Genomic DNA, 57671 nt, shown 5'->3' with positions numbered 1-57671 from the left:
TGCCCGGTTTTAATTTCCGATCAGCATTCGCCACTTCCAGCTCCAGAGCGTACGATTTGGATTGTGCGCCCATGACATCCGCCAAATAAACGACTTTCGCCTTCGCCCGCTCCGTTTCGCCCGGAACGTAGAATTCGAGCTCCTGCTTGCCGCGGATCAGTTGAGCCGCCTCTTCGGTTAGCTCCGCTTTAATTTTCACCGGGTCGAGCTGTTGAATCGTCGCTCCCTTGAAGCCCGGACTAAGCGTCATCCCGATTTCCACAGGCAAATCCGTCAATACCCCACTGGCCGTCGCTTTCACCTCCGTGTTGTTCAGGCTGCGCTCCAATTCGCGAACCGTCACATCGGCCGTCTGCACGCCTTGCTCCAGCTGGGCGAGTTGATTCGTAGACTCGAACGTTTTCAGCTTTTGGCGGGAGCTTTCAAGATCCAGCTTCAAGTTGTTCAGTTGGGTTTCAAGCTGCTCCAGCTGAAATTTGGTCACAAGACCAAGGTCATAATCGTTGCGCATTTTGTTATAGGTTTTCTCGGTATCCCGGACCGCGGCTTCCAGCTTTGCGATGCCGTTCACCATATCTTGTTTGCCGTCAGCCAAATCCTTACGGGTTTTGGCCAATTGCTGCTGGCTGCCGTTCAATGCGATTTGCGCCTTCTCTTTGGAAATTTGCAAATCCGTCGGATCAAGGCGGAACAGCACATCGCCCTTCTCGACCACATCGCCGCGTTTTTTCAAAATTTCGAGCACATCGCCGTTCACTTTCGTGATTACATCCATTTGGACGGAGGCGACGACATCGGCCACTTGCTCAAGCGGATCCCCGATTTTCTTCTTCTCCACCGGTGAGACTTTCACGACCTTCAATTGCGATTCGGCAGCATTGGCAGCCGTCGGCTGAGCTGCCGGTTGTGCGGAACAGCCCGCGATGAGCGCCGTGCAGATCACAACGGCTCCCGCCACTTTGGTGCTGTGTTTCAACGTAGACTTCATTGTCGAATTCATGGACCGATTCTCCTTTTCCCTCTCTGTCAATCAACAAACCCTGATTCAGGTTTAATGAGCAGCCGTTGTCGCAGTGACGTCGACAGCTTTATTTTTTTTGCGGAACAAGCGGCGGACAACTCCGTTAATTAAATCGTAAGCGACCGGTACGACAACGAGTGTCAGGAGCGTAGAAGTCGTCAACCCGCCGATAACGACGACAGCAAGACCTTTGGAAATCAGCGCCCCCTTGGACAGTCCGAGAGCCAGCGGCATCAAGGCGATAATGGTAGCGCCGGCCGTCATAATGATCGGACGAAGACGCGTCAGGCCTGCTTCAATTAACGCTTCGCGGACTTCGTATCCTTCTTCGCGCAGCTGCTGTACCCGGTCGACGAGAACGATGGCGTTCGTTACGACGACCCCGATCAGCATAAGGAAGCCGATCAGCGACGTAATATTGATGGATTCGCCTGTAATCAGCAAGGCAATCAGCCCCCCGATAGCCGCAAGCGGAAGCGAGAACAGGATGGCGAGCGGCGCGGTGCCGTTGCCGAAGGCAAGTACCATGATCAGATACACAATGAAGACGGAAGCAATCATCGCAATAAACATTTGGTTAAAGCTCGTTTGAATGTCGTCCGTCACGCCCTTTACCTGCGTCCGTACGCCCGGAGGCAGCTCTAATGTATTAAGCGCTGCCGAAATTTTCGCGCTGACGCCGCCTTTGTCGATCGAATCGATCCTGGCCGTTACGTTCACATACTGCTCCTGCTGCTCTCGCGTGATGGAGACCGGAGCCTCAATCTGGCGCACTTTCGCCACCTCATTCAGCGCAACCTTGGAGCCGGAAGGCGTAATGATCGTAAAGCTGCCGATTTTATCGACCGAGTTTTTGAAGCTAGGATCGAGCATGACCTTCGTTTCAAACGTTGCGTTGTCGAATTTCAAATCGCCGATTTTTTCCTCTGCCAGCCAGGAGTGCACGCCTTCCATAATTTGCGCCGAAGAGAGGCCGAACAATCTGGCTTTGTTTTGATCGACGCTAATTTCGATTTCTTGCTTCGACTCGCTCAAGCTGTCTTTAATATCAATCATTTCCGGGAACTCTTTCATTTTGTCGCGGACCAATTGCGCGGCCTCACGCAAATAGTTCAGATCGTCCCCTTTCAACACATAGTTGAAGTCAGCGCCGCCGGAAGGAGGTCCTCCCATGGAAAGCACCGAACCGTCAACCTCGGAGCCTTTCGGCAGCAAGTATTCGATGTTCTTCTTAAAATCCTGAACGACATCCTTCGCATTAGAGTTCGCGGAAGCGACCGCAAAGAACGAAGAACGGTAGGCGATCCGGTCCGATCCCCCGTTGTAGCCGATGGACGATTCCACATAATCGAACGTCGGCTGACCCGCCGAATCCTTCGATTCGAACATCATCTTCTCGATTTCCTTCACTTTCTCGTTCATCGTTTCGATTGTCGTTTCGCGAGGCATTTTGATCGTCAACATCAGCATCTTATCCGATTCGCTCTCCGGCATGAAGCCCGAAGCCAGGAAAGGCACCGTACCGGCGACGGATATGACGAGCGCCAGCATGGCGATGAGCAGCGTCTTGATCCGGTTGCGAAGCGACCAGGTCAAAGCCTTCTTATATGTAAGCGTTAGTTTGCCGACGGGAGCCTCGTCGTGAGCTTTGATGTTCTTGCTGCCGAGCACAAGCAGCTTAGCCAGCATCGGGATTACGGTGACCGCAACCAAGAGCGAGGACAACAGCGCCACGGACAGCGTAATCGCGAACGGGCGGAACACTTCGCCCAGTACGCCGCTGACGAATGCGATCGGTCCGAATACCCCTACCGTCGTAATCGTCGACGAGGTAATGGCCGACGAAACTTGGGCGGTGGCCAGCTTGATGACCGACTCGTTTCGCTCCTGCGCCTTTTGCAGCTGGCTGTATATATTCTCGATAACGACGATACTGTCGTCGACGACCCGGCCGATGGCGATCGCCATGCCGCCCAGTGTCATAATGTTCAACGAGATGCCGAGCGGCGCCATGATAAGCAATGTAATTAAAGTTGATAACGGGATTGAGACTAAAACGATAATGGTCATCCGAACATTTCTAAGGAAGAGCAGGATCATGACCGAAGCCAAAATCGCACCGAGCGCTCCCTCCTTCAACATCCCGTTGATCGACTCTTTAATGTCAAGCGCGCCGTTGTAGATCGCTTGGAAGGTGATGTTCGGGTAATCCTTCTTCCAGCCTTCCATCAGCTTATCGGCTTCGTTGCCAAACTCGACGGCATTGGCATTTTTCGTCTTGAACAAGCGCACGCCGATCGCCGGTTGACCGTTAAGACGGGACAAGAAGGTGGATTCCGTGATTGCTTCCACTTTCGCGATATCCTTCAGCAGCAAGGTCGTACCGGTAGGGGCGGTAATTTTCATATTCTCCAAATTGTAAATCGTGTTCAAATCGCTCTTCACGCGAACCATCTGCTCGTTCCCGTTAAAGTCGACCGTTCCCGCAGGACTCGTCATCAAAGCGGCCCGAATGTTTTGCGACACCTGCGACGGGGTCAGGCCATAGTTCTGGATCGCGTTCGCGTTCAGCTTCATCGTCAGCACGGATTCCTGGTTGCCGATCGAATCTACGTGGTCGATCCCTTTCATGGCGTTGAAGCCCGGCAAAATGACGTCTTTGTACACTTTGTCAAGCTCTTGCTGACTCATCCCGTTCTTGGCGTAAACCGACAAGTAGTATACGGGCTCGGAAGCGAAACCAAACGTTTGCACTTTCGGCTTTTCCGAGGCGGAAGGCAACTTGACGTTGGCGATCAAGCTCTCTACGTCCTTCTTGGCGTCGTCTGCCTTGATGCTCTGTTCAAGCTCGATCACGATTTGCGAAAAATTATCGCTGGACGTGGACTTCAAATTTTTAATCCCTTCGAGACTCGCGACCGCCTTCTCCAGCGGTTTCGTGACGTCTTCGAGCACGTCCTTCGGGGGCGCCGTATATTGCGTGTTGACGAGGACGACCGGAAACGAGATATCCGGCATGCTTTCTACTTTCAGCGTCGTCGCCGCGTAGGCCCCGCCTCCGAATAAGAGAAGAACAATGATGATAACGGCCGTGATGTTCTTCATGGAAAAACTTGTTAATTGATTCATCTCTCTACTCCTCCATTAGAAATGCTGACAACTTAGACGCAGCTTTCGGAGGGTCCCCTTCATTTTTTTGAAAATGTTTTTCGGCTAGAAGGCGATCCTTCGTCAAACTTTTTCGTCAAGCTTCTTCTTCAAGCTTCTTCTTCAAGCTTTTGTTTCACGAGCTGCCACTCCTCTTCGATGCCTTCCAGCCGCGATAAAATAAGCTGATACATCGCCACTGCTTCCTTGTACCTCCGCTTGGCAACCTCGTAGGAGGCGCGTTCTTCGGGCGGGAGATCCTCGATGGTTTCCATCGTCTCCAGCGTCGTTTGAACGTGGCGATTATAAATTTCAATCTTTTGCCTCGTCCCTCGAAGCGTGATGATGTTGACGTCGTCTGAGATGTAGTAATAATCTTTACGGTCGCTGCTGGTGGCAAGCTTGGTGCATAGCGCGTTTTTCTCCAGGGTGCGCACCTGCACGCTGACGGCCGCTTTCGTCACACCCAATTGATCGGCCATTTCCTGCAGACTGACCGGCTCGGATGCGAACAGCAGCAGCGAGAAAATTTTACCGACCAGCGGACTATAGCCCTCAGATTCGAAGGATAGAGACATCACGTTGCTTTCCGAACGCTTCAGGTCTGAGAACGAAACAGGTGGTGAATTCATCTTACATAGACTCCTCAGGGTTATGTATGTTTCCGCCGTTAACAAAATTGTTAACGATAATAACTTACTGTGCAACAACCCCCTCTGTCAATATGTTCCACATAAAATTAACCAAGTGTTCAATTCTGTGAGCATTATGTTAAAAAAACCGCGCCTGTCAGTTATACGAAACTGAGCAAGCACGGTTACGATGAATTAGTCCGTCGTTTCAAACCAGGTAATTTTTTGAGAGGCTAGCAGCTTCTTATGACCGTTGATCGATTCGTATACCTTCAGATCGTAATCTTTGAGGTACGAGACCAAATAAATGAAATTACTGTCATTTTTATCCAATCTAAACTTTTCTTTCTTGCCGAGCAGCAGTTTGCCTGTTATATTTTGCGAAGGGTCGCTGCCATTCGACGTATCCGAATTCTCAAAGTCTTTAAAATCGAAATCCCAGCTGAACTTAACGCGATCTTCACGATCTTCCAAGGAAATAACGAGTTTGCGCCCCTCGACGTTCGTTTCGTTCAGCAGGTTCTTGCTCAGCTCATAATCGAAAAACAAGTGAATGCCCTCTTGGTCTCCGCGCGTATGAATCTTACTCATCGACAGCTTATACGGCGCCAGATCGATGTTCAGCAGCTTCGGCTGCACTTCCTTCTGCTCGGCCGGCAGCCAGAACGACGCGGCGTTCACGTAAGCGTCCGGCTTATTCTCGCCTTCGGTCAGCTTGTCTTGCGTGACCGCATCGCCGATCATCAGCTGCAGCCCATTCGTATCCATCCCTTTCGGAATGACGCTCGACATGAGCAGCAGGGCCGTTCCTCCCGGGCTGATCTTGTTCTTGATCTCGCCGAAGGTCGCCGGGAGAACGGTGCCGTCCGCTGTTTTGAAGTATCCGACCAGCTTCGACACGCTGTTATACCGCTTCTCTTCATTGACCGCTTCCAGCTGGACGGCGATCGTATCGGCCGTGTCGCCGGTGTATGTCGTCAGCTTGCGCACCTTGTAGCTGGCGCTGCGCCCAACGCTCGTCACTTTGTACGTTTCGCCGACGTTGTTAAGCGGGATGCTCATCAGCTCCGAGCTGTGCTCGAATTCGAGCAAATCCTCCGAGCTCGCGCTGTCCGTCGAGCCGCCCCCGTCCGTGCCGCCGGTTCCCCCGGAGCCGCCGCCGACTGCAGCCTTTTCCTGGAGAACGAGCTTCGCTTTGGCGAACTCGTACGTGTACGGAATTTTCCCGATAAACTGGTACTGCGCACTCCCGCCGGCCGCCAGACCAATGACCTTATCCGTACGAATCAGCTTGGCTTCCACTTTGATGTTGTCGTCCAGCATAAAATACCCGGTTAGGTCCGGTAATGGCAGCGATTCCGTTCCTTTGTTGCCGAGCAGCAGCTTCGCTGCCAGAATGTCCTGATCTTCCCACGGCATTCTTTGAACCGCATTCAGCTCCGCCGAATACGTACCGTCCTTGTTGGTGAAATCGTACGCGACGCCCGTACCGACGCTGTCGGGTTCCGATACGGCAGGTAGCGTGTAATACGCGACAGGAAGGTTCAGCTTGAGATCGGCCGCATTCTGGACGATCACCAGCTGCCACCCTTCCTTAGATAAGGAAACAGGCACCGATCCCGTCAGTTCGATATCCTTATCCGTCTGCGGAAGGATGGTCAGCTCTTTCGCGCCTTTCGGATTCAGCGGGTACATGTAGCCTTCGCTCGTTCGAATTAAATATTGATAGGTCGGCACGGCCACGCTTCGACTGCCTGTATTGGCCATATTCAGCACGATCGTCGGCGTGTAGTTTTTCTCGTTTTTTCCGACATACACTTTCTCAATTTGCGTCTTGACCGGGTTTCCGTTCATTTGAATCGTTCGAGGAGCGCCTGCCGGGGTCACGATGCTGTAGTCGTCCGGCACCTGCACCTCCCCAAGCTTGCGTTCGAAGTTCGCTTGACTGAAATCCCATTGGATAATCTCAAAAATAAGGTCATTCAACTGTGTCGTTTCATTGACCGTCGCATAAAACCCGATATCCTGACTCGATTTCGGGGTAATCCGGTTTTTGTCCTTATCCTGCGGGAGCACCTTCACCGTAATCTGGTTGCCGGAAGCCGTACGCAGCCGGACCCAATAATCGATGAACTGCAAGTCGCTCGTCCCGTTGTTATGGACCGTTAAGGTGAAAATGACAGTCTTGCTGCCCTGTTCCGGCAGCATCGATAAGTTTTTCACCTCGAACGTGCTGTTGCCGTTCACGCTCACTTGCCCGATCGACGGCGCATTGCCCGTCGAAAGCACGGTGGAGCTGGATGTTCCGCCGGCCGGGCCGTCCGCCGCAAAAGCGGGAACGGCGCTGCCCAGCGTCAAGGCGGAAGCTAGAAACCACAAGCAAGCCCTGTTGACACGTTTACGTCTTTGATTCATGTTCGTTGCTTTCCTCCTCTAAGGTGAAGTCGCTTGCCCAATAAAACCCTCACCCCGCCATCGGCATCGGCATGTCGATCGGACCGTTCGGGTTTTCTTTAATTTTTTGCAGCAGCTGGTTGCCTTCCGTCTCCCATTGCTTTAACGCGTCACGAACCTGCAGTTTGCCCTGCGAGACTTCCTGGAGCAGGCGGGAGCCGATTTCGTTCACGCGATACAGGTTTTGTCGCTCGCGGTACAGCTTGTTGTCAAGCATCAGCGCCGGCGTCAGCGTCGTGAACGCCTTCAGGTTAAATTCGATGCCATCTTTCTTCTTAATGTACTTCTGACGGGAGACGATATTATGATTGCTGCTTGCTTTCAACTTGGCCCAGTCTTCGCCGTTCACGAACTGGATGAACTTCCAGGCTTCGGCTGCATTTTGTGCCTTCGAATTGATCGCCATGACGCCTTCCATACCCATGAACCCGCCGACGTCCGGCGCCTCTTCATGCACCGGCAGCGTTACCACGTCCCAATCGAACGGAGTAAAGCCTTTAATGCCCTCCGCGTTCTTCATCGCATTGATGACGCGATCCAGTTCGCCGTAGTTGATGATCGACATCGCTACACGGCCGGATAAAAAGTCGTCGTGCTGGAACGGATTATACGTTTGCTGCTGATCCATCTGTCTCATTTGCGACATATCGAGCTGCTCCGGCAGGAGCTTCTCGGTTTTGAGCTGCAGCATCGTTTTCCAGACGTTCTCCCATTGGTCGGTGTTCACCGTCATCTTCTCGCCCTGCTCGTCGAACATGCGCAGCTGCAGCGGAGCCGTGTACATTTGCGTCGCGTAGGTCATATCACCGCCCATGTTGTAGGTCGAGAACGAGAAGCCGTATTTGCGGTCCGCGCCTTCGCCTTTGGCTACCCGGCGGGACAGGTCAAACATTTGCTGCCAGGTCATCTTGTCCGTCGGGTACTCGACACCCGCTTCGTCGAATATCTTCTTGTTGTAGATGACCGCCGAAGAGTTGAACGTCGGGGACAAGCCGTAAATTTTACCGTCGCCAAGCTTCTTGATGCCGTCTATAACAGCAGGCACGATGTCGCTCGTGTCGAATTTGTCCTTCGTTATCATCGGGTCAAGCTGCGTAAGCAGGTTGTCGGCTATCAAGTCTTCCAGCTGCTCGTAGCCGAACACGACGACGTCCGGCGGATTGTCGCCCTGCATAAGCTCCTTTAGCTTGGCTAACGGGTCCTCCGGCTTTTCTTTCGGGTCAGGCTGGACATACCCATACATGTACTTCTCATCGTAGGTCGGAATCACTTCGATTTTGACGTTCTTGTTGGCGAATTCGTAAAGCTCGGTAAACCGCTGGCGGAAATATTCGCCGTCCGGCCCGCTGTACATCGTCGTCGCGATGCGCAGCACCTTCTCCGTATTGTCGTCGGAGCCGCCCGCTTTCGTACAAGCCTGCAGCATCGGTACCATTAAGCCGACGCCGAGCGAAAGCAGCATCGTTTGTTTCAGTCGTTTATTCATCGTTTTACCCCTCCGATTGGTTTCTTCTCTCCGAAGTTTGACGGTGCCTGCACATCATCCAGCAGCTTCGGCGTTTTGATAATGATTTTCTCTCCATCGAATTCCATAGACGCTTTGCCCTCGATCCCAAGCGACTTCAAGTACGAGGCGGGAATTTGCAGCCGGCCCGCGCGGTCGAGCACGACATACTCCTCATGTACGCCCCCCAGCGAGGCAGCCGACTCCGCTCCCGCCCGATCGAGGTCCGGGTTGCGTTTAATAAACTCGGTGCTCGTCATGCCGTCGCGAATCGCCACGACACGGTCCACTTTACCCGCCAGCGTCATATCGTGCGTGACGATCACAATGGTGACCCCAAGCTCCGTATTCAGCCGGCGAAAAATATCCATGATCATATCGGACGTTCGCGTATCGACAGAACCGGTCGGTTCGTCCGCAAGCAGCAGCGACGGCCGGTTCGCCAACGCTATGGCGATCGCCACCCGCTGCTGTTCTCCGCCGGAAAGCTGCTGCAGCTTGTTATGAATGCGTTCCTTCAAGCCGACCCACTCGAGCAGCTGACGCGCGTAAGCGCGGTCGTAGGTACCGCTCAGCATCATCGGCATCTCTACGTTCTCCAGCGCGGTTAAGTACGGAATCAAATTGCGCGCATTGTTTTGCCAGATGAAACCAACCGTTTTCCGCTTGTACTTCACAAGCTCGTCATCGGTAATTTTCAGCAAATTCCATTCGCCGACCCTCACCTGTCCCGCGGAAGGACGGTCCAAGCCGCCCAATATGTTGAGCAGCGTCGATTTCCCGCTTCCGCTGTTGCCGATAATCGCCATCATCTCGCCCGGAGCGACCTCGATATTCAAGCCTTGCAGGGCGACGACCTCGAGATCGTCGGTCTTGTAGATTTTGACGAGTCCTTCGCAATGAATCACTGCAGCCTCACTTCTCCTCTCCGAGCTTCACGGCTTGATGCACACGCAAACGCCGGATGTGCAGGAACAGCAGCGCCGCACCCGTCAGCATCATGACGCCGACGACGACGTACAGCTGGCCTGTATCGCGCGAATCGAAGATAACGCGAAACGGCGGAACTTGCGTCTTGACGTTCTCAGCGGTTTGCAGAAAAGGCAGGAACAAATAACTCGTCAGCTTGCCGATGCCGAAACCGAGCGCAATCGCCAGACCTGCCGTAAACGCCTGCTCCAGCAGTAGCATCCCGGTTAACTGCCTGCGGGACAGCCCCATCGCGCGCAGCACGCCGAACTGGACAACACGGCTCGATAGGTTGAAGAACCAGTAAAGAATGTACCCGATCAAGGAAACGAACACGGACACGAGAAACCCAAGGCTCAATATGCCGAATACCCCGCCCCTTGCCGGATGCTTCTTCTGGGTGATCAGTTCGTTGCGCACATCCTTCACGGTTGCGATATCGACGTTCTTCGCCGCCAGCGACTCGAGCAGCGGAGCCACCTTCGCCCCGTCCTTCATCTTCAGCCACACGTCGTACGGCGTAATCGGCGCCTGATCGTATACGTATTCCAGATTGGCGATAAAGAATGGCATTTCATCCGGATATTGACTCGGCCAGTAAGGGACGGCCGCAACGACGACGAATTCGACCGGTTGGCCGGAAACGGTAATATTCATCAGGTCGCCGGGTTTGATGTGATGCTTCTCGGCGAACGAAGTCGGGATGATCACTGCCTGTTCATACTGACCGAGCAGGTTTAAATACAGATTTTGATGAATCGGGAACAAATCTTTACGGAACCAGCCGACATGGGCGAAGTCTACATTGTCGATGCCCATGAGCATGCCTTGGCCGAGCGACTTGCCGGAAACGACGACGTTGCTCTTGGCCGTCAAGACCCGAGCCGCATGCTCGACGCCCTCCAGCTCGCGGAACACTTCGAAAGGAGGCTCGATGTAGCGCAGCTTCGGAGGGGGCTCATTGCCGCTGCCCGGTGCGCCGGGCTGTCCTTGGCCGCCTTGGCCCTGCCCTTGACCGCCCTGGCCTTGGCCCTGACCCTGACCGCCCTGGCCTTGACCGCCTTGACCGCCTCCTTGCTGCGGACTCGGCAGCTCGTCGGAGACGGCCTGCCAATCGGCGCGCATGACGACATCGGTACCGTAGGCGTACAAGATGCGGTCGGTCGAGTTCAAGTCGATCGTTCGCGCAGCCGAGGCGTTATACACGCCGAGTCCAAGGGTAAGAATAAGCAAGATCATTAACGGGTAATAGGCCGTCGACGAGCGGGACAGCTGCGTCAGCGTCAAGTAGACGGGAACCGGCAGTACCCGTTTGCCCAGCCAATTGCCGAAGCGCAGCAGCCACGGGAAGACGCGCAGGAAAAACAGACCGAGCGCAATAATCGACAAAGCCGGGATAAAAAACAACAGCGGATGCACCTGCAGCTGATCGGTGGTCATGCCCGTGCGGCTGAACAAATCCTGCCTCTGCCCGAACAAGTAGTAGCCGTAGCCCACAAGACCAAGCAGCAGCACGTCGAGAAACCACTTTTGCCAAAACGGCCGCCGATCGGAGCGCGCCAGCTTCTGCTTATAGCTGACGATCGATGCCCGTGCAAACACGATGGCCGGTATAACGCTGGCCAGTATCGCAATGACGACGGCCGCCGCACCGTACAGCAGCGCTTCCATCGAGACGCCGACCGGCACGGCCTTGCGGTCGACGAACGTGAGAAAACCGCTGGAGGAGCCGATGCTCTTGGCCATCAACCAGCCGAGCAGCGGTCCAAGAAGCAGAGCGGCTGCGCCGAGAAGCAGTCCTTCCAGCAAATAGATCCATATAATTTGCCCTGTGCTGCCGCCCCGGCTGCGAATGACCGCGATTACGGTTCGCTGCCGGTCGAGCGACTGCCTCGCGTTCATGACGATGTAATAGAACACCATGGCGATCATGGGCGCCGCCAGCGTGAACAGCAAGATTTGCAGCTGCAAGCTCTGCACTTTAAATTCCTGCAGCAGCGGGATGAACGAGATGTCCACTCTCGTGTTTTTGAGCATCTGGAACAGCGTGATGTCAAGACGCTCCAGCTTCCGCTCCAAACCCGCCAGCTGGCTCGTTTGGATGTCGCGTAAATCGAACGCATAATACCAGTTCGCCAAGTTCAGCGGAATCTTTTTATTGTTCAATATATAATCCTGAAAACCGGCTTCGCTCATGAACGTGGAGCTGAGCAAGCCTTCCAGTCCTTGGTACCAGTAGGGATCAGAGCCGGAGAGCGGTTTGAACGCGCCGACGATCTTAATCTTGAGCGGAGCGATGCCGAGCCCTCCGGAGATCGGGTATGTGAAGACGTCCCCCACATGCATATCGCCCCGGTAGAGCGCCTCCTCGAACATGACGACTTCGACCGCCCCGCCTTGGGGCTGCTCCGCAAACCACGTGCCTTGCGTCAGCTCCACCTGCTCCTTCAGTCCGGTCTGCGCCATCAGCGTCAGCTGTCTGCGCTTGCTCGGATCGACCTTCGACGGATCGTCGGGCGACACCTGCGAGCCGCGAATCGAATACGTCCGTACGAAAGCCTGGTGCGGAAACGCGATGTCCTTCGGCAGGTCCTCCCGAATAAACGCATCGACACCGTTCAAATCGCTAAGCTCGGCACGGTCGCTGCCGCTCGCTTGATAACGGATCATGACCGAGCCTGCCGGCAAACCGCCGCTTTTTTCTTCCAGCGATTTGGCGACGACGCGCTTCAGCGAACCGTCCGCGTACATCGGGATGCTGGTCGTGAAGGCGACCGCCATGATCAAGCCGATCAACGTGCTTAACGTCAGCCAGCGGGTGTTCCACATTTTGCGAAACAAGAAACGGAACATCAGCATCAGCGACCCACTACTTTCTGTCCCGGCGTCAAACCTTTCACAATTTCCACATCGGTGGAGGTTTGCTGGCCGAGCTCCACGTCCACCTCTCGCTTGTTGCCTTTATCGTCTACGACCTGCACATAGTTGCGTCCCGAATACGAACGAAGCGCCGCCAGCGGAATGATCACCGCATTCTCTTTGCGCTGCGTAATGACCGAGACGCCTAACATCGTGCCCCGGTTCAGCCCCTCCGGAAACGGATCGAGCTTGACAATCATGTAATTTTCGATAGAGTCAGGCTGTTTCTGCCCTTCGCCGGGGAATCCGCTGCCGCCACCCCCGCTGTTCGGATCTTTCGGATTCGGCAGCTGCTGCACCGTCCCTTTATACTGTCCGGCCGCGTTGACGTCGACCACAACCTCCATCCCGACGGCGACCTTCTTCAGGTCGTCCTGGCTGAGCGTTGCGGCAACGGTGAGCTGTGACAGATCGGCGATGGTGACGATCGCATCATACGCCTTCGCCGTATCGCCCTTCTTCACATACACCGACACAATCGTACCGGAGAATGGGGCCGTCAGCTTCGCATTGGCAATCGTGCTCTCCAGCTTATTCAATTCCTCGCGCTTCAGCTCGAAATCGATCTTCGCCTGCTCGACCTCTTCGGCGCTCTTGCCGTCGGCATTGCGCAGCGTCTCGATCATGGCCAGCTCATCCCTGCGCGTCTGCAGCCTTGTCTTCTTGAGCTGGCTCTCCTGCTCGGTGACGTCGAGCTCGGCGATGATTTGACCTTTTTCTACCGTGTCACCGGTTTTGACATACAGATTTTTAATGCGGCGGCTCGTTTCATCAGTAAAATATAAGTCCTCCTCCACCGTCGCCATCAGCTTCCCGGAGCCGCGAACCTTCGTTTCAAGCGTATCGGTCTTGACGACGTACTCCGGCTTCTTCGACAGCTTCGGCGGCTGGATGGCAGGCAGCGTTTCTTCTTCCTCCTCTTTCGGAAGCACCGAGCAGCCCGCCGTAACGGCTAGCGATACGGCGAGGCAGGCGATGGCCGCCGGCTTGGCCGCCTTTTTAAGCATTAATAAATTTCCCATCCACCATTTCGAAAACACGGTCGGCTACCTCCATTATTGTCGGATCGTGCGTGGTCATGCAGATCGTCATGCGTTCGGTACGGATAATATCCCGGAACACGTTCATGACTTGAGCACCCATCTGGGAATCCAGCTCGGCGGTCGGTTCGTCGGCCAGCAGCAAGCTCGGCTTATGCGCAATCGCCTTGGCGATCGCCACCCGCTGCTGCTCGCCCCCGGACAGCTCGAAGGGACGGTGGTGCATCCGTCTGACAAGCCCGACCAGCTCCAGGCAATGCGTCACGCGAGGTTTCCACTGAGCCCGGGGAACCCCGGCCATGCGCAAGGAAAGTTCCACATTTTCCCAAGCGGACAAGAGCGGCATTAGAGCAAAGGATTGGAATATAAAACCGATTTCTTTTCTTCGTATGTAGGTGCGCTCATCGTCACCGCATTGGTGAAACAGATGTTCCTTGAACCGGATCTCGCCACGGTTCGGCTGATCCAAGCCGCCGATCAAATTCAGCAGCGTCGTTTTGCCGGAACCGGACCGGCCTTTCAGCATTACAAGCTGCAGCGGATACAACGACATATCAATCCCTTTCAGGACATGAAGCTGCTGACCGCCAACCGGAAACGACCTTTCGACGCCGGTCACCGTCAGCAAGGGCTTGCTTGTATCGATCGCCGCAGGCAGCGATTGCTCTAGCGCAGCCAGTTCGGCTGCGGACGCCGCTTCGGGAACTTGCTCGCCTTCGGAGGAGACGCCGAATTGCGGTTCCTCCGGCACGCCGGGACTTGGCTTCTGCGCTTGTTTTTTGTTTCTGCGCAAGCCTGGAAACATGTTGACCCTCCTTTTTTTTACAACTTCAACCACCGGTCAGAATTGATGGAACACATGAAATAGACGACAGAACTGGAAAAAAGGTTACACATCACGCAGCAACAAAATAAAAATATTTACCAAATTAACAATCCATGTTTCCGGTTTCTGCGGCACGGGTTCCACGGGTTGCGAGCGCCGCAAAACGGCAATATCTCATTCATGATGCCGGACAAAATTATAAATGATATGAAGATAATATGAAGAAATCGTTAAGAAGCCGGGGAAGGGTTAGGGCGCAAAACGGCTTGAAGGAGGTTAGGGGTACTTCGGGGCGGGCTCCATGGTGTTTTTGGCGAGAAGCGAAAAAAGACATTCGCCCCGGGGACGAATGTCTCGATATTTCGCAAATTCCACGTTGAACTCGACCGGAATCTGTACGATAGTGCACTTCTTGCATAAAGCTTACCGGGATCGGAACTTCTGCGAATGTTCCTTCGCCTGTTCCACCGATGTAATCCGGTTACGCTGCCATTCGAGCAGAATGCGGTCAATGTAGCGGAAATGCACTTTCCCGGCGAACACCGCTTCCTTCAAGCCGGCCAAGATCAATGCCTCCGGATGGCCGTCCTTGTCTAACCAGCCTGTGATCGATTCGAACTCCATCGGGGTCAACGGCCGGCCGAACTCCTTCTCGAAAATCGAAAAAATATCTTTCCGCTCCCCGCGCGCGCTCTCCGAAACGATCTGCGCTCTGCGCGCAGCCTCCCATTCGTCCGCGCGAATCGCCGCGAGCCTGTTGAGCAGCGGCGACCAGTTGTAGGCTTCGCTGTGTACCCCCGTCACCGGATCCTTCGTTTCATCGATCAGCAGGAATCCTTCCCGCATCAGCTTCTGCAGCACTGTGATCACTTTGTCTTGTGCAATCGACATCCGCGCGCACAGCTCCTCAGGCGTCGGAAAGTCCTTGCCTTCCTTCTGCTTGAACGCCATGAGATGAATCAGCAGCATCACTTCATGTTCCCCTAAACGCAGCTGGGGATAATATTGCAGCAGCCAGTACGGCACCTCGACGCTGCCGCTTTGCAGTCCTTCCAGCAGCAAGGCAGCAAAGTCCCCCGCTTCTTGCCCGTTCCCCCTCATGCCAACCCCTCTTTCCGTAACGTATCCTTACCCGAGCAACTGAACCGCCGGCCGGCCTTACGGATACAAACGATAGAGCAAACGCGGGAACGGAATCGTCTCCCGGACGTGGTCAAGGCCGCAAATCCAGGCGACCGTCCGCTCCAGCCCCAGACCGAAGCCCGAATGCGGCACGGAGCCGTATTTGCGCAGATCCAGATACCACTGGTACGCTTCCTTCGATAGCTCGTGCTCCTTGAAGCGTTCCTCCATCAGCTCCGGATCGTCGATGCGCTGGCTGCCCCCGATAATTTCGCCGTACCCTTCGGGCGCAATCATATCCGCACACAGCACGACTTCCGGACGAGACGGATCCGGCTTCATATAGAACGCTTTGATTTCCGTCGGGTAATGCGTGATGAACACCGGCTTGTCATAGCTTTCCGCGATCGCCGTCTCGTGAGGAGCGCCGAAATCTTCGCCCCACTCAAACTCGTGCCCGTTGTCCTGCAGAAACTTGACCGCTTCGTCGTACGTAATGCGCGGAAACGGGGCTTGAATGCGCTCCAGCTTCGTCACATCCCGTTCCAGCACCTCAAGCTCCTTGCGGCAGTTCGCCAGCACCGACTGCACGACATACGAAACGAACTGCTCCTGTACTTCCAGATTCTCTTCATGCGTGACGAAAGCCATCTCCGGCTCAATCATCCAAAACTCGATCAAGTGACGGCGCGTCTTCGACTTCTCGGCGCGGAACGTCGGCCCGAACGAATACACCCGGCCGAGCGCCATCGCCGCCGCTTCCATGTAAAGCTGTCCGCTTTGCGTCAAGTAAGCGTCCTCGTCAAAATATTTCGTATGGAACAGATTGGTCGTCCCTTCGCAGGAAGAAGGCGTCAAGATTGGCGGATCTACCAAATGAAATCCGCGTTCGTCAAAAAACTGCTGAATCGCCCGGATGATTTGCGAACGAATGACCAAAATTGCCCGCTGCCGCGGCGTACGAATCCACAAGTGACGGTGATCCATCAAATAATCGACGCCGTGCTCCTTCGGTGTAATCGGATAATCGGTCGCGAGCTGAATGATCTCGATGCCTGTGACCGTGAGCTCGAAGCCGCCCTTGCTTCGCGAATCCTCACGTACGACGCCCGTAACGTATAAGGAGCTTTCCTGCGTCAGCTTGCCTGCGTCCTCCCACACTTGCTCGGAAACTTCGCTTTTCACAACGACGCCCTGCATAAATCCGGAACCGTCCCGCAGCTGCAAAAACCTTATTTTTCCGCTCGAGCGGATATTATGTAACCAACAACCGATGGTAACCGTTTGTTCCACGTGCCCGCCCGCTTGGCGAATCGTAACCAAATTGCGATTCATCAGCCATCCTCCTTGCTTGATCGAATCCGGGACGCCGGTGAACAGATGTTCGACCGGCGCTCTTTATCCTTATTCTACATGATTGGATTTGAAAATCAAACGGTGCGTATCCCGCGCGATGACCAGCTCCTCATTCGTCGGAATGACGAGCGCCTGAACGCGCGAACCGGGCTTGGTGATGACCCGTTCCCCGCCGTCGCGGCGCATATTGGCCGCTTCGTCGAGCTCTAGGCCGAGGAACGTCAGGTTACGGCAGACGGCGTCGCGCAGCACGGCCGAGTTTTCCCCTACGCCGGCGGTAAACACGATAGCATCGATGCCGTTCATGGCGGCGGCGTAAGCGCCGATGTATTTGCGCAGCCGGTATTCATACATCTTGAACGCGAGCGTCGCGTTCCGGTCGCCCGCCTCCATCGCCTGCGTAATCTCCCGCATGTCGCTGCTGATGCCGGAGATCGCCATCAGCCCGCTGTGCTTGTTCAGCATGGAGTTGACCTCCGACAGTGTCAGGTCTTCCTTGCCCATCGTGAACGGAACGATCGCCGGATCGATGTCCCCGCTGCGCGTCCCCATCATCAGCCCTTCCAGCGGCGTTAAGCCCATGCTCGTGTCGAGCGACTGGCCGTGCAGCACCGCTGCGCAGCTGGCGCCGTTGCCGATATGGCACGTCACCAGCTTCAGCTCCGAAAGCGGCCTGCCGAGAAACGAAGCCGCCCGCTCGCTGACATAAGCGTGCGACATGCCGTGAAACCCGTAACGGCGAATTTTGTGCTTTTTGTAGAGCACCATCGGAATGGGGTATAAATAGGACGTCTCGGGCATCGTCTGGTGGAACGCCGTATCAAATACGACCGCCTGCGGCGTATTCGGCATGTTCGCCTCGACCGCTTGAATGCCCAGCATATGTGCCGGGTTGTGCAGCGGCGCAAGGTCGAACAGCCGCTTGATCTCGCGCTTCACCTCTTCGTTCACCCTCACCGAGCTGGAGAACGACTCGCCGCCATGCACGACCCGGTGCCCGACGGCTTCGATTTGCGCTGCGGATTGCAGCACGCCGAATTCCGGATGGACCAGCATATCGAGCACCCGGCGAATCGCCGTCGTATGCTCCAAAATTTCCCGCACTTCGCGAATGTCCTGCTTCCCTTCCGGTTCGTAAGTGAGAATCGCCGATTCCATGCCGATCCGCTCCACCTTGCCTTTGGCCAGCACCGATTCATCCGTCATTTGATACAGTTGAAATTTCAATGACGAGCTCCCGGCGTTGATGACGAGAATAATCATAGTCGGTCACCGTCCTTATCGTAGGTAAAAAAGCCTTGTCCCGTTTTCGTCCCGAGATGCCCCGCCCGAACCATTTGTTTGAGCAGGAACGAAGGCCGGTACTTCAGCTCGCCGAACTCGCGGAACATTCGCTCCATCGCCGCCAGCACCGAATCGAGTCCGAACCGGTCAGCCATCTCCAGCGGTCCGTAACGAAAATCGTACCCGATCCGCATCGCGCTATCGATATCGTCGGCCGTCGCCACCCGTTCGGAAAGCGCATGCATCGCTTCGTTAATCAGGATGCAGATCAACCGCGTCGTCACGAAGCCCGGTGATTCGTACACTTGAATGCCGCGTTTTTGAATCGTTTGTTCCACGAAACGGCGCGTTTGTTCGAACGTATCCTCGCTCGTTTTAACCGCCCGAATAATTTCCACGAGATGAATTTTCGATACCGGGTACAAAAAATGCAGCCCGATCACCCGCTCCGGCACCTTCGTTGCGGCCGCTATCTCGGTTAAGCTGAGCGTCGACGTATTGCTTGCGAGAATGATCGGGGGCGGGCACAGGTCGTCAAGCCGCGCGAACACTTGTTTTTTCAAATCCAGATCTTCGCTGATCGATTCGATCACCATGTCGCACTCGGACAACCGGCTCCAGTCCGTCATCTTATGAATACGCGATAAAATCAATTTTTTCTCCGGGATCGTAATCGCCCATTTCTCGATCTGCTTGTCTAGGCTAATCTCCATTTGTTCCCAAGCCTGGTCCAGACGCTCCGGCGTTCGTTCGATCAGCAGCACCTCAAGCCCGCGGGAGGCTAACATTTCCGCGATGCCTTGGCCCATTGTGCCCGCTCCGACGACTCCTATTTTGTTAAATACCATGATGGCGTCCCCCCTCCATATCGATCCAGTGATATTATACACAAGCGGAAGAAATTTTCATAAATCATTTGTCACACTTTTCGCAAAAAAAGTCCGCCAAACCCGGTTTATCGGGCGGCGGACTTTGACACAAGCTTATTTGTTGGCAAGGCGGGCTTCATGAGCCGCTTCGTACGCGGCAATTTTGTCTTCATGCTGCAGCGTTAAGCCGATATCGTCAAGACCGAGCAGCAGAAATTGACGGCGATGCTCGTCGAGGTTAAACACGATGTTCAGCCCTTGGTCGTCGGTGATCGTATTGTTCTCGAGATCGACGGTCAGCTTATAGCCTTCTTGAGCGGCTGTGCGCTGGAACAGTTCTTCCACTTGCTCTTCGCTGAGCGTGATCGGCAGGATGCCGTTCTTGAAGCAGTTATTGTAGAAAATGTCGGCGAACGACGGCGCAATGACGACGCGGAAGCCGTAGTCTTGAATCGCCCATGGCGCGTGCTCGCGGGATGAACCGCAGCCGAAGTTGGCGCGGGAGATCAGCACCGAAGCGCCTTGGTAACGCGGCTGGTTCAAGCTGAACTCGGGAATGACGTTCCCTTTCGGGTCAAATCGCCATTCGAAGAAGAGGAACTGGCCGAAGCCGGAACGCTCGATGCGTTTCAGGAATTGTTTAGGGATGATGGCGTCCGTATCGACGTTCACGCGGTCGACCGGGCCGACGATGCCGGTATGCTTTTTAAAGGCTTCCATGTCGTTCTACTCCTTATTTCTCATGTGGTGTATGCTTAAGCTTCCTGCTTCACTTTAAATTCCCAATCGCGCACATCTGTAAAACGCCCTTTGACCGCTGCAGCGGCAGCCATCGCCGGCGATACGAGATGCGTGCGTCCGTCGCGGCCTTGACGGCCTTCGAAGTTCCGGTTGGACGTCGACGCACAGCGTTGTCCCGGTTGGAGCACGTCCGGGTTCATTGCCAGACACATCGAGCAGCCCGCGTCGCGCCATTCGAATCCGGCTTCGGTGAAGATTTTGTCCAGACCTTCCTTCTCGGCCTGGATCTTCACGCGGCCCGATCCCGGTACGACAATCGCCGTGACGTTCGGAGCCACTTTATGACCTTGAGCGACAGCTGCGGCGGCGCGCAGGTCTTCGATCCGGCCGTTCGTACAGGAACCGATAAACACATAATCGATCGCGATTTCGGACATCGGCGTTCCCGGCGTCAAGCCCATGTACTCCAGGGCTTTCTCAGCAGCTTTGCGCTCGTTCTCGGTCGTGAAGTCCGCCGGATTCGGCACAACGCCGGTAATGTCGGTACCCATGCCCGGGCTCGTGCCCCAGGTCACTTGCGGGATCAGGCTCTCGGCGTCGAATTCAACCACACGGTCGTATACAGCGCCTTCGTCTGTCGTCAGCTTGCTCCATTCGGCTACCGCTCTGTCGAACGCTTCGCCTTGCGGCACATACTCGCGTCCGCGCAAGTAATCGAATGTCGTTTGGTCAGGCGCGATCAAACCGGCTCTTGCGCCCGCTTCGATCGACATGTTACATACGGTCATGCGCTCTTCCATCGACAAGTTGCGGATCGCTTCGCCCGTATACTCGATGACGTAACCGGTGGCGAAATCCGTACCGTATTTCGCGATCACGCCGAGGATCAAGTCTTTCGCCGTGACGCCCGGCTGCAAGCGGCCGTTGATGCGCACTTCAAGCGTTTTGGCTTTGGATTGCTGCAAGCATTGCGTCGCGAGCACGTGCTCGACTTCGCTCGTCCCGATGCCGAACGCCAATGCGCCGAAAGCGCCGTGAGTCGACGTGTGGCTGTCGCCGCAGACGATCGTTTTGCCCGGATGCGTCAAGCCGACTTCCGGTCCCATAACGTGCACGACACCTTGGTCGATGCTGTCCAGGTCAAACAGCTTGATCCCGAAGTCAGCGCAGTTTTTCGAAAGCGTATCGATCTGCTGCTTCGAAATCGGATCGGTGATGTTGAAACGGTCTTTCGTCGGCACGTTGTGATCCATCGTCGCGAACGTCAGGTCCGGACGGCGCACTTTGCGGCCGCTCAAGCGAAGTCCTTCGAAAGCTTGCGGGCTTGTCACTTCATGCACCAAATGCAGGTCGATATAGATGATGCTCGGTTTGCCTGCTTCGGATTGAATGACATGGTTATCCCAAATTTTCTCAAACATTGTTTTTGCCATCGGTTCCACCTCGGGTTGTGTATGAATGAATCCTTGGAATGTACTGCTCTATGTGTTACATCGTACCATGTTCAACTTCATTGTTCCAAGATATAATAGCTATAACATTGATAGGTTTCGATAATAATGCATCATAAATCAATTATGAACCAAAGGAGCCGTTTGAACGATCATGGAACTGCGTCAGCTGCAATACGCTTTGCAAATCGCTATCGACAAAAACTTTTCCCGCGCCGCAGAAAAGCTGCACATCGCCCAGCCCTCCCTCAGCCAGCAGCTGTCCAAGCTGGAGAAAGAAATCGGCGTACTCTTGTTTCAACGCACGACAAACTCGGTGGAGGTCACGTATGCCGGGTCGCTCTTCGTGGAGAAGGCACAAAAAATACTCGACACCGTCGAGCAGCTGAAGAAGGAAATGGAAGATATTTCACAGATGCGCAAGGGCCGGCTTGTCGTCGGCAGCCTGCCGATCACCGGCGCGCACGTCCTGCCGCTCGTGCTTCCCGTTTTTCAGGAGCGCTACCCCGAGATCGACGTCGTGCTTGTCGAGGAGACGACGAGGAACCTCGAGCATTTGACCGCCAGCGGCCAGGCGGACATATCGCTGCTGTCGCTGCCGCTGTTTGACGACGCGCTCGCTTACGAGCCGGTGATCGAGGAAGAAATCGTGCTGGCGGTGCCGCCGCAGCATCCGCTCGCCGCCAAGGCCGCAGAAGCGGCCCCCGGTGAAGGAGGCGATGCGTGGACGGATCCGCTCCGTCCGCTATCAGGCGCAGACCGCTCGGTGCAGCCGGTCGACATCGGGCTGCTGCGGAACGAGCCGTTCATCGCGCTGAAGAAGGGCCAGGGCTTCCGGCAAATCGCCATCGAGCTGTGCGGCAGCGCAGGCTTCTCGCCGAACATTGTGTTCGAAAGCAGCAACATCGAGACGGTGCAGTCGCTCGTCGCCGCCGGCATGGGCATCGCCTTCGTGCCGCACATGGTATCCCGCGGCCGCTGGAGCAAGCTGGCGCCTGCCTACCTGCCGCTGCAAAGCCGTCCGACGCGAACGCTCGTAGTCGCTTACCGCAAAGGACGCTACTTGTCCAAGGCGGTCGAAGCGTTCATGGAGACGTTCCGCGACGTCATGCGCACGCCGACCTGACTCCAGCCTGCCATTAATGGTGTCCCTTCGCCATGCGATGACGGCATGGCGCGGGGATAGCCCCGCTTATTCCGCGTACAACGACGGACGTCGATCCTCGAAGATCGGAATGCGCCGGCGAACGTCCTTCACAAGCCCGAGATCGATCGTGGCCCGCACGATGCGCTCGCTTTCGTCCCCTTCCGCGAGCACCTCGCCCCACGGGTCGATGACCATGGAATGACCGAAAAATTCCGTCGTTCCGCTTATGCCGACACGGTTGCACGAAATGACGAACATCTGATTCTCAATCGCGCGCGCCATCAGCAGCGTTCGCCAATGGTGCAGGCGCGGATTCGGCCATTCCGCCGGCACGAACAGCACCTGGGCGCCGCCGAGCGCCAGCTTGCGCGACAATTCCGGGAAGCGGATGTCGTAACAAATCATCATCCCCGCCGGAACGCCGTCGAGCTCAAGCCTTCCCAGCTTGTCTCCGCTTTGCAAAAACTTCTCCTCGTCCATCAACCGGAACAGATGAATTTTCGAATAGTCGCCGGCTTCGTTCCCTTCACGATCGAACGCATAGATCGTATTGAAAACCCCGCCTTCCCGCTTCTCCGCGATCGATCCGCCCACGACGTTCACCCCGTGTTCCCGGCTAAACCCGGACAGCAGCGCCCGCGTCCGTTCTCCGGCCGGGTCGGCCAATTCCTGAATGCGGTCCAGCGCATACCCGGTGTTCCACATCTCCGGAATGACGATCACATCCGGCTTCACTTCATTCGTGACCGCTTCATTCAGCATTTCTTCCAACTTGGCGTAATTGCGCTCCGGCTCGCCGATGGCTATGTCCATCTGCAGCAGCGCGACGTTCCAGGTGCCTTGTGTCATGTTCCCCATCCTTTACTTCGTAAAATCGACATTTCCTTAACTATAGAGCATGAGGCCGACAACTTCAACGGATCCTCCATGCGAAAGCCATTCCCATGTACACAGGTCGGAATTCATGTTACATTAATCGTATTCAACTAAAGCGGCATCAGCCCGCATACCGATACTAAGCAATGGAGTGAGACGAACATGAACCCAACTTCGCCCAGCGCCGTCAGCGCTTTTCCCATTCAGCCCGCGCAGCGCCTGCAGGAGCTGCCTACCCAATTTTTCGCCAAACTCGTGCGCAAAGCGAACGAGCAAATCGCTGCCGGACACGATGTCATCAATCTCGGCCAAGGCAACCCGGACCGTCCGACGCCGCCGCATATCGTACAGGCGCTGCAGGAAGCGGCGGAGAACCCCCAATACCACAGATATCCGCCGTTCAACGGCTATATGTTCCTGAAGGAAGCGGTCGCCCAGCGGTATCGTGAAGATTACGGCGTCGAGCTCGATCCCGAAACGGAGGTCGCCATCTTGTTCGGCGGCAAAACCGGGCTCGTCGAAATCGCCCAATGTCTGCTCAATCCGGGCGACGTGTGCCTCGTCCCGGATCCGGGCTATCCGGATTATTGGTCCGGCGTCGCATTGTCCGGAGCCCGCATGGCGTTCATGCCGCTGCGGGAGTCGAATGCGTTCCTGCCGGATTACGACTCACTGGCGGCCGACGATCTCAACAAAGCGAAGCTGATGTTCATGAACTACCCGAACAACCCGACCGCTGTCTCGGCTCCTTACTCCTTCTACGAGGAAACCGTGCGGTTCGCCGCCAAGCACGGCATCGTCGTCGCCAGCGATTTCGCTTACGGCGCAATCGGGTTCGAAGAGACGAAGCCCGTCAGCTTCTTGCAGGTGCCGGGCGCCAAGGAAGTCGGCGTCGAATTTTACACGCTGTCCAAAACGTACAATATGGCCGGATGGCGGGTCGGCTTTTGCCTCGGAAATAAAGAAGTTGTGCGCATGATCAACCTGATACAGGATCATTATTACTGCAGCCTGTTCGGGGGCATTCAAGCGGCGGCGGCGGTAGCGCTCACCGGACCGCAATCGTGCGTGGACGAGCTTGTCGCGGTTTATCAATCCCGCCGTCATGCGCTGTTTACCGAGCTGGACCGGATCGGCTGGCAAGCGAAACGGTCGCAAGGCTCTTTCTTTACATGGCTGCCGGTTCCGAAGGGATACACCTCCGAAACGCTGGCCGATCGGCTGCTGAACGAAGCCAAAATCGTCGTTGCGCCCGGTATCGGCTTCGGGGAGCACGGCGAAGGTTACGTACGGCTCGGCTTGCTAAGTCCGGAATCGAGACTGCAGGAAGCGGTGCGCCGGGTTGAAGCGCTCGGTTTATTTTAAGACCGCCAAGGGGATCATTCATATATACCAAACCTTAGGACTATGGTAGAATAAGCTCATTGCATCCATCATTCCGAAGTCTTATTCTACCGTTTAAGGTGATGCCTATGGACTACGACACGATCTCCAGCCTGCAAATGAATCGTTGGCATCGTATCTATTTAAATGCGTATTGGTGCATGATCGTTCTGTCGTTAGCGGTGGCATGCGTCGGGTACCCGTTTCGCTCCGTAAGCGAAGAGAGCGCCTTGTACCCATGTATCCTGTTTCCGACGGCGGGCTTGTCTGCAGTCGCCATCGTCGCTGAGTTGACGCTGCCGAGAATGAAGGCTTATCAAGATTTCTTCATGATCACGACCGCGACCGCCATGTGTGCCGTGCTCGTCTCCTCGATCTCGATGATCACGTTTATCCAATCGCTGTTTGTGCTGCCGTTGCTGATTTCGGTTATCTACATGCGGCGCCAAATCGCGTTCTATGCCTTCGGCCTGAACTTATCCTGCTTTTACGTCACGACGTTCGCCAACGAAGCGATTCGCGTACAGACAACCCGGGATCAAATCATCCTGATACATCTGTTGCTAGTCGCCGTGCTCCTGATCGCCTTAACGATCGTGGCCCGCGGACGGCAATTGGCCCGCTATTTGCAATCGGTCATCGACGCCAAACAGGAGCTTCTGGTGCAGAATGTCGTGTTGGACAAGCTGATCAAAACCGACGCGCTTACCGGACTTTACAATCACCGGACGTTTCACGAATACTTGGACAAATTGCTCGAGCTGTGGAATCATCAGCCGTTCCCGCTTTGCCTCGCCGTTCTCGACATTGATAATTTTAAGACCGTGAACGACACGTACGGACACCGCGCCGGCGACATCGTGCTGCGGGCGGTCGCAACCGCCATCCAGGAAGCCCTTACCCCTAACGATTTCGCCGCCCGTTACGGCGGTGAGGAATTCGCCGTCATTATGACCGAGAAGTCGTTCAAGGAAGCGTATGCGATGCTTGAGGACATTCGCACCGTCATTGCGAATATGCGGCACCCTGAGTTGGACGGCAGCTCGGTGACAGTCAGTATCGGCCTGTATGCGCATCGCGCCAACGAAGACAAAGAGCGATTGTTCGAGAAAGCGGATATGCTGCTGTACGAGGCCAAACATTCCGGCAAAAACCGAACCGCCTGCGCAGGCTAGCTCCAAATCCAACCCGTATCGGACGGCGCCCTCTCCTTTACAAACCGCGTCCGGGCGTGCTATGCTAAACAAGAAACCAAACGTAATGATGGGAATAGTAGGAAGCCCCTGCACGCTCAGAGAGTAAATTCCGACGGCTGAGAGAATTTACCGTGAAGACTTACCGAACCCGCCCCTGAACGGCCAACGACGAGTTGGACGGCGTTCCCCGCCGTTATGAGGGATCAAGACGGATGAGCACGCTCATCAAGTAAGGTGGTACCGCGGAAGTTATGGCTTTCGTCCTTAGAGGACGGGGCCTTTTTGCATTTACCGGGACCCTCCTCCAATCGTAACGGAAAAGAGTGAAGTATATGTCGCAAGCCATTGTCGTCAAAATCGGAAGCAGCTCGCTCACGTCGGATGAAGGGGGGCTGAACCGCGATAAAATCGTGTTCTTCGCCTCGGAACTGGCTTCTCTGCACCGCGCCGGTTATCCGGTGCTGCTCGTCACCTCCGGCGCGGTCGCGGCCGGGTTTCGCGAGCTCGGCTATGCATCCCGTCCCAAAGCGCTGCATGAGAAGCAAGCTTCGGCGTCCGTCGGGCAAGCGCTGCTGATGCAGGCGTACCATGATGCATTCGGACGCCACGGTGTCGGCGTCGGTCAAATTTTGCTTACCCGCTCCGACTTTTCCAACCGCAAACGCATCCATAACGCGCAGATGACGCTGGAGGAGCTGCTTCGAAGGCGCATGGTGCCGATCATTAACGAGAACGACACCGTCTCGGTCGACGAGCTGAAATTCGGCGACAACGATACGTTATCCGCCCTGGTCGCTAATCTGGTACGGGCGCGCAAGCTGGTCATCCTGACCGATACCGACGGGCTCTACACGGAAGATCCGCGGAAAAACGCCGAAGCGAAACGGATCGACCGCGTGAACGAAATCGACGAAGAGCTCTACCGGATCGCCGGAGGCTCGGGCTCTTCCGTCGGCACCGGCGGCATGCGCTCCAAGGTTGAAGCGGCCCGCATCGCGATGCGCGGCGGCATTCCCGTCTTCGTCGGCCGGGTTATGGAACCCGGCGACTTGACGCTTGCGGTGGACGGCTCCGGCAAAGGCACGTATTTCGATACGAGCGAACACAATTTGCCGATGAAGAAGCAGTGGCTCGGCTTCCACTCACAGCCGCAAGGCCGCGCCGTCGTCGACGACGGCGCGGAACGGGCGCTCATCGAGGGCGGCAAAAGTCTGCTGCCGGCCGGCGTGAAGGAAGTTTCCGGCGACTTTCACCCGGGCGACGTCATCGAGGTTGTGAACGCGAGCGGGCAGACGGTCGGCCGGGGCGTCGTCAATTATGCGGCGTGGCAGCTTCAAGCCGTTGCCGGGTTAAGCACCGACGAAGTGCTGAAGCGCATCGAGGTGCCGCGGCTCGAAGTCATACACCGCGACGAATGGATTACCCTCGCCGCGACGGCGAAAGCAAGAGATAGCGCAAATTCGTAAGATCAGCTTACTTACTTAAAGGAGGAACAGGCGAATGACGACTGTTTACGATACCCATACTTCTGAAGTGACGATAAAGGCGAAGCTGGCTAAAGCGGCCTCGCCGAAGCTTAGCTTGCTCTCCACCGGGCAGAAGAACGCCGCCCTGCTCCGCATGGCTGAAGCGCTGGTTCAGGAAGCCTCTTCGATTATCGCCGCTAACGCGCTCGACCTGCAGCGCGGCCGCGAGAACGGCATCTCGGTCTCGCTGCTCGACCGGCTCGCGTTAAACGAGTCCCGCATCGCGGCGATGGCCGAAGGCTTGCGCCAAGTCGTGGAGCTGCCAGATCCGATCGGCGATGTGCTCGAAGCGTTCGACCGGCCTAACGGGCTGTCGATCCGCAAGGTGCGCGTCCCGCTCGGCGTGATCGGCATGATCTACGAAGCCCGCCCGAACGTTACGGTCGATGCGGCCGGACTGTGTTTGAAAACCGGCAACGCCGTCGTCCTGCGCGGCGGATCGTCCGCTCTTGAATCGAACAAACGCATCGTAGAGGTACTGCACGAAGCGCTTCGCGAAACCGACGTTCCCGTCGATGCGCTGCAGCTCGTGCTGGATCCGAGCCGCGCCTCGGCCCAAGAAATGCTCAAGCTGAACGGCCTGCTTGACGTGCTCATTCCGCGCGGCGGCGCTTCGCTCATCCAGAATGTCGTGAAGAACGCTTCCGTACCGGTCATCGAAACCGGCTCCGGCATTTGCCATACGTTCATCGATGATTCGGCGAAGCCGGAGATGGCGCTGCAAATCGCCATCAACGCCAAAGTGCAGCGCCCCTCCGTCTGCAACTCGATGGAAACGCTGCTCGTGCACAAGTCGTTTGCCGAACGGCATCTCGAGATGATCCTGCACCAGTTCGCACAGCAGAACGTTGAACTGCGCGGCGACGAACAGGCCCGCCGCATCTTCCCCGGCATGAATGAAGCCACCGATCAGGATTGGGATACCGAGTATAACGATTACATTCTCAACGTACGTATCGTGGATGGGTTGGACGAAGCGCTGGCGCATATCGCCGCTCACGGGACGATGCATTCCGAATGCATCGTAACCGAAAATGCCGACCATGCCGCCCGTTTCTTGAATGAAGTCGACGCCGCCGCCGTTTACCACAACGCCTCCACCCGTTTTACCGACGGGTTCGAATTCGGCTTCGGTGCGGAAATCGGCATCAGCACGCAAAAGCTTCACGTCCGCGGACCGATGGGCCTGCCTGCCTTGACATCGAGCAAATACCGTGTCGTCGGCAACGGCCAAATCCGGGGATAACGAACATATAAAGGAGTCCTTCAACGTGTCCAACACTTTAGCTTCAATAAATATCGCCTTTATCGGCGCAGGCTCGATGGCCGAAGCCGTCATTCGCGGCCTGATCGACAAGGGGGGCGTCCAAGGCGAGCGCATCTTCGTCGCGAACCGCTCGAATGCGGCTCGATTGCAGGAGCTTCAGCAGACATACGGCATTCGTTACACGCAAGACGAAGCCGCCAAAGAACAGGCGATCCGCCAAGCGGACGTCGTCGTCATCGCCTTTAAGCCGAAGGATGCCGCAGAGGGCGTGCGGCTTCTCCGCGGGCTGTTGAACGAGCGCCAGCTGCTCGTCTCCGTCATTGCCGGGCTATCCATTGAAACGATATCCGGGCTGCTGGAGAACCCGCGCATGCCGGTTGTGCGCACGATGCCCAACACGTCCAGCACGATCGGTCTCGGCGCAACCGGTATCAGCTTCTCCGCAGCCGTCAACGCCGAACAGCGGCAAATCGCGACCGACATGTTTCGGTCGACCGGCATCGTCAGCATCGTCGACGAGCCGCTGCTCGATACGGTCACAGGCCTGTCGGGAAGCGGCCCCGCTTACATCTATTTCATGATGGAAGCGATGATTGAGGGGGGCGTCCAAGGCGGCCTCAACCGCGAGGAAGCGCGGCGGCTGACCGTGCAAACCGTACTTGGCGCCGCCCGCATGGTTGAGACGACCGGCGAGGAGCCGGCCGAGCTGCGCCGCAAAGTAACGTCGCCGAACGGCACGACACAAGCCGCGCTCGAGCTGATGGCCGGTCGCGGCTTCAGCGAGACGGTCACGCAAGCCGTGCTTCGCTCGGCTGAGCGCGCTTCCGAAATCGGAGCCGCCATCAGCGATTCCGTTACGTCCCAAAACAAATAAAGGAGGTGGATTATCGTGAGTTTGCCCTTGCCAGCTTCTTATTGCATAGCGACATACCGCTGTTATGACGAGAAAGCGGATTTTCATAAGAAAGCAACCGGTATCGCCGTCGGTCTGACCGTCGGCAGCTGGACGGATTTGCCCGAAGCGCGGAAGGCCGAGATGGAGAAACACCTCGGCCGGGTCGTCTCCGTCGACGTCCATGAACCCGCTGCCGGCGAATCGCTCGGCGAACGGTACGCCGACATTCGGATCGCCTATCCGGACGTCAACTTCAGCCGCGACATTCCGGCGCTGCTGGTCACCGTATTCGGCAAGCTGTCGATGGACGGCCGTATTAAATTGACCGATCTCACCTTCTCGCCTTCGTTCCTGGACGCCTTCCCGGGTCCTCGTTTCGGTCTGCAGGGCGTACGCGACCTGCTCGGCGTGCAAGACAGACCGCTGCTGATGAGCATCTTCAAATCGGTAATCGGCCACGATTTGCCGGCGCTGCGCGAGCAGTTCTACCAACAGGCTCTTGGCGGCGTCGATTTGATCAAGGACGATGAGATCTTGTTCGAGAACCCGCTGACGCCGATCGAACGACGCGTTGAGGCGTGCATGGAGGCAGCGGAGCAGGCCGGACGCGAAACGGGTCAAAAGCTGCTGTATGCCGCTAACCTGACAGGTCCGACGTTCGGTTTGGTTGAGCAAGCCAGGCGCGCCATCGGAGCCGGCGCCAATGCGCTGCTGTTTAACGTGCTGGCCTACGGATTCGACGCGCTTGCCGAGCTGAGCCGTCATCCCGACGTGAACGTGCCGATTATGGCGCACCCGGCGCTCGCCGGCGCCTTCTACCCCTCGGCGTACCACGGCATTTCGGCTAACGTCCTGCTCGGCAAGCTGATGCGCCTGGCCGGCGCGGATCTTGTTCTGTTCCCTTCCCCGTACGGATCGGTCGTCATGCCGCTGGAGGAAAACATGGCCATCAAGGATGCTCTCCTAACAACCGAAGCGTCCGGCTATGTGACGGGCGGCGGCGCTGCGGACCAGCTGTCGCTGCGGACCAGCTTCCCGGTGCCGTCCGCCGGCATTCATCCGGGACTTGTGCCGTGGATCTTGCGCGACTTCGGACACGACGTCGTGGTGAACGCCGGCGGCGGCGTCCATGGTCACCCGATGGGCGCAGCGGCCGGAGGACGCGCGTTCCGTCAAGCGATCGACGGCTGCTTGAGCGGCATTCCGCTAAGAACGTATGCGGAAACCCACCCGGAACTGCAGGCGGCAATTCAAGCTTGGGGGATTAAAGAATGAGCAAGCGGCGCGTTATTTTTTGCGATTTCGACGGCACGATTACCGTCAACGACAACATCGTTGCCATTATGAAGCATTTTCAGCCGGAAGGCTGGGATAAGCTTGTGGATCAGGTGATTAACAAAGAAATCACGATTCGCGAAGGGGTCGGACGCATGTTCGCCCTCCTTCCCACCTCCCGCAAGGAGGAAGTGATCGACTTTGCGATCCGCAATGTGACGATTCGTGCGGGGTTCGCCGAGCTGCTCGACTATTGCAAGCGTGAAGGCATTACGTTTCTCGTCACCAGCGGGGGAATCGACTTCTTCGTGTATCCCGTACTGTCGGCGTTCCCGATTCCGAGCGACAATATATACTGCAACGCCAGCGATTTCAGCGGCTCGCATTTCCGTATCTTGTGGCCGCACGCGTGCGACGAGCATTGTCATAACGATTGCGGGATGTGCAAAACGACGATCATTCGCGCCTATCCCGCAGATGAATACGAACGTATCCTGATCGGCGACAGCGTGACCGACTTCGAGGGGGCCAAGCTTGTGGATACGGTTTATGCGCGCGCGCACCTCATCGATTTGTGCAAGGAACTCGGCTTGAATTATAAGCCGTTCGAAAACTTTTATGATGTGATCCAGCATATAGAGGAGTTGAACGTAAGGTGAGCTTCAGCACCATTACGCTAGAAGAGAAACAGCAGGCGTTCGCCGAGCTGCGGGAAATCAAAACCTTGCTGTCCTCACGGGGATGGTTCCCGGGGACAAGCGGCAACCTGTCGATCCGCGTGGGCGGGTTCGCCCCCGAGCAGTTCGCTTTCGCCGTGACGGCGAGCGGCAAGGACAAATCGGTCAATACCCCGTCCGACTTCCTGCTCGTCGACCAGAACGGGAAAGCGATCGAAGCGACGAGCTTGAAGCCGTCGGCGGAAACGCTGATCCACTGCGAGATTTATCGGGCAACCGGAGCAGGCGCCATTTTCCATGTGCATACGGTATTCAACAATGTGATCTCGGAGTGGTACGCCGAACGCGGCAGCGTGCCGATCGACGGCGTCGAGCTCATCAAGGCGTTCAACATCTGGGACGAGGAAGCGCAGATTGAGATTCCGATTGTGCCCAACTATGCGGACATTCCGCGTATCGCCGAGCTCGTGGAACGATCGATTCTCCCGCGCATTCCCGGCATCCTCATTCGCAAACACGGCATTTGCGCCTGGGGCGCCAATGCATTCGAGGCGAAGCGCCATCTGGAGGCATTCGAGTTTTTGTTCGAATACGCCTATAGGCTTGCTGTATTGAAGAAATAAGCAGGGCGCTTGCCGGCCCGTGTTGCGGACTTACCTTACATCGTAGAGACGACGCCCATGCTGGGCCGTAACATTAGAAAGCCCTCTGTCACAAGGTGACGGAGGGCTTTCTCCATATATTGACCTTCCAAATCGATCGGAACTAAAAGCCTTGCTCGACTTATTTCCCGTATTCGCTCGGGTTCGCACGCCATGCCTGCAGCGCAGCCAAATCCTGCTCCTGGATGCTGCCCTTCGCAAGGGCAACCTGCAGCAGCGTGGTGTAGTTGGTCAACGTCTCGAACGGGACGCCTGCGCCGTCGAACGCTTCTTTCGCCTTATCGAACTGGTACGAGAAGATGCCCAGTACGCCAAGCGCAGCGGCACCCGCTTCGTTCACGGCAAGCGCAACCTTCAGCGAGCTGCCTCCGGTGGAAATCAGATCCTCGATGACGACGGTCTTCTGCCCCGGGCGGATCGTGCCTTCGATCAGGTTTTCTTTGCCGTGGCCTTTCGCTTTATCGCGTACGTATACCATAGGCAGGCCAAGTTTCTGCGCGACCCAAGCCGCGTGCGGAATACCGCCCGTCGCCGCTCCGGCAATCACTTCGGCATCCGGAAAATATTCGCGGATGATCGAAACGAACCCTTCCGCGATCCGTTCGCGGACTTCCGGGTACGAGATGGTCAGCCGGTTGTCGCAATAAATCGGTGATTTCAAGCCCGACGTCCAGGTAAAAGGCTGCTGCGGCCGCAGGGCGACCGCGCCGATGGACAGCAAATCGGCTGCGATTTGTTCCGCAAGCTGCGGGTTGGTACGAATCGTTGTGGCGCTCATTAGGGTATGCTCCTTTTATGGGGATTATCGGTTGAAAAGCTCGTGCTCCATTCCAGTTACAGGCTGGTTACATGCCAGCTCCAGCTTAGCTGCCCGTTTCGACGGAAGCGATAATCGCTTCCAGCGCCGCTCTCGGGTCCGGCGCAGTCGTGATGGGACGCCCGATGACGACATAATCGGTGCCTTGCGCAAACGCCTCAGGCGGCGTCATGACGCGCGATTGATCGCCGATGTCGGCCCCCGCCGGACGAATGCCCGGCGTCACGGTGACAAAGCCGGTGCCGCATGCCTCTTTGATGCCCGCGACTTCATGCGGCGAAGCGACGACGCCGGCCATGCCCGCAAGCCGCGCCAGCTTCGCATACCGGATGACCGCATCCTCCACGCTGCCGGCAATACCGATCTCGTCGTTCAGCGTCGCCTGGTTCGTGCTTGTCAATTGGGTCACGGCGATAAGCAGCGGCTTGCTGCCTTGTCCCGCTCCGGTCACAGCTTTATCGACGCCTTCCCGAGCCGCTTCCATCATCCGGACTCCGCCCGCGGCATGCACGTTGAACATGTCCACGCCGAGCCGCGTGATGCTCTCGGCCCCGCCCTTAACCGTATTCGGGATATCGTGCATCTTCAAATCCAGGAAAACGTTGTAGCCCTTGTCCTTCAGCCTCGCTACGAACGCGGAACCTGCGCTGTAGAAAAGCTGCATTCCCACCTTCATGTAACAAGGAATGCCTTCGAGCGACTTCACAAGCGTCTCCGCCTGCTCCTCGCAAGCGTAGTCCAAGGCTACCATGATGCGTTCCGCCGCCAACCTGCCGTTCTTTGTCATTCGTCCGTCTCCTTCTCGTTTCCTTCTCATTCGGGCCCCATCAAGGGATTAGCACAGCGCTCCGCAGTCAAGCCGGAGACACTGTGCTAATTCGGGTTTGCTGCTTATAGTTACGCTTGATGCGCAGGCATCGGCGTCGATTGGAAGTAAATCGATTCCAGCACGTGCAGCAGCGCGCTGACGGTATCGAGCGAGGTCATGCACACGACGCCGTTCTCGACCGCTTCGCGGCGAATCCGGAAGCCGTCGCGCTCCGGCATTTTGCCTTTAGTGAGCGTGTTGACGACGAAATGCGCTTCGCCGTTGCGAATCAGATCCAGAATGTTCGGCGAGCCTTCGCTCAGCTTGTTGACGCGGGTTACGTTCAGCCCGGCTTTTTCAAGCGCCGCCGCCGTACCGCCTGTCGCTACGATGCGGTAGCCCAACCGGTCGAAGCCGCGGAAAATTTCCGTCGCTTCCGCCTTGTCTTTGTCCGCAATCGTCGCGATGATGGCGCCGGTCGGCGGCACTTTCATGCCGGAGCCGATCAAGCCTTTGTAGAGCGCCTTCGCGAACGTTTTATCGCGGCCCATGACTTCGCCCGTCGATTTCATCTCCGGTCCGAGCGTCGTGTCGACGCGGCGCAGCTTGGCGAAGGAGAACACCGGCACTTTAACGGAAACGTAGTTGTCTTCCGGCCACAAGCCGTTCTCATAACCCATATCCGCAAGCGTCTCACCCATGATGACGCGTGTCGCCACGTTAGCCATCGGGATTTTCGTGACTTTGCTCAAGAACGGAACCGTCCGGGAAGAACGCGGATTGACTTCGATCACGTACACTTCGTCTTGATAAATGACGAACTGGATGTTGACGAGGCCGACCACTTGCAAGCCGCGGGCGATTTTCGTCGTGATGTCGATAATTTTTTGCTTCAGCTCTTCCGATACGGTTTGCGTCGGATACACCGCGATCGAGTCGCCGGAGTGAACGCCCGCCCGCTCGATATGTTCCATAATGCCCGGAATCAATACGGTTTCTTTGTCGCAAATGGCGTCGACTTCAACTTCTTTGCCGAGCATGTAACGGTCGATCAGGACCGGATGCTCCGGATTGATTTTCACTGCGTATTCCATGTAGCTGAGCAGCTCTTCGTCGGAGTAGACGATTTCCATCGCCCGGCCGCCCAATACGTAGGACGGGCGCACGAGCACCGGATAACCGAACTTCGAAGCCATGCCAACGGCTTGGTCGACCGAAGTGACGGTGCCGCCCGGCGGCTGAGCGATATCGAGCGAGCGCAGCAGCGCTTCGAACTTCTTGCGGTCTTCGGCCGCATCGATGTTCTCCAGATCCGTACCGAGAATGCGTACGCCGGCTTGGGACAGCGGTGCCGCCAGGTTGATCGCCGTTTGGCCGCCGAACTGCACGATGACGCCGATCGGCTGCTCACGCTCGATGACGTTCATGACGTCCTCGAAGAACAACGGCTCGAAGTACAGACGGTCGGACGTATTGAAGTCCGTCGACACGGTTTCCGGGTTGTTGTTGATGATGACCGCTTCGTAACCGGCGGCCTGAATCGCCCACACCGCATGAACGGTCGAGTAATCGAACTCGATGCCTTGTCCGATCCGGATCGGACCGGAGCCGAGCACGACGACCTTCTGTTTCGTCGTCTCCTTCACTTCATCTTCGGTTTCGTAGGTCGAGTAATAGTAAGGCGTCGAAGCTTCGAATTCGGCTGCGCACGTGTCGACCATTTTGTACACCGGCTTCAGGTTCAGGCCGAGGCGGTAAGCGCGAACGTCCGCTTCTTTCGTCATGTTCAGCCCTTTGTCGGCCGACTGGCGAATTTCGGCGATAGCGCGGTCCGTAAACCCTTTGCGCTTCGCTTCATATAACAATTCCGGCGTCAGTTCCGGCTGCTGGAGCTCGGCTTCGAATTTAATCATGCCCTCGAGCTTGTGCAGGAACCACCAGTCCACCTTCGTCAAGTCCTGCAGCTGCTGCACCGTGTAGCCGCGGCGCAAAGCTTCGGCGATCAGGAACATCCGCTCGTCGTCCGGCTTCACCAGACGCTGCTCCAGCGTCGCTTGGTCCAGCAAATCGGTTTCTTTCAAGAACAGACGGTGGACGCCGATTTCAAGCGAACGGATCGCTTTATGGATCGATTCCTCGAACGTACGGCCGATCGCCATGACTTCGCCGGTCGCCTTCATTTGTGTCCCGAGCTTCCGGTTGGCCGAGGTGAATTTATCGAACGGCCAGCGCGGAATTTTCGACACGATGTAGTCGAGCGTCGGCTCGAAGCAGGCGTATGTTTGACCCGTGACCGGGTTGACGATTTCGTCAAGCGTGTAGCCGATCGCGATTTTTGCAGCCATTTTGGCGATCGGGTACCCTGTAGCCTTGGACGCCAGCGCGGAAGAACGGCTCACCCGAGGGTTAACCTCGATCACGTAGTATTGGAAGCTGTGCGGATCAAGCGCGAACTGAACGTTGCAGCCGCCCTCGATATTCAACGCGCGAATAATTTTTAAGGAGGCCGAACGCAACATTTGGTACTCGCGGTCGGACAGCGTCTGGCTCGGAGCGACGACGATCGAATCGCCCGTGTGGACGCCTACAGGATCGAAGTTCTCCATGTTGCAGACGACGATACAGTTATCGTTCGCATCGCGCATGACCTCGTACTCAACTTCCTTCATGCCGGCAATGCTTTTCTCGATCAAGCATTGGTTAATCGGGCTGTAACGAATCCCGGATGCGACCGTTTCGAGCAGCTCTTCTTCGTTCGCGCAAATCCCGCCGCCCGTTCCGCCCAGCGTATAGGCCGGACGCACGATGATCGGATAACCGATCTCATTCGCAAAATCAACCGCTTCCTGCACCGTCGTCACGATCGTGCTGTCCGGCACCGGCTGCTCCAATTCGCGCATCAGATCGCGGAACAAGTCGCGGTCTTCCGCCTTCTCGATCGCGGTCAGCTGCGTACCGAGCAGCTTCACGTTCTCGCGTTCGAGCACACCCGCGCGAGCGAGCTCCACGGCCATATTCAGGCCAGTTTGACCGCCGAGCGTCGGCAGCAAGCCGTCCGGACGTTCTTGACGAATAATTTGCGTGACGAAATCCAGGGTGATCGGCTCGATATATACTTTATCAGCCATGTTCGTGTCGGTCATGATCGTAGCCGGGTTGCTGTTGATCAGAACGACCTCGTAGCCTTCTTCTTTCAAAGCTTGGCAAGCTTGCGTCCCGGCGTAGTCAAATTCCGCCGCTTGGCCGATGACGATCGGACCCGAACCGATAACGAGAATCTTTTTAAGTGTATTATTTTTTGGCATAGGTCAATTCCCCTTTCGAAACGGATCCTGCGGCGCCGTTCGCCTGCTGTTCGTAAGCCGCTGCGAGTTGCGCTTGGCGCGAAATCTTCGGCGTATTTTTTTGATGGTCGCGGATCATGGTCAGAAATTCGTCGAACAAATAGCTCGAATCGAACGGTCCCGGTGCGGCCTCCGGATGATATTGTACGGAGAAAGCCGGGTATTTCTTATGGCGCAAGCCTTCGATCGTACGGTCGTTGTTGTTGATGTGCGTCACTTCCAGCTCCGTGCCGGCGATCGATTCTTCCTTAACGGTGTACCCATGGTTCTGGGACGTGATGTAGCAGCGGCCGGATTTCAGTTCTTTCACCGGATGATTGCCTCCGCGATGACCGAATTTCAGCTTCTCGGTGTCGGCTCCGCTCGCCAAGGCGAACAATTGATGGCCGAGGCAGATGCCGAAGATCGGGAATTCGCCGAGCAGCTCGGCGATCATCTTCGCCGCATGCGGCACGTCTTTCGGATCCCCGGGGCCGTTGGACAGCAGAATGCCGTCCGGCGAGAGGCGGCGGATTTGCTCGGCCGTCGCATCCTGCGGAACGACGACCACATCACAACCGCGCTTCGTCAGGTCGCGCAGAATGCCGCTTTTGGAACCGTAATCGACAAGCACGACGCGCTCTTTCGTCCCCGGCGCGCTAAACACGCTTTTCGTCGAGACGCGGGACACTTGGTCCGTCATGAGCGGCGTCCCGTTCAACTGCTCGAGCAGCTCTTCGACGCGCTTATCCGATGTGGTCAAGATGCCTTTCATGACGCCAAGATGGCGGATGCGGCGGGTCAACATCCGCGTATCGATGCCGCTGATCCCGATAATGCCGTATTCTTTCAACAGGTTGTCCAGCGAATACTCGGCTCTCCAGTTGCTCGGCACGATCTCGTGCTCGCGCACGACAAAGCCGTGAATGAACGGACGGATCGATTCGAAATCGTCGCGCGCAATGCCGTAGTTGCCGATCAGCGGATACGTCATCGTGACGATTTGCCCGCAGTAAGACGGGTCCGAGAGAACCTCCTGATAACCTGTGATACCTGTATTAAAAACGACCTCGCCCACCGAGTCGCCGGTGCTTCCGAACGCCTTGCCGGTAAACAACGTACCGTCTTCCAACAACAATCTTGCCTGCATCGATGCTCACTCCTTATGTAATGTTGTTTTCAAGCTTTACATCATACCGACCAAACAACCTTGCCTTCCACCATCGTCAGCGTCGGCCAGCCCTTAAGCACCCAGCCCGTAAACGGGGTGTTGCGTCCCTTCGAAGCGAATTCCGCCGGATCGACCGCTTTCTCCGACTCCAGGTCGATCAAGGTTAAATCCGCCGGTTTACCTTCAGTTATCGTTCCCCACGGCAGTCCGAACACTTCGGCCGGCAGCTTCGTCATCTTGTCGATCAGAAACTCCAGACTCCAGGCCCCCGTTTCCACGAACTTCGTGTACAGAAGCGGGAAGGCCGTCTCGAAGCCGACGATGCCGAACGGAGCGAGCTGTACGCCGCGCGCCTTCTCTTCCTCGCTGTGCGGCGCGTGGTCCGTTACGATGATATCAATCGTACCGTCCATGAGACCTTCGATACAAGCCTGCACGTCTCGCGGCGTGCGCAGCGGCGGATTCATTTTCCAGTTGGCGTCGAGTCCGGGAATATCTTCGTCCGAGAGCAGCAGATGGTGCGGACATACCTCCGCCGTCACCTTGATGCCGATCTGTTTCGCCTGCCGGATCAGCCGGACCGATTGCTCCGTGCTGACGTGGCACACATGATAATGGACGCCCGTCGCTTCAGCCAGCAAAATATCGCGGCCCACATGAATCGCTTCCGACTCGTTCGGAATGCCCTTCAGCCCGTGCTTGCGAGCGAAAGAGCCTTCCGAGAAGGCGGCGCCCTCTACCAGCGTGTTGTCTTCGCAGTGCGCGATAACCGGCATGCCGATCGAGGCCGCTTTAGCCATCGCGTCTTTCATCATCTGAGCGCTTTGCACGCCGACCCCGTCATCCGTATACCCGATTACGCCCGCTTCCTTCAGTGCTTCGAAGTCGGTCAGCTCGCGGCCGAGCTCGTTTTTCGTAATACAGCCGTACGGAAGCACGCGGACGACGCCTTCGGTTTCCGCTTTGTCCAGCACGTACTTCACGGTCTCGACCGTGTCGATGACCGGCCTCGTGTTCGGCATGCAGGCGATGGTTGTGAAACCTCCGCGGGCAGCCGAGCGTGTACCGGTCGCAATCGTTTCTTTATGTTCAAAGCCAGGTTCGCGCAGGTGCACGTGCATGTCGATCAATCCCGGCGTCAGCAGCTTGCCCTTGGCATCGATCACTTCATGTCCGCCGACATCCGGCGACGTGCCGTCCGCATCTGCAATACGGGCCACGAGACCGCCCTCCACCAGCACGTGCTTCGCTTGTGTTTCATTCCCTGCGCTGACAACGCGGGCGTTCAAGATCCAAATTCCCATGAAAACCTCCACATATGGTTAAAATGTTTCGCGCAATCCCCTTCGCTTAGCTCAACGCGCGCTCGATCACGGCCATCCGAATCGGCACGCCGTTGCTCATTTGCGTAAAAATTTTCGACTTCTCGCACTCGATCAGCTCGTCGTCGATTTCGACGTTCCGGTTGAACGGGGCCGGGTGCATGATGATCGCGTGCGGCGCCATTCGCGCAGCCCGCTCCGACGTCAGCCCGTAGGCGGCGCGGTATTCCTCCGCCGACCCGAACAGCGTGCCTTCGTGGCGTTCCAGCTGCACCCGCAGCATCATGACGACGTCGGCCGACAGCGCCTCGTCGATCGTAACATAAGGCGCGTGCTCGCCCAGCTCATCCGCACGCATGCCTTGCGGCGCGCAGAAGCTGACCCTCGCGCCAAGCGTTTGCAGCGCCCACAAGTTCGAGCGGGCGACCCGGCTGTGCTGGATGTCGCCGATGATGGCGACGTGCAGCCCTTTGAAGCCGCCGAATGTTTGGCGGATCGTATACAGATCGAGCAGCGCCTGCGTCGGGTGCTCGTTGTTGCCGTCGCCGGCGTTGATCAGCGGCACCTTGATTTTTTGCACCAGCTCGGGCAAGAGACCGTTCGGCTTCATGCGGATGACGCCGGCGTCGATGCCCATGGACTCCAGCGTTCGTACCGTATCGTAAATCGATTCGCCTTTTTGAACGCTGGATACGGCGGCTGTGAAATTGAGCACTTCAGCGCCAAGCCGCTTTTCCGCAACCTCAAAGGAAAATCTCGTTCTCGTACTGTTCTCAAAAAACATGTTGGCCACGAAGCGGCCTTGCAAATGACCGGTCACCTTCACCGGATATTGCTCCCAGTAAGCGGCGCGGTCCAAAATGGATGTCAGCTCTTCGGCGCTAAGCCCTTTCGTTCCGAGCAGATGTTTATCGGATAAAAGCTGAGTTCGTGTCATTCGCCTTGCCTCCTCTGTCCTGTGATGAGCACTTGGTCCGCGCCGTCCGATTCCGTTAAGTGCACCTCAATGCTCTCCATTCGCGAGGTCGGAACGTTCTTCCCCACGTAATCCGGCCGGATCGGCAGCTCCCGGTGTCCGCGGTCGACGAGCACGGCCAGTTGTATCGATTGCGGCCGCCCGAGATCCATCAGCGCATCCATCGCCGCCCTCACCGTTCGTCCCGTGTACAATACGTCATCGAACAAAATCACTTTCTTCTTATGAACCACGAGGCTTTGCCGTCCGGCTTCGAGCGCAGCCGCCTCTTCGCTCAAGGCGGTTACGTGCGGGGGTGCGGAGATGGTCCGGTCGTCGCGATATCGCGTGACGTCCACTTCCCCGATCGGTACGTTAGCTCCCTCGATTTCGACAATTTTCTCAGCGACCCGCCGGGCCAGATGAATGCCCCGGGTGCGGATCCCGATGAGTACGCAATCTTCAAAGCCTTTGTTTCGTTCCAATATTTCATGGGCGATACGCGTCAATGCTCGTCGTATGGCCGTATCGTCCATTAGCACAAGCTCGGTTTGCTGCATGAACACCGGAACCTCCTCACCGTTGTATTCCTTCATCACAAAGCGATCGACTGCGCAAGACATAAAAAAACCTTGCCGTGTGGACAAGGTTAGCGTGCGCGAAAATAGAACCTGCCCGCAGGAACCGGAATGAGCTGGACATAACCAACCCAAGTCGTTCCGTTCCGGGTAGACCGTTCAATTCGTCGTTCACCTTGTCAGCCTCACGGGACTGCATTTTAAAGGTGCTTTTCAGTTACGAGCATTATCCCACGTTCGACAGCGGATGTCAATAGACGTCGAGGTGCCTTCATCGTTCGAACCGAACAAGCGGACGATGAATCGGCATTGCCTTTCCTGTCAGGGCCGCCAGTTGCGTTATCGCGTTCGGGCCCGGTCTCCTTTTGCGGCATGCGGGGTCTTAAACATTGCTAGAAACGGTGGATTGTGCTATAAAAGATGTAGTTCGTGTCCGCTTGTCCGAGCGGCAACCTTACATAAGGAGTGGAAGTGAAACATTATGTCGATCGAAATGAATACCGAAGAAGTCATTAATCTTATCAAAACAAGCAAAAAGAAAACCCCGGTGAAAGTATATGTAAAAGGCGATTTGGAATCCATCGCTTTCGGCGATACGATCCAAGCGTTCGTATCCGGCAAAAGCGGCGTCCTGTTCGGCGAATGGACCGATATTAAAGCGGTGCTTGACGAGCAAAGCGCGAAAATCGAAGACTACGTCGTCGAGAACGACCGCCGCAACTCCGCCATTCCGCTGCTCGACCTGAAAGGCATCAACGCCCGCATCGAGCCGGGCGCCATCATCCGCGATATGGTCGGCATCGGCGACAACGCCATCATTATGATGGGTGCCGTCATCAACATCGGCGCTTCCATCGGCGAAGGCACCATGATCGATATGGGCGTCGTCATCGGCGGCCGCGTGAAAGTCGGTAAAATGTGCCACATCGGCGCAGGCTCCGTCCTCGCGGGTGTCATCGAGCCGCCTTCGGCGCAGCCGGTCGTGATCGAAGACGATGTGCTCGTCGGCGCGAACGCAGTTATTCTGGAAGGCGTGCGCGTAGGGGAAGGTTCCGTCGTGGCGGCCGGCGCGGTCGTCGTGGAAGATGTGCCTCCTTTCAGTGTTGTGGCGGGTACGCCAGCACGCGTGATCAAGAAAGTGGACGACAAGACAAAGTCCAAAACGGAAATTTTGAAAGACCTGCGCACCTTGTAAATAGCGCATGGATGCGGCTCGGCGCCTGGCGCCGGGCCTTTCTGTTAACCGTGCACGGCCCAAATTGCTTTCTTATAGGAGGCTCTGGTTCGCTTATGAGCAAAACCGTCATTCCCAGCCCGTTCGTTCAGGTGCGCCGCGAGCTGCACCAAATCCCCGAACCGGGCTTCCAGGAATTCAAAACGCAAGCTTATTTGCTTGACTTTATTTCCCGTCTGCCGCAGGACCGCATCGAAGTTCGCAAATGGCGGACCGGTCTTCTCGTGAACGTTCGCGGAACCGCGCCGAAGCGCAGGTACGGCTACCGTGCCGATATGGACGGCTTGCCCATTCAGGAGGACACCGGTTACGAGTTCAAATCGACGCATCCCGGTTTCATGCACGCGTGCGGCCACGATTTGCATATGAGCATCGGGCTCGGGATTTTGGCCCATTTTGCCTCTCATCCGATCCGCGACGATTTGACGTTTATTTTTCAACCGGCGGAGGAAGGTCCGGGCGGCGCGCTTCCGATGCTCGAAAGCGAAGAGTTTCAGGCTTGGCGTCCGGACGAGATCTTCGCGCTGCATATCGCCCCGGAATATCCGGTCGGCACGATTGCGACGAAGCCCGGCATCCTGTTCGCCAACACGTCCGAGCTCTTTATCGACCTTGTGGGCACCGGGGGGCACGCCGCCTTCCCGCACAACGCCAACGATATGGTCGTCGCCGCTTGTCAGCTTGTCGGCCAGCTGCAAACCGTCATCGCGCGCAATGTGAACCCGCTCGACTCCGCCGTGATCACGATCGGCAAGATCGACGGCGGCACGAAGCAGAACATCATCGCGGAGCGGGCGCGCCTCGAAGGAACGATCCGCACTTTATCCGCCGATACGATGAAGCTCGTTAAATCGCGCATAGAAGCGATCGTGAACGGCATAGAGGCTTCGTTCGCCTGTAAAGCTGAGATCGATTACGGTTCAAATTACATGCAGGTGTATAACGAAAAGTCCGTGACCGCGGAGTTTATGAGCTGGCTCAGCGAATCGCAGGCGGAGTTCGGCGTGAAGCTTCATGAATGTACGGAAGCGATGACCGGCGAAGATTTCGGATATTTCCTCGAATCGATTCCCGGCTTCATGTTCTGGCTCGGCGTCAATACCCCGTACGGGCTGCATCATGCGAAGATCGAGCCAGACGAAGCGGCCATCGATACGGCCATCGGCCTCATGACCCGCTTTCTGACCTGGAAGTCGGAGCAATAGCCTGAAATGATATGCAAACAGCCGTCCGGATCATTCCGAACGGCTGTTTGCGCAGTTAAAATTCGATAACATGGCGCCAAATTCAACGGTGGGGCAGCTTCTTCACGAACGCCTCCAGCCGGTCCATCCCGGCTTCCAGCACATCCATCCCGTATGCATACGAAAGCCGCACGTACCCTTCCCCGAAATGCGAGAAGGCATCCCCCGGAACAACCGCGACGCGGTGCTCCTCGAGCAGACGCATCGTGAACTCCATCGACGTCAACCCGAACCGCTCGATCGAAGGGAACATATAGAACGCCCCTTCCGGCTTCTCCAGCGTAAAGCCCATGCCGGTCAACCGGTCGTATACGAAATCGCGGCGCTTGCGATACTCGGCTTTCATGGGGGCAGCGTCATCCACGCCCGCTGTCAGCGCTTCAATCGCCGCGTATTGACTGATCGAGCTTGCGCAGGTCACGTTGTACTGATGAACCTTGACCATATGCTGGGACAAGTAGGCGGGCGCAAGCGTGAAGCCGATCCGCCAGCCTGTCATGGAATGGGATTTCGACAAACCGTTAATGACGATCGTTTGCTCACGCATGCCCGGCACGGCCGCGAAAGAGCGGTGCGGCGCATCGTAGATAAGCTCGCTGTAAATTTCGTCGGCGATGACGAACACTTCCCGATCGGCCAGCAATTGTCCGATCTCCGCCAGCTCTTCCGGCGCCAGGACGCGACCGGTCGGGTTTGACGGGTAACAGAGAACGACGCAGCGGGTCCGGTCCGTCAGATGCGGCTCAAGCAGTTCTGCAGTCAGCTTGAAGCCATTGGATCGCGTATCCACATAGACCGGTACGCCTCCGCACAATCGGACAAGCGGCTCATAGCCGGGATAGATCGGACCCGGTAAAATAACCTCGCTGCCTTCGGTCAGCAGCGTCCGCAGCGTAATATCGAGCGCCTGGCTTGCGCCAGTCGTCACGATGATTTCGTCCGCTGCGGCATACTCCAGTCCGTACTTCCCCTTCACGAACTGTGAAATGGCCGACCGCAGTTCCGGCAGCCCCGGATTCGGCGTGTAGGTCGTGCGGTGGTCGGCGATGGCCTGCTCCGCCGCGTGCAAAATATGTTCAGGCGTCGGAAAATCCGGCTGCCCGATGGTCAGTGTAATCGCATCCTTATATCCGCTGACCAGATTCGAAATTTTACGGATGCCTGAAATTTGAATGTCTTTGACCCGCGGATTAATGAGCCTCTCCAATTGTTCCATGTCCGGCTTTCATTCCTTATCGCGTTTTTAGTACGTCCAACAATCGCAGCATATCGTCCGGCAGCGGCGCTTCAAACTCCAGCCACTTTCCGGAGCGCGGGTGTTCGAAGCCGAGGACGGCGGCATGCAAGGCTTGCCCTTCCATGACGACGCCCCTGCTCTTCGACAGGCCGTAGGCCGGGTCGCCGACCAGCGGATGCCCGATAAACTTCATGTGGACGCGAATCTGGTGCGTTCGTCCCGTTTCCAGCTTCAGCTCGACTAACGTGTAGTCGCCGAATCGTTCCAATACGAGAAAATGCGTGACGGCACGCTTGCTGTTCTTCTCTGTGACCGTGTACAGCTTGCGGTCCTTCGGATCGCGGCCGATCGGCGCATCGATCGTTCCGTTGTCGTGCGGCACGTTGCCGTGCACAAGGGCGATATACTTGCGGTTGACCGTGTGCGCCTTCAGCTGCGCGGCCAGCCCGCTGTGGGCCAGGTCGTTCTTCGCAGCCATCAGCAGTCCCGAAGTATCCTTGTCGATCCGGTGCACGATGCCGGGACGCATCACCCCATTAATGCCGGACAAGTCCTGGCAGTGGTACATCAGCCCGTTCACGAGCGTGCCGCTGTAATGGCCGGGCGCCGGGTGCACGACAAGGCCGCGCGGTTTATTGATGACAATCACGTCCGAGTCCTCGTAGACGACATCGAGCGGAATCGGCTCCGCGGCCACTTCCAGCTCCTGCGGCTCGGGGATGATCAGCGCCAGCGTTTCGCCCTCGTTCAGCTTGTAGTTCGGCTTGACCACGCGGCCGTCGATAGTTGCATGGCCTTCCTTGATCCATTGCTGCACCTGCGTCCGCGACACCTCCTCATCCAGCGCCTCGGTTAGAAACTTGTCGATGCGTTCGCCCGCTTCCGTCGCTTCAATGACCCATTCCTGGCGGGAATCCAAATCCCCGGAGACTTCTTGCTGCACTCCGCTCATGGCTGCAAATCCCCGCTTTCCGATCCGGTCTTGACGTTCTGCTTCGCCTCGCGGCGCCAACTGATTAACGCGTCCAGGAAGATCAAAGCGACGCCGGAGACGATTGCGGAATCCGCCACATTGAAAATGGGGAAAATATAAGGCGTCTGCAGCCAGCTGAAATCGAATGTAAATTGGAAGAAGTCAACCACCTCGCCCGTTCTCGCCCGGTCGATGAAATTGCCGAGCGCTCCGCCCAGCAGCAAGCTTAACGCAAACGGCAGCAGCTTCTTGCCTTCGTCCAACGTCTTTTTCAAATACCAGATGATACCGATCACGACAAAGATCGTGATAACGATGAAAAACCATCGTTGGTTTTGCAGGATGCCGAAGGCCGCTCCTTTATTCCGGTGCGACGTAATTTGGAAAAATTCGCCGATAACGGAACGCGATTCTCCAATCACCAAGCGGTTGACAATCACCCATTTCGTCGCTTGGTCGATAAGCAGCACGATGACGGCGTACACGTAGTATTGTAAATATTTCAATGGAACAACCCCTTATTCGAGCTGACATTACAAGGATTTACCTAGCTAAAAAAATTCCGGTCCGCTTAAACTAACGGTAGGCAACCACCTCGAGGAGGCGATCATCTTGACGAACGTTCCATCCCGGGATCACGCGTTATCCGGGGCCCAACTGCAGGAGCTGAGCGCTAAGCTTCAGGAAGAGCAGCAGTGGCTTCAAGCGCACTTGACCGACCGAGAGCACGAAGGCCTGGAAAATTCGCTCCGCGATCAAACCGGTGAACTATCCGCTTACGACAACCATCCGGCCGACCTCGGCAGCGAAATGTTCGAGCGGGCTAAAGACATCGCTTTGCTTGAAAATGCGGAACGTCACTTAACCGACATCAACGAAGCGCTCGCACGCATCGAAACGGGTGCATACGGAACGTGCCGCGCTTGCGGGCAACCGATACCGTTCGAACGGCTGCAAGCTATGCCTACCGCGGCGTACTGCGTCAAGCATGTGCCCGACCCGAACGAATCGGAGCGCAGACCTGTGGAAGAGCAGCTGCTGGCTCCGCCATTCGGACGTACGAGCTTGGACGAGCTCCCCGATCAAAATCAATTTGACGGCGAAGACGCTTGGCAAATCGTGGAGAGCTGGGGCACATCCAATTCCCCGGCGATGGCGGAAGATCCGGATATATCCAACAACTACAACGATATGGAGATCGAAGCCGAAGAGAATGTCGGTTACGTCGAATCGTTCGAAAGCTTCGTCGCGACCGATCTGTACGGCCAACAGGTCACCGTCGTCCGCAACCAGGCTTACCGCGATTATATGCGCAATGGCGAAGGCTACGGCTTACTGGAACAAGAATCTTCCGTGGAGGACAGCTACGACTGAACGTTGCGTGCGGAATACGGAATCAACGCAACAAGTAACGAGCGTTCCGGCCTCAGCCGGAGATCGCTCGTTACTTGTTTGCGCGGATACACCGGGTTAAACCGCAGCGCCTTCTTTCAAGACGCCTGAGCACCGTTTGCACAACGTAGGATGCTCCGGATCGTGTCCAACCTCCGGCGTGACGATCCAGCAGCGCTCGCACTTCTCACCGTCTGCTACAGCGATGGACACCGCCATTTCCTTGAATGCATGCGCCCCGGCAGGCACCGTCTCTCCCGCTTCGTGCACGACGACACCCGACACGATGAAGAGCAGATCCAGCCTGTCAAAGCCGGCAAGCAGCTTCGCGGCTTCCGCATTCGGATACAGATGCACGCAAGCGCTGAGCGAGTTCCCGATGAGCTTCTCCTTGCGCGCTTCTTCCAGCGCCTTCAGCACATCGTCACGCAGCGAGATGAACGATTCCCACTTCTGCTCCAACGCTTCATCGAACAAGTCCGCATTCACTTCCGGCAAATAGGCGAGCTGCACGCTGGCCAGTTCCGTGCCCGGGATATATTTCCACACTTCGTCCGCGGTATGCGGCAGGATCGGCGCGATCAGTTTAGTTATAACCGTTAGCGTGTCGTACAATACGGTTTGTGCCGCTTTTCGCTCCGGATCCGCCGCCGCGCTGGCGTACAGGCGATCTTTCAGAATATCCAGGTAGAACGCGCTCATTTCGACGGCGCAATAATGATGCACCGCTTGATAAACGACATGGAACTCATACTTGTCGTAAGCTTTAATTACTTTGTCGGCCATCCGGTGCAGACGAATCATGGCGAATCGGTCAAGCTCGTTCAGAGCAGACACGTCGACGCGATCGCGAGCCGGGTCGAAATCCGACAGGTTGCCGAGCAGGAAGCGCAGCGTGTTGCGGATCTTCCGGTAACCCTCGGACGTTTGGGTCAAGATGTTATCCGAGATGCGTTGATCCGCCTGAAAGTCGGTTGAGGACACCCACAGACGCAAAATTTCAGCGCCCAGCTTGTCTGCCACTTGCTTCGGATCGATCGTATTGCCGAGTGACTTGGACATTTTCCGTCCTTCGCCGTCCAGCGTGAAGCCGTGGGACAGGATACCTTTGTAAGGCGCTTGCCCCTTCACCGCAACACCCGTGATCAACGAGGAGTTGAACCAGCCGCGATATTGGTCCGATCCTTCCAAATACAAGTCAGCCGGCCATTGCAGTTCCTCGCGCGTCTCCAATACCGCTACATGGCTGGAGCCGGAATCGAACCATACGTCCATAATATCCGTTTCTTTGCGGAAATGGTCGTGTCCGCAGGACGGGCACACGGTACCTGCCGGCAGCAGCTCTTTCTCATCCTTCAAGAACCATGCATTCGAGCCCTCCTGCTCGAAGATGCCCGCAACATGCTCGATCGTCGACTCATTCACGAGCGGCTCGTTGCAGCTGCGGCAATAGAAGATCGGAATCGGAACGCCCCATGCCCGTTGCCGGGAAATACACCAGTCGCCGCGCTCGGCGATCATGTTGTGCAGACGGGTCTCGCCCCACTCCGGCGTCCAGTCGATGCGTTTGATTTCGTCCAGCATCGCTTGACGGAATTTATCGACGGAAGCGAACCATTGCTCGGTCGCACGGAAGATAACGGGCTTCTTCGTCCGCCAGTCATGCGGGTATTGATGCTGGATCGTGTTCATATGCAGCAGGTGGCCGGAAGCTTGCAGCATCTCCGTGATCACCTTGTTTCCCTTATCGTAGAACATGCCTTCAAAGCCCGGCGCTTCCGCCGTAAAATGCCCCTGATCGTCCACCGGACACAACACGCCGATGTTATAACGTTGCCCGATGACAAAGTCATCTTCCCCGTGACCCGGCGCGGTATGAACGCAGCCCGTACCCGCTTCCAGCGTGACATGCTCGCCGACCATCACGAGGGACGTGCGGTCGTAGAACGGATGCTGGCAGAGCACATGCTCCAGCTCGGCGCCTTTGTAGGCAGACAGCACCTTCACGTCTGTCCAGCCGATTTCCTTCGCCGCCGCTTCGAGCAGCCCTTGCGCAAGCACAAACTTGCGGCCGGCCGCCTCTATCAGCACGTAGTCAAATTCCGGATGCAGACTGATCCCGAGGTTGGCAGGAAGCGTCCAAGGCGTCGTCGTCCAGATGACGATCGCGGCATCCTCGGGCAGCTTGCCTTTTCCGTCTTTCACTTGAAACGCCACATAGATCGAGGTTGAAGTTTTGTCTTTATATTCGATTTCCGCTTCGGCCAGCGCGCTCTCCGAGGACGGAGACCAATAGACCGGCTTCAGCCCTTTGTAGATGTAACCTTTGTTCACCATGCCGCCGAACACGCGGATTTGCTGGGCTTCGTATTTTGGCTGCAGGGTTACGTACGGGTTCTCCCAATCGCCGCGGATACCTAGCCGCTTGAACTGTTTCTTTTGTTTCTCGACCCACTCGAGGGCATAGGCTTTACAGTAATCGCGGAATTCCGGAACGCTCATTTTTTTACGGTCGACCTTGCCGCCGTTGGCGATGGCCTGCTCGATCGGCAAGCCGTGCGTGTCCCAGCCCGGCACGTACGGGGCGTCGTAGCCCTGCATCGTTTTGAAGCGGACGATAATATCTTTCAATACTTTGTTCAGCGCATGGCCGATATGAATATCCCCGTTTGCATACGGAGGACCGTCATGCAGTATAAATTTCGGCTTGCCTTTGCGGCTTTCTTGCACGAGACGGTAGATGTCAATCTCTTCCCAGTGCTGCTGCATTTTCGGTTCGGCCTGCGGCAAGTTCCCGCGCATCGGAAACTCGGTTTGCAGCAGGTTTAACGTTTTTCCATAATCTACGTTTGACATATTTACCCACGCTCCTGACTTGATTCAAACCAAACAAAAAAAAAGACCTCGCATCCCATAGGGACGAGAAGTCTCGCGGTACCACCCTGATTAAGACAATAGCCAACCCCATCCGCGGCTGACGCCCGACCGGATGAATCAATTGGCTTATAATCTTCGCTCCATGATCGATAACGGGATCATCCGTTGCTCTTTACTTACGCATCGGTTCAAGAGACGCTCCTGGGTGATATTCCTAAGCCGCCGAAGTCCGGGCTCGCACCAACCCCCGAATCGCTTGCTTCAGCCGTACGCCAAGTACTCGTCCCAGTCTTCGCTTTCACATATGGTAACTTAACAGGAGTATATCGAAATTTGCGCGCATCGTCAACTGACACGGCTTGTATGAATATCCGGGCTTGTCCGGTTTACGGCTGCTCCACTTCCGTGCGCTCAAGCGAGTTCCAATCTTCCTTGCTGAGCAGTTCGAGCTGCGCTTCGATTAACGTCCGGAAACGGGTACGGTAGATCGATGCCTGTTTCTTCAGCTCCTCGATCTCAACCGAGATTTTGCGCGCCTTCGAAAGCGATTCGTTAATAATCCGATCGGCGTTTTTCTCCGCTTCCTTGATGATGAGCTGTGCTTCTTTCTTCGCGTTCGTTTTTACCTCATCCGCAGCTTCCTGAGCGACGATGATCGTCTTGCTCAGCGTTTCCTCAATGTTTGCAAAGTGATCCAGCCGCTCTTGAATCGTAATCAATTGATTTTGCATCTCTTTATTTTCACGAATTAACGCCTCGTAGTCTTTAATAACCTGATCCAAAAATTCATTGACCTGATCCTCGTCATATCCTCGGAACGAACGACTAAATTCCTTATTATGTATATCGAGCGGTGTTAAAGCCATTCTTGCACCTCCTGCATATTTGAGCAACGTGCGCCGATGATGTTCGACATCCATGCGTATTGGTATATTTCGACAATACTTAGATTTTTCCTGCCTGCATAAATCAAAAAAATCGGCAATTTATGCATATTTGCCGATTCGAATGCGATACCTGCCTTTTTTGGTCAGCCCTTCGACTTCCAACACTTTGAACCTGCCGAACCCCTTCAGCGACACGACGTCACCCTGCTTCAGCGGCTTGCTCGGATCCTCTTCCTGCTTCCAATTCACTTTGCAGCGGCCCGCTTTGATCGGAACAAGCACCTTCGCGCGGCTGAGCCGGTACACGTCGCTGACAATCCCGTCCAAGCGGAGGGAAGCGACGGTCAAGTTCATGTCGTCGAGCTTCGTTTCCGTGGCCTGCAGCTTGTCCAGCGGCAGCGTGCCCGTATGCACGTGCACACGATGCACCTGGTTCAAGTGAAGCACGATATAATCGGCGATCTCTGCGGCGGCAAGAAAGTGGCATCCGGTCGGCAGCACATAGATGTCGCCGACTTTATCCCGTTTAATGCCCAAACCGAGTATTGCGCCCATATAGTCGCCATGGTCCAAATCGCCCAGGCTGTCGTCTGTGGAAGACACTTCGATTAGCCGGATGCCCATCTCTTCATCATCCAGTACGCGGTAATCCGGGGCGACAATCGCCCGCTTCCGCTCGGCGTTCGGGTGACCTCCCTCGAAGCGAACCTGCACGTCTGCGCTTCGATTCACGAGACTCGTTAAGATGAACGCTTGTCTTGGGTCTAAAAAATCGGTCCGTTTCACTTCATGCTGCTCGGCCCTGGCCACCCATTCGGCGGCTTGATCGACGAAACGATGCTCATCCGGGTGAAAGTGAGCGTAAATGTTATCCTGCGTCAGTTGAAATCACCTTCAATTAAGGGATGATGTAGCCGATGACGACGGCCAATCCCATGCCGATAAAACGTAGCGCAATTAAGGCGACGATCGGCGAAATGTCGATCATGCCTCCGATCGGCGGGATGAAGCGGCGAAACAGACCCAAATACGGCTCGCACAGCTTAGCCAGTATTTCGCCGATGAAGCTCTCCCTCGCGTTAGGCAGCCAGGAAAGCAGCACGTAAGCGATAAGCACGTATTGATAAATGTTGACGAGTGTGGATATGAAACCTTCAATAGAGCTCAAATACGTTCACCTCGTTTTTGTAGTCAAGCTTGTTCATCCTGGTTGAGCAATTCCGAGATGGAACCGTGAATTTCAACCGTATCCGGCGTGCACAGAAAAATATTCGGACCTATCTTGGAGATCGAGCCGTTCAAAGCGTACACCGTACCGCTCAGGAAATCGACGATCCGCGTCGCCTGATCGGAACGAACGCGGTGCAGGTTGACGACAACCGGGCGGCGGGAACGCAGATGATCGGCGATTTCCTGCGTTTCCTCGTAAGAACGCGGCTCGTGCAGGACGACCCGAATATTTTTTTGCGAATGAATGCTCACAATGTTCCCTTTAGTTTTACGCACTTCCTGCGCCGGAGTTTCATTTTCTTCATGCTGCTCCAAGCTGCGCTCGCGCTCGACGAGCTCTTCCTCTTCCTGCAGGCCGATCAAATTCATAAACTTGTTATAAACGCCCATATCCGTTCCCTCCCTTTGTTTGGTGACGCTTTATTCTTTACCCACCAAAATAGAGCCGAGCCTCACCCAAGTCGCGCCTTCCTCGATTGCCACTTCGTAATCGTTCGACATGCCCATGGACAATTCCGACACTTCGTAATCAAGTACGCCGGCGTCGTTCAAGCGGTCGCGCCACTCCCGAAGCCCCCGAAATACAGGCCTGGTTTCCTCAGCTTCCGCTTCGTACGGCGCCATGGTCATCAACCCGGCAATCCGAATCGAATCCATTCCCCGTATTTCTCTAACGAACGAGATCAGCGATTCCGGCTCCAATCCGTATTTCGACTCCTCACCGGATACGTTCAGCTGGATGAAGCAAGGCACCTGCAGCTGCAGCCCGGAAGCTTTCTTCTCAATCTCCTTGGCGAGCGACAGCCTGTCCAAGGAATGAATATAGGCGAACTTGCCGATGACGTCCTTTACTTTGTTCGTTTGCAAATGTCCGATAAAATGCCACGTGCCCTTCGATCCGAACGCTTCCCACTTGGCCGCCGCATCCTGCCAGCGGTTCTCGCCGATATGCGTAAGTCCGGCTTCGAGAACTTGTCCGGTCGTCGCCAGCGAAACGTATTTCGTAACGGCAATCGTCCGCACCTCTTTCGGGTCGCGGCCCGAGCGGGCGCAAGCGGCTGCCACTCGTTCCTGCACGTGCTGTATGCGATCTGCCAATTGATTGTTCAACTTCATTATTCACCCCATTTACGATCGGCCGCGTTCGAGACAGCGAACGGCTTCTAACGCGGGAAGCCTCTACGCTTCCCGGAGCCCGATCCAAGCTGCCATTCGGCCCGTCCTGCCGCCTTCCTTCCGATGCGAAAAGAACAGATCCGTATGACAGCTTGTGCATAAACCTGTTATTTCGATATGAGACGGCAATATTCCTGCTTTTATCATAATTTGTCGGTTGACTTGTTGCAAGTTTAACTTATATTTGCCGTTCGGCTGCTGCTCGTAACACAGTACGTCGGCCGGTTGAACGGTTGCTTCCTCATCCGCCTCGCGAAGCGCCCGGTCGATCCGCCCGATGACGGTGTCGTCCACCTCGTAACAGCAGGCACCGATCGAAGGCCCGATCGCCGCTCTCACATCGCGCGGCTTCGTGCCGTACGCGGCGCTCATCGTCTCCAGCAGCGCCTTGGCGATTTGGAGTGCGGTGCCCTTCCAGCCGGCATGCGCCAGCCCGACCGCTTGACGGATCGGATCGTAAAAGTAAAGCGGTACGCAGTCCGCGAACAGCGCATGCAAGTAAACCCCGCGTTCGTTCGTCACGAACCCGTCCTTCGCCTGCAGCGCCTTCTCGCGCGAGTCGTTGCCCGCTCCGCGCCATGCTTTCGTTACCACTTGAATCTCGTTGCCGTGCACCTGTTCGGCATACGTACAGGCGTCGAACGGAAACTCCAGCGCCTCGGCCAACAGACGCCGGTTGCGCACGACATCGCCGGGTTCGTCCGCAACGTGAAGCCCGCAGTTCAAGCTGCTGAAATCGCCTCGGCTAACGCCGCCAAGCCGTGTCGTAAATCCGGCGGACAGCTGCGGATAGGCGCGCGTGAAAGGCGCCAAGGCTAACAACTCGCAGCCGTTATCGGCTTTCTCGAGAACAAAAGGTTCCATTCCCCTTGCGCCCCCTGTCATCGTTTACCATTCAGTATACACGATACGCCTGAAAAGAACACCCCATTCGGCGCTTAATTCCCTTCGCGGTAATTGCGGTTGTATTCGTAGGAGACCTCGGTCTCCTCCTGCCGGACGCTGCGCATATCTTCGATTTTCACAAGCACGACGTCCATCCCGATCTTCACAATATTGCGCCATGGGATAATAACGTCCGTCGCGCCCCCGAACAATCCGAAGAAACGCGGCGAGTTCGGAACGACAATCGCCTCGATTCGCCCGTTCCGCAGGTCGAGCTCCAGATCGCTGATTTGCCCCAGCTTCTTGCCGTCCACGATATTGATGACGTCCTTCGTTTGAAAATCGGATATTTTCAAGCTGCCCTCACCACCGAGCTTTAGTTGATACTTTATGTGTATGTGAAAGTTGGGCAAAATGTCCATGCGTGTACCGTTTTCCATATAAAAAAAGACCTTTCCCACGGGCTTGGCCTGCGGTTCGGGTCGGATTTTCACGGTTGAGGTGCGGCTGTTTCAGTTTTTTACGTGCTTTTGCATTTGCGAGATGGCCGATTTTTCCAGACGAGAGACTTGCGCTTGCGAAATGCCGATCTCATCGGCGACTTCCATTTGCGTTTTTCCGTCAAAAAACCGCATGGATAAAATCATTTTCTCCCGGTCGTTCAGCTTGCGCATCGCTTCCCGCAAGGCGATTCCTTCGATCCACGACACATCCTTGTTGCGATCGTCGCTAATTTGATCCATTACGTAAATCGGGTCGCCCCCGTCGTGATAAATCGGCTCGAACAGCGACACCGGATCCTGGATCGCATCGAGCGCGAAGACGACATCTTCCCTAGGAACGTTCAGTGCTTCGGAAATTTCGTAAATCGTGGGCTCGCGCGAGTTTTGGTTCGTCAGTTGGTCGCGGACCTGGAGCGCCTTATAAGCGATGTCCCGCAGCGAACGCGATACCCGAATCGGGTTGTTATCCCGCAGGTACCTGCGAATTTCCCCGATAATCATCGGAACGGCGTACGTCGAAAACTTTACATTTTGGCTTAAATCAAAATTATCAATGGCTTTCATCAGTCCGATACAACCGACTTGAAACAGATCGTCCACGTATTCCCCCCGGTTGTTAAAGCGTTGAATAACGGATAGCACCAGCCGGAGGTTGCCGTTTACTAATTTCTCTCTTGCAGATCGTTCATTCTTCGTTTGCAAACCGACGAACAGTTCACGCATTTCCGCATTGGTCAAAACCGGTAGCTTTGCCGTATCGACGCCGCAAATTTCGACTTTGTTTCGGGTCATTCGTGATTACCTCCCAAGGAGAAACATTAATGTACATTATCCCCCTGGACATTTTTTTTATGCGTTTTTTTCCAACTCGCCGCAGCACCCGCGAATGGCCTGCTGGAACGCGGAAAAGCTACAGAACGAACTGCAGCTTTTTTCTTCACCCTCCGGATTTTACACCATCTTGTTAAATTCTTTGCGAAGCCGCTTAATAATTCGCTTCTCTAAGCGGGAGATGTACGATTGCGAAATACCGAGCATGTCGGCCACATCTTTTTGCGTCTTCTCTTCGCCGTTCCGCAGCCCGAAACGCAGTTCCATGATGATGCGCTCGCGTTCGGACAATTTATCTAAAGCCTTATGCAGCAGCTTCCGGTCCACCTGCTCCTCAATGTTCCGGTATATCGTATCGTTCTCCGTGCCGAGAACATCCGACAGCAGCAGCTCGTTGCCGTCCCAATCGATATTAAGCGGCTCATCGAACGAGACTTCCGTACGGATTTTGCTGTTTCGGCGTAAATACATTAATATTTCGTTCTCAATGCAGCGGGAAGCGTACGTGGCAAGCTTGATCTTTTTCTCCGGATCGAAGGTGTTCACCGCTTTAATAAGACCGATTGCTCCGATCGACACCAGATCCTCGATATTGATGCCGGTATTCTCAAATTTACGCGCAATGTATACGACTAATCTGAGATTTCGTTCGATCAGCATCCCCCGGATGGCCGCATCGCCCGACGGAAGCTTCTCCAGCAAATATTCTTCCTCTTCGCGGGTGAGCGGGGGCGGCAGCGCTTCGCTTCCTCCGATGTAATAAATCTCTTCTCCCTTAAGCCCGAGCAGCAGCAAAAGACGAAAATACATGATTTGCAGCATTAGCTTCCACTTGACTAACATGTTCGACTACCTCCTATTCCGGTATGTTGACCGCTGTTGGTTTGACGCTAACCGCTGTGGCTTTGCACCAATGAAGGGTGAATAATGGCCTGGTAAGCGTTATCCGAGCTTAAGCGCCCGCCGTCAAGTCCGATGAGCACCTTGATCGTTTCGATTTGTCCGCTTTCCGTCGTAATGACCACTTTGTCCGGTTTGAGCGCCAGCATAAACTGCGTGCTTCGATTCACGCCCCGGTAAGGCACCAGCCGCAGCCGGTCCTGCCAGATGAAAGGTTCGGTACCGATGGCGCCTACGATCTGGTCGACTTCAGCCCGCCTGATTTTGACCATCCACGTCTCGGGGATCCACTCCCCCCACTGCGAGGCTTCCATTACCATCACCGGCGTCTTCGTCAGCGGGTCGTACAGTTGATTGCCCGTGTCGATCAGACCGGTGCAGCTGGAGGCGATCGCATCAATGTACACATCCACTTTAGCCATGAAGGAAGCGATTTCTTGCTTTTGCTTTAACGCCAGCACAACCCGCTTGTAGATCCACATGGCTAGCGGAATCGCGATAATGAGGGGCGGAAGCGTTCCCGTCAATCCGCGACCGAACATGACCCCGTTCAAGATGTCGTGCGACGACTGCAGCACATACATGCATCCGACGACGCATCCGGCCGCTACGAAATTGATTACATAAAACGTGCCCAGGTTGCGTAAAAAGTGCACCATCCCTCCGAAGCCGAACGCTGTCAGCATCATCGCGAAGGAAAACGCCATCTTGGCGACAAAGGTGTACATAAAACCAAGCGACGGAAAAAACAAAAAAACCGCATAACTGCCGCCGATCACGGCGGATAGTACAAGCCTCCACGGACGTAGTCGCAGCTTGCGCGACCACCCGGTCATCCAAATCAAAGTGCCGTCGATCAACACATTGATGAGGAAAATGATATCGATATAAACGACCATTTTCCGTCACCTCTCTTTACCGCCACCATGCTTTTTTGCGAATGAGACAAGTATATAGCAATGGTATTCCAAAGTCTGTCTAAACATGACAGGAGGAAGCATCTTTTTTTGTCGGTTGCTGCAAACGGGTAGGGACGTCCTTGACCTCCGATCGGCCTAATCCAAGCTGTGCCCAGAGGCTAATACGGCA

The 57671-nt window shown here is 56.0% G+C and carries 49 protein-coding genes and 2 other annotated features (1 of these 51 running past the window's edge); of the genes, 12 read left to right on the top strand and 37 right to left on the bottom strand.

Features of this window, described 5'->3' with window-relative positions:
- The 15 genes from PVA01S_RS10075 to leuC all read right to left on the bottom strand — a co-directional run.
- Window positions 1-1000: the 5' portion of an efflux RND transporter periplasmic adaptor subunit gene (locus PVA01S_RS10075; RefSeq protein WP_127607302.1), read on the bottom strand. It extends 257 nt beyond the left edge of the window; only the first 1000 of its 1257 coding nucleotides appear in the window; the start codon lies at window positions 998-1000; the stop codon falls past the left edge of the window.
- A 51-nt stretch (window positions 1001-1051) separates the two neighbouring features.
- Complete coding sequence (locus tag PVA01S_RS10070; RefSeq protein WP_127607300.1) at window positions 1052-4150, bottom strand: efflux RND transporter permease subunit; 3099 nt, start codon at window positions 4148-4150, stop codon at window positions 1052-1054.
- A gap of 128 nt (window positions 4151-4278) precedes the next feature.
- Entirely contained in the window at window positions 4279-4800 is a 522-nt protein-coding gene (locus PVA01S_RS10065) for a GbsR/MarR family transcriptional regulator (RefSeq protein ID WP_127607298.1), read from the bottom strand.
- A 195-nt stretch (window positions 4801-4995) separates the two neighbouring features.
- Window positions 4996-7215 (bottom strand): hypothetical protein, encoded by a 2220-nt coding sequence (locus PVA01S_RS10060; protein WP_127607296.1) that lies wholly within the window; start codon window positions 7213-7215, stop codon window positions 4996-4998.
- A 49-nt stretch (window positions 7216-7264) separates the two neighbouring features.
- Entirely contained in the window at window positions 7265-8740 is a 1476-nt protein-coding gene (locus tag PVA01S_RS10055; protein WP_127607294.1) for an ABC transporter substrate-binding protein, read from the bottom strand.
- The gene (locus PVA01S_RS10050) at window positions 8737-9666 is read right to left on the bottom strand and encodes an ABC transporter ATP-binding protein (RefSeq protein WP_127607292.1); all 930 of its coding nucleotides are present in this window, start codon (window positions 9664-9666) and stop codon (window positions 8737-8739) included. The genes PVA01S_RS10055 and PVA01S_RS10050 overlap by 4 nt, the downstream gene beginning before the upstream one ends.
- Window positions 9667-9673: 7 nt before the next feature.
- Complete coding sequence (locus PVA01S_RS10045; RefSeq protein WP_127607290.1) at window positions 9674-12586, bottom strand: ABC transporter permease; 2913 nt, start codon at window positions 12584-12586, stop codon at window positions 9674-9676.
- On the bottom strand, window positions 12586-13653 hold the full coding sequence (locus PVA01S_RS10040) for an efflux RND transporter periplasmic adaptor subunit (protein WP_373423818.1): 1068 nt from the start codon (window positions 13651-13653) through the stop codon (window positions 12586-12588). Before PVA01S_RS10040 ends, PVA01S_RS10045 begins: the two co-directional genes overlap by 1 nt.
- Complete coding sequence (locus PVA01S_RS10035; RefSeq protein WP_127607288.1) at window positions 13646-14491, bottom strand: ABC transporter ATP-binding protein; 846 nt, start codon at window positions 14489-14491, stop codon at window positions 13646-13648. The genes PVA01S_RS10040 and PVA01S_RS10035 overlap by 8 nt, the downstream gene beginning before the upstream one ends.
- A 444-nt stretch (window positions 14492-14935) precedes the next feature.
- A complete protein-coding gene (locus PVA01S_RS10030; RefSeq protein ID WP_127607286.1) occupies window positions 14936-15613 on the bottom strand; it encodes a DnaD domain protein in 678 nt (225 codons plus the stop codon).
- A gap of 57 nt (window positions 15614-15670) precedes the next feature.
- Complete coding sequence (gene asnS, locus PVA01S_RS10025) at window positions 15671-16969, bottom strand: asparagine--tRNA ligase (protein WP_127607284.1); 1299 nt, start codon at window positions 16967-16969, stop codon at window positions 15671-15673.
- A gap of 69 nt (window positions 16970-17038) precedes the next feature.
- A complete protein-coding gene (locus PVA01S_RS10020) occupies window positions 17039-18253 on the bottom strand; it encodes an acetate kinase (RefSeq protein WP_127607282.1) in 1215 nt (404 codons plus the stop codon).
- Entirely contained in the window at window positions 18250-19122 is an 873-nt protein-coding gene (locus PVA01S_RS10015; RefSeq protein ID WP_127607280.1) for a 3-hydroxyacyl-CoA dehydrogenase family protein, read from the bottom strand. Before PVA01S_RS10015 ends, PVA01S_RS10020 begins: the two co-directional genes overlap by 4 nt.
- A gap of 135 nt (window positions 19123-19257) precedes the next feature.
- The gene (leuD, locus tag PVA01S_RS10010) at window positions 19258-19863 is read right to left on the bottom strand and encodes a 3-isopropylmalate dehydratase small subunit (protein WP_127607278.1); all 606 of its coding nucleotides are present in this window, start codon (window positions 19861-19863) and stop codon (window positions 19258-19260) included.
- A 35-nt stretch (window positions 19864-19898) separates the two neighbouring features.
- Window positions 19899-21317 (bottom strand): 3-isopropylmalate dehydratase large subunit, encoded by a 1419-nt coding sequence (gene leuC / locus PVA01S_RS10005; protein WP_054795548.1) that lies wholly within the window; start codon window positions 21315-21317, stop codon window positions 19899-19901.
- Window positions 21318-21489: 172 nt separating this feature from the next.
- Here leuC and PVA01S_RS10000 point away from each other — a divergent pair, with 172 nt between their 5' ends.
- Window positions 21490-22461, top strand: a complete 972-nt coding sequence (locus tag PVA01S_RS10000; protein WP_127607276.1) for a LysR family transcriptional regulator — start codon at window positions 21490-21492, stop codon at window positions 22459-22461.
- 66 nt (window positions 22462-22527) lie between these two features.
- On the opposite strand, the gene PVA01S_RS09995 is transcribed toward PVA01S_RS10000, so the two are convergent.
- Complete coding sequence (locus tag PVA01S_RS09995; protein WP_127607274.1) at window positions 22528-23331, bottom strand: carbon-nitrogen family hydrolase; 804 nt, start codon at window positions 23329-23331, stop codon at window positions 22528-22530.
- 189 nt (window positions 23332-23520) lie between these two features.
- On the opposite strand from PVA01S_RS09995, the gene PVA01S_RS09990 reads away from it, so the two are divergent.
- The 8 genes from PVA01S_RS09990 (at window position 23521) to PVA01S_RS09955 (ending at window position 32200) form a co-directional block, all read left to right on the top strand.
- Window positions 23521-24723 (top strand): pyridoxal phosphate-dependent aminotransferase, encoded by a 1203-nt coding sequence (locus PVA01S_RS09990; RefSeq protein WP_054795547.1) that lies wholly within the window; start codon window positions 23521-23523, stop codon window positions 24721-24723.
- A 107-nt stretch (window positions 24724-24830) separates the two neighbouring features.
- The gene (locus tag PVA01S_RS09985) at window positions 24831-25916 is read left to right on the top strand and encodes a GGDEF domain-containing protein (protein WP_164751787.1); all 1086 of its coding nucleotides are present in this window, start codon (window positions 24831-24833) and stop codon (window positions 25914-25916) included.
- 76 nt (window positions 25917-25992) lie between these two features.
- Window positions 25993-26206: a binding site (T-box leader), on the top strand.
- 63 nt (window positions 26207-26269) lie between these two features.
- Complete coding sequence (proB, locus tag PVA01S_RS09980) at window positions 26270-27403, top strand: glutamate 5-kinase (RefSeq protein ID WP_127607270.1); 1134 nt, start codon at window positions 26270-26272, stop codon at window positions 27401-27403.
- Between the two features lie 34 nt (window positions 27404-27437).
- Complete coding sequence (locus PVA01S_RS09975; RefSeq protein ID WP_127607268.1) at window positions 27438-28709, top strand: glutamate-5-semialdehyde dehydrogenase; 1272 nt, start codon at window positions 27438-27440, stop codon at window positions 28707-28709.
- 25 nt (window positions 28710-28734) lie between these two features.
- Window positions 28735-29604 carry a pyrroline-5-carboxylate reductase gene (gene proC / locus PVA01S_RS09970; protein WP_054798760.1) on the top strand — a complete coding sequence of 290 codons (870 nt, stop codon included), beginning with the start codon at window positions 28735-28737 and terminating at the stop codon, window positions 29602-29604.
- Between the two features lie 15 nt (window positions 29605-29619).
- Window positions 29620-30900, top strand: coding sequence for a 2,3-diketo-5-methylthiopentyl-1-phosphate enolase (locus PVA01S_RS09965; RefSeq protein WP_127607266.1), 1281 nt, complete (start codon window positions 29620-29622; stop codon window positions 30898-30900).
- The gene (locus tag PVA01S_RS09960) at window positions 30897-31559 is read left to right on the top strand and encodes a 2-hydroxy-3-keto-5-methylthiopentenyl-1-phosphate phosphatase (protein ID WP_127607264.1); all 663 of its coding nucleotides are present in this window, start codon (window positions 30897-30899) and stop codon (window positions 31557-31559) included. Before PVA01S_RS09965 ends, PVA01S_RS09960 begins: the two co-directional genes overlap by 4 nt.
- The gene (locus tag PVA01S_RS09955; RefSeq protein ID WP_127607262.1) at window positions 31556-32200 is read left to right on the top strand and encodes a methylthioribulose 1-phosphate dehydratase; all 645 of its coding nucleotides are present in this window, start codon (window positions 31556-31558) and stop codon (window positions 32198-32200) included. The genes PVA01S_RS09960 and PVA01S_RS09955 overlap by 4 nt, the downstream gene beginning before the upstream one ends.
- A 160-nt stretch (window positions 32201-32360) precedes the next feature.
- Here PVA01S_RS09955 and pyrE read toward each other — a convergent pair whose 3' ends face one another.
- From pyrE to pyrR, 7 genes are all read right to left on the bottom strand, one after another.
- On the bottom strand, window positions 32361-33017 hold the full coding sequence (gene pyrE, locus PVA01S_RS09950; protein WP_054795543.1) for an orotate phosphoribosyltransferase: 657 nt from the start codon (window positions 33015-33017) through the stop codon (window positions 32361-32363).
- An 85-nt stretch (window positions 33018-33102) separates the two neighbouring features.
- A complete protein-coding gene (pyrF, locus tag PVA01S_RS09945) occupies window positions 33103-33843 on the bottom strand; it encodes an orotidine-5'-phosphate decarboxylase (protein WP_127607260.1) in 741 nt (246 codons plus the stop codon).
- A 110-nt stretch (window positions 33844-33953) separates the two neighbouring features.
- Window positions 33954-37169, bottom strand: a complete 3216-nt coding sequence (gene carB, locus PVA01S_RS09940; protein WP_127607258.1) for a carbamoyl-phosphate synthase large subunit — start codon at window positions 37167-37169, stop codon at window positions 33954-33956.
- Window positions 37156-38337, bottom strand: coding sequence for a glutamine-hydrolyzing carbamoyl-phosphate synthase small subunit (gene carA, locus PVA01S_RS09935; RefSeq protein ID WP_127607256.1), 1182 nt, complete (start codon window positions 38335-38337; stop codon window positions 37156-37158). Before carA ends, carB begins: the two co-directional genes overlap by 14 nt.
- Window positions 38338-38378: 41 nt before the next feature.
- On the bottom strand, window positions 38379-39662 hold the full coding sequence (locus PVA01S_RS09930; RefSeq protein ID WP_127607255.1) for a dihydroorotase: 1284 nt from the start codon (window positions 39660-39662) through the stop codon (window positions 38379-38381).
- 46 nt (window positions 39663-39708) lie between these two features.
- Window positions 39709-40617, bottom strand: a complete 909-nt coding sequence (locus PVA01S_RS09925) for an aspartate carbamoyltransferase catalytic subunit (RefSeq protein WP_127607253.1) — start codon at window positions 40615-40617, stop codon at window positions 39709-39711.
- The gene (gene pyrR, locus PVA01S_RS09920) at window positions 40614-41195 is read right to left on the bottom strand and encodes a bifunctional pyr operon transcriptional regulator/uracil phosphoribosyltransferase PyrR (RefSeq protein WP_054798759.1); all 582 of its coding nucleotides are present in this window, start codon (window positions 41193-41195) and stop codon (window positions 40614-40616) included. Before pyrR ends, PVA01S_RS09925 begins: the two co-directional genes overlap by 4 nt.
- Window positions 41196-41694: 499 nt before the next feature.
- On the opposite strand from pyrR, the gene dapD reads away from it, so the two are divergent.
- The gene (gene dapD, locus PVA01S_RS09915; protein WP_054798717.1) at window positions 41695-42408 is read left to right on the top strand and encodes a 2,3,4,5-tetrahydropyridine-2,6-dicarboxylate N-acetyltransferase; all 714 of its coding nucleotides are present in this window, start codon (window positions 41695-41697) and stop codon (window positions 42406-42408) included.
- Between the two features lie 95 nt (window positions 42409-42503).
- Window positions 42504-43652 (top strand): N-acetyldiaminopimelate deacetylase, encoded by a 1149-nt coding sequence (locus PVA01S_RS09910; protein WP_054795541.1) that lies wholly within the window; start codon window positions 42504-42506, stop codon window positions 43650-43652.
- 82 nt (window positions 43653-43734) lie between these two features.
- On the opposite strand, the gene PVA01S_RS09905 is transcribed toward PVA01S_RS09910, so the two are convergent.
- Genes PVA01S_RS09905 through lspA form a run of 3 tightly spaced genes read right to left on the bottom strand, consistent with a single transcriptional unit; the run spans window position 43735 to window position 46407 of the window.
- Complete coding sequence (locus PVA01S_RS09905; protein WP_127607251.1) at window positions 43735-44907, bottom strand: aminotransferase A; 1173 nt, start codon at window positions 44905-44907, stop codon at window positions 43735-43737.
- Between the two features lie 16 nt (window positions 44908-44923).
- On the bottom strand, window positions 44924-45880 hold the full coding sequence (locus PVA01S_RS09900) for an RluA family pseudouridine synthase (protein WP_054798716.1): 957 nt from the start codon (window positions 45878-45880) through the stop codon (window positions 44924-44926).
- Window positions 45877-46407, bottom strand: coding sequence for a signal peptidase II (lspA, locus tag PVA01S_RS09895; RefSeq protein ID WP_054795539.1), 531 nt, complete (start codon window positions 46405-46407; stop codon window positions 45877-45879). The genes PVA01S_RS09900 and lspA overlap by 4 nt, the downstream gene beginning before the upstream one ends.
- A gap of 106 nt (window positions 46408-46513) precedes the next feature.
- Between lspA and PVA01S_RS09890 the strand changes: the two genes are divergently transcribed.
- Window positions 46514-47275 carry a TraR/DksA C4-type zinc finger protein gene (locus PVA01S_RS09890; RefSeq protein WP_127607249.1) on the top strand — a complete coding sequence of 254 codons (762 nt, stop codon included), beginning with the start codon at window positions 46514-46516 and terminating at the stop codon, window positions 47273-47275.
- 96 nt (window positions 47276-47371) lie between these two features.
- Here the strand turns inward: PVA01S_RS09890 and ileS are convergent, their stop codons facing one another.
- The 11 genes from ileS to spoIIGA form a co-directional block, all read right to left on the bottom strand.
- A complete protein-coding gene (gene ileS / locus PVA01S_RS09885; RefSeq protein ID WP_127607247.1) occupies window positions 47372-50149 on the bottom strand; it encodes an isoleucine--tRNA ligase in 2778 nt (925 codons plus the stop codon).
- 56 nt (window positions 50150-50205) lie between these two features.
- Window positions 50206-50472 (bottom strand) — a binding site (T-box leader).
- Window positions 50473-50556: 84 nt separating this feature from the next.
- On the bottom strand, window positions 50557-51036 hold the full coding sequence (locus PVA01S_RS09880; protein WP_127607245.1) for a DivIVA domain-containing protein: 480 nt from the start codon (window positions 51034-51036) through the stop codon (window positions 50557-50559).
- Between the two features lie 120 nt (window positions 51037-51156).
- Window positions 51157-51939, bottom strand: a complete 783-nt coding sequence (locus PVA01S_RS09875; protein ID WP_127607243.1) for a YlmH family RNA-binding protein — start codon at window positions 51937-51939, stop codon at window positions 51157-51159.
- Between the two features lie 16 nt (window positions 51940-51955).
- The gene (locus tag PVA01S_RS09870; protein ID WP_054795537.1) at window positions 51956-52225 is read right to left on the bottom strand and encodes a YggT family protein; all 270 of its coding nucleotides are present in this window, start codon (window positions 52223-52225) and stop codon (window positions 51956-51958) included.
- 23 nt (window positions 52226-52248) lie between these two features.
- Entirely contained in the window at window positions 52249-52677 is a 429-nt protein-coding gene (locus tag PVA01S_RS09865) for a cell division protein SepF (protein WP_127607241.1), read from the bottom strand.
- A gap of 30 nt (window positions 52678-52707) precedes the next feature.
- On the bottom strand, window positions 52708-53397 hold the full coding sequence (locus tag PVA01S_RS09860) for a YggS family pyridoxal phosphate-dependent enzyme (protein ID WP_127607239.1): 690 nt from the start codon (window positions 53395-53397) through the stop codon (window positions 52708-52710).
- Window positions 53398-53466: 69 nt separating this feature from the next.
- A complete protein-coding gene (gene pgeF / locus PVA01S_RS09855) occupies window positions 53467-54327 on the bottom strand; it encodes a peptidoglycan editing factor PgeF (RefSeq protein ID WP_127607237.1) in 861 nt (286 codons plus the stop codon).
- Window positions 54328-54401: 74 nt separating this feature from the next.
- On the bottom strand, window positions 54402-54704 hold the full coding sequence (locus PVA01S_RS09850) for a YlmC/YmxH family sporulation protein (protein ID WP_054795534.1): 303 nt from the start codon (window positions 54702-54704) through the stop codon (window positions 54402-54404).
- Window positions 54705-54860: 156 nt separating this feature from the next.
- Window positions 54861-55643, bottom strand: a complete 783-nt coding sequence (sigG, locus tag PVA01S_RS09845) for an RNA polymerase sporulation sigma factor SigG (RefSeq protein ID WP_127607235.1) — start codon at window positions 55641-55643, stop codon at window positions 54861-54863.
- Between the two features lie 159 nt (window positions 55644-55802).
- The gene (gene sigE, locus PVA01S_RS09840) at window positions 55803-56525 is read right to left on the bottom strand and encodes an RNA polymerase sporulation sigma factor SigE (RefSeq protein WP_054795533.1); all 723 of its coding nucleotides are present in this window, start codon (window positions 56523-56525) and stop codon (window positions 55803-55805) included.
- A 47-nt stretch (window positions 56526-56572) separates the two neighbouring features.
- Window positions 56573-57481, bottom strand: a complete 909-nt coding sequence (spoIIGA, locus tag PVA01S_RS09835; RefSeq protein ID WP_127607233.1) for a sigma-E processing peptidase SpoIIGA — start codon at window positions 57479-57481, stop codon at window positions 56573-56575.
- Between the last annotated feature and the right edge of the window lie 190 nt (window positions 57482-57671).

This window comes from Paenibacillus validus NBRC 15382 (genome assembly GCF_004000985.1).
Lineage (GTDB): Bacteria > Bacillota > Bacilli > Paenibacillales > NBRC-103111 > Paenibacillus_G > Paenibacillus_G validus.
The sequence above is the reverse complement of the archived record's forward strand: the minus strand, read 5'-3'. Positions and strand labels throughout refer to the sequence as shown.

What these genes read in the sequence shown, in the direction of transcription:
- PVA01S_RS10070 (WP_127607300.1), bottom strand. Translation starts at nt 4,150, where the DNA reads ATGAATCAATTAACAAGTTTTTCCATGAAGAACATCACGGCCGTTATC.
- PVA01S_RS10065 (WP_127607298.1), bottom strand. Translation starts at nt 4,800, where the DNA reads ATGAATTCACCACCTGTTTCGTTCTCAGACCTGAAGCGTTCGGAAAGC.
- PVA01S_RS10060 (WP_127607296.1), bottom strand. Translation starts at nt 7,215, where the DNA reads ATGAATCAAAGACGTAAACGTGTCAACAGGGCTTGCTTGTGGTTTCTA.
- PVA01S_RS10055 (WP_127607294.1), bottom strand. Translation starts at nt 8,740, where the DNA reads ATGAATAAACGACTGAAACAAACGATGCTGCTTTCGCTCGGCGTCGGC.
- PVA01S_RS10045 (WP_127607290.1), bottom strand. Translation starts at nt 12,586, where the DNA reads ATGCTGATGTTCCGTTTCTTGTTTCGCAAAATGTGGAACACCCGCTGG.
- PVA01S_RS10040 (WP_373423818.1), bottom strand. Translation starts at nt 13,653, where the DNA reads ATGCTTAAAAAGGCGGCCAAGCCGGCGGCCATCGCCTGCCTCGCCGTA.
- PVA01S_RS10035 (WP_127607288.1), bottom strand. Translation starts at nt 14,491, where the DNA reads ATGTTTCCAGGCTTGCGCAGAAACAAAAAACAAGCGCAGAAGCCAAGT.
- PVA01S_RS10030 (WP_127607286.1), bottom strand. Translation starts at nt 15,613, where the DNA reads ATGAGGGGGAACGGGCAAGAAGCGGGGGACTTTGCTGCCTTGCTGCTG.
- asnS (WP_127607284.1), bottom strand. Translation starts at nt 16,969, where the DNA reads ATGAATCGCAATTTGGTTACGATTCGCCAAGCGGGCGGGCACGTGGAA.
- PVA01S_RS10020 (WP_127607282.1), bottom strand. Translation starts at nt 18,253, where the DNA reads ATGATTATTCTCGTCATCAACGCCGGGAGCTCGTCATTGAAATTTCAA.
- PVA01S_RS10015 (WP_127607280.1), bottom strand. Translation starts at nt 19,122, where the DNA reads ATGGTATTTAACAAAATAGGAGTCGTCGGAGCGGGCACAATGGGCCAA.
- leuD (WP_127607278.1), bottom strand. Translation starts at nt 19,863, where the DNA reads ATGGAAGCCTTTAAAAAGCATACCGGCATCGTCGGCCCGGTCGACCGC.
- leuC (WP_054795548.1), bottom strand. Translation starts at nt 21,317, where the DNA reads ATGGCAAAAACAATGTTTGAGAAAATTTGGGATAACCATGTCATTCAA.
- PVA01S_RS10000 (WP_127607276.1), top strand. Translation starts at nt 21,490, where the DNA reads ATGGAACTGCGTCAGCTGCAATACGCTTTGCAAATCGCTATCGACAAA.
- PVA01S_RS09995 (WP_127607274.1), bottom strand. Translation starts at nt 23,331, where the DNA reads ATGACACAAGGCACCTGGAACGTCGCGCTGCTGCAGATGGACATAGCC.
- PVA01S_RS09990 (WP_054795547.1), top strand. Translation starts at nt 23,521, where the DNA reads ATGAACCCAACTTCGCCCAGCGCCGTCAGCGCTTTTCCCATTCAGCCC.
- PVA01S_RS09985 (WP_164751787.1), top strand. Translation starts at nt 24,831, where the DNA reads ATGGACTACGACACGATCTCCAGCCTGCAAATGAATCGTTGGCATCGT.
- proB (WP_127607270.1), top strand. Translation starts at nt 26,270, where the DNA reads ATGTCGCAAGCCATTGTCGTCAAAATCGGAAGCAGCTCGCTCACGTCG.
- PVA01S_RS09975 (WP_127607268.1), top strand. Translation starts at nt 27,438, where the DNA reads ATGACGACTGTTTACGATACCCATACTTCTGAAGTGACGATAAAGGCG.
- PVA01S_RS09960 (WP_127607264.1), top strand. Translation starts at nt 30,897, where the DNA reads ATGAGCAAGCGGCGCGTTATTTTTTGCGATTTCGACGGCACGATTACC.
- pyrE (WP_054795543.1), bottom strand. Translation starts at nt 33,017, where the DNA reads ATGAGCGCCACAACGATTCGTACCAACCCGCAGCTTGCGGAACAAATC.
- pyrF (WP_127607260.1), bottom strand. Translation starts at nt 33,843, where the DNA reads ATGACAAAGAACGGCAGGTTGGCGGCGGAACGCATCATGGTAGCCTTG.
- carB (WP_127607258.1), bottom strand. Translation starts at nt 37,169, where the DNA reads ATGCCAAAAAATAATACACTTAAAAAGATTCTCGTTATCGGTTCGGGT.
- carA (WP_127607256.1), bottom strand. Translation starts at nt 38,337, where the DNA reads ATGCAGGCAAGATTGTTGTTGGAAGACGGTACGTTGTTTACCGGCAAG.
- PVA01S_RS09930 (WP_127607255.1), bottom strand. Translation starts at nt 39,662, where the DNA reads ATGGGAATTTGGATCTTGAACGCCCGCGTTGTCAGCGCAGGGAATGAA.
- PVA01S_RS09925 (WP_127607253.1), bottom strand. Translation starts at nt 40,617, where the DNA reads ATGACACGAACTCAGCTTTTATCCGATAAACATCTGCTCGGAACGAAA.
- pyrR (WP_054798759.1), bottom strand. Translation starts at nt 41,195, where the DNA reads ATGCAGCAAACCGAGCTTGTGCTAATGGACGATACGGCCATACGACGA.
- dapD (WP_054798717.1), top strand. Translation starts at nt 41,695, where the DNA reads ATGTCGATCGAAATGAATACCGAAGAAGTCATTAATCTTATCAAAACA.
- PVA01S_RS09910 (WP_054795541.1), top strand. Translation starts at nt 42,504, where the DNA reads ATGAGCAAAACCGTCATTCCCAGCCCGTTCGTTCAGGTGCGCCGCGAG.
- PVA01S_RS09905 (WP_127607251.1), bottom strand. Translation starts at nt 44,907, where the DNA reads ATGGAACAATTGGAGAGGCTCATTAATCCGCGGGTCAAAGACATTCAA.
- PVA01S_RS09900 (WP_054798716.1), bottom strand. Translation starts at nt 45,880, where the DNA reads ATGAGCGGAGTGCAGCAAGAAGTCTCCGGGGATTTGGATTCCCGCCAG.
- ileS (WP_127607247.1), bottom strand. Translation starts at nt 50,149, where the DNA reads ATGTCAAACGTAGATTATGGAAAAACGTTAAACCTGCTGCAAACCGAG.
- PVA01S_RS09880 (WP_127607245.1), bottom strand. Translation starts at nt 51,036, where the DNA reads ATGGCTTTAACACCGCTCGATATACATAATAAGGAATTTAGTCGTTCG.
- PVA01S_RS09865 (WP_127607241.1), bottom strand. Translation starts at nt 52,677, where the DNA reads ATGGGCGTTTATAACAAGTTTATGAATTTGATCGGCCTGCAGGAAGAG.
- pgeF (WP_127607237.1), bottom strand. Translation starts at nt 54,327, where the DNA reads ATGGAACCTTTTGTTCTCGAGAAAGCCGATAACGGCTGCGAGTTGTTA.
- sigG (WP_127607235.1), bottom strand. Translation starts at nt 55,643, where the DNA reads ATGACCCGAAACAAAGTCGAAATTTGCGGCGTCGATACGGCAAAGCTA.
- sigE (WP_054795533.1), bottom strand. Translation starts at nt 56,525, where the DNA reads ATGTTAGTCAAGTGGAAGCTAATGCTGCAAATCATGTATTTTCGTCTT.
- spoIIGA (WP_127607233.1), bottom strand. Translation starts at nt 57,481, where the DNA reads ATGGTCGTTTATATCGATATCATTTTCCTCATCAATGTGTTGATCGAC.